The sequence below is a fragment of the Dendrosporobacter sp. 1207_IL3150 genome (assembly GCF_036763085.1).
In the GTDB taxonomy this organism is placed as follows: Bacteria; Bacillota; Negativicutes; order DSM-1736; family Dendrosporobacteraceae; genus JBAIYU01.
Window position 1 is genome coordinate 1 of sequence record NZ_JBAIYU010000032.1, and the last position, 57,671, is coordinate 57,671.

The following is a 57,671-nucleotide window of genomic DNA, read 5'->3' on the forward strand; positions in this document are numbered from 1 at the left end:
TTAATCTCTGCTCTCACATCCTTCCAGCAGCCTGAAGAAAAGACTTATATAGCTCAACTTCTCGCTCAAGCTCCTTTATCCTAAGCGCCATTTCATCCTGTTGATTCAATGGACTTTTCCTTGGACGCCCCCTTCGTTTAGGGGAAGTCGGCATCTTTTCTTGTTTTCGATTATTTCGGTTTACCCAGTTTTTTATCTGAATTTTGTCTAAACCTAAGGCATCTGCTATCTCTTGCCTTGTGTGTCCTTCTTTACGCATTTGTATTATGATTGTTTCCAAAGACATTATGTCTGTCCATTTTCGTGGCATAATTAAAACCTCCCGTCATAGTTATCCTACAACAGGAGGCTTTTTGTCACAATGTCTGTTTTGCTGGGTTCAGTTCAAATGCCTGGAAGGCTTCTGATTTTGAGCAAGCATCGGGATTCGGACCTCCGCGATTCAGGGCTTGCTTTGCGATATATAACGGAGCCAAAACCGCAATATTTCTTTAGGCCCATAGACACCTAATGACCTGAAAATATAAAGAATCGCAACCGGGCCAGAAATAGAATAGTTTATTCGGAATCCGCCAAGAATCGAGTTGCACGATAACGAGTAGGCAAAAGAGTAAAATTACTTGAAAGGTCCCCTTTTATCCTGTAAAACCGCCCAACTTGAGTTTCAGGGTCGAAATCAAATACTCGATATACATAGTATATCTCAGGATTTGCCCGAGAGAATGCCAACTCGTTTGCAGTTATTTCAAAGGAGGTATTGGCACCCCGCCTTGTCGTCTTTACCTCTATGTATTTGAGTGTCCCATCAAGATGAAACGATCGAATATCATACCCCACTCCGTCTCCTTCTTCCTCAGGTACGTGAACTATTTTCTTTGCTAAATCCTCTCTTCCATTCTCCCGCAAGTTCCTTGTTTCATATTCTAAAATGAAGAGCTCGCCAGCAAGACCGACATTCCGGGATTCTCGTTCGTTTTCTGTGTAGTCAACGAACCTCCCGCGAAACTCGCGCGTTGGTCTTCCTCTTCTGCGGCTTTCCCGATCTGGGGGAGAACTTTCAATATTAATTTCTCGCACAACCTGGTTACTGTGTTCAAACTGTCCCCGAGGAGCCAATCTTAAGTTCATTTCTTGGAGTACTGCAACTGGTATATCCCAATCAAGTATCTGCCACTTGAAGTGAACTGGATTCTCTTGCTCAGTGTCATGATCTATGTATGCCAACCGCCCCATGTAGGTATATTTTTTCTTTTTATCTGCACGTAAAAAGAGATAAATGTTATTCCTGGCATGATCGTGCCTAATAAATTGTCTAATTCTCTGTTCAGATAAGTTTTGCGACGGTTGTGATTGCCAAGTTAGAATTCCATCCTCAGTAACGCTCTCATTGAACGAATGATCGCCCTGCCGTTGACCAAAGGTAATAAAAAATACATAGTCGCCATATCGGTCCGGAACTTTCACAATGCCAGATAAACCCCAAGTTCCTGCCTGAGGAGTAAAAATTGTATTAGGCGAAAAAACATCGTGAATCTCTTCTCTTGTATAAGAATGGAACCTGATGAGAGACTTCATACGTACCTCCTGATAATTTTTCTATTCAGGTATTAATTCTTCAACTGATTTGAATTTGCCATTTTGTAGACCTGCGAAATTTTGGAGTAATTTTGCTTGATCGATTCCGCTACATTCAATTGGGAATTTAGAGACACCTAGACTCATTAAATATATAGTGCGAGTAACGCCATTAGCTATATTTATATACGCAGTCTTATCATCTAACAAAAAACATGAGACTTCCGCTAGCGGAACAGGGTTACCTTCTCCATAGGAAAATCCGACAACTGCGTCTTTATATTTTCTATCTTGCTTCCACGTCAAAATATTTCCCCTAGCAATTTTAATATGGTTAGTGTCCGTGGTATTACGCCAAAGACTTAGGAAACGCTTCGAATCGACTTCAACGACAAATCTTTCATCGTTCAAACAAGGTGTTTTAGCCACCTTCATAAACACATCATCAGCATCGGTTGATATGCGAAATATTGCATTCATAGAATTAGAATAAGGCTCTCTTGCTAATTTAAAAAATGTCTCCATATAAGATTTCCTCTCGATATTAACTTAGGCATTCTTTTCTATCTTAAAGACGCTATATACTTTTAATGATTTATTATTCTCTTTTGCCTTCCTATTTGCCTTCCAAACACAAAAAAGCCTTCTAGCAAATTGCTAGAAGGCTTGATTTTCTTGGAGCGGGCAACGAGATTCGAACTCGCGACCCACGGCTTGGGAAGCCGGTACTCTACCACTGAGCTACGCCCGCCCGATATTGGAAATAAGGGTTTGTAAAAAAAACACACTACAAATAAGATAAAAACCGCTTTAGGTATACTTCCTAATTCAAGATCCAATAGAATAGAATATAGTATCTACGCACCTCCATGGGCATTTTCGACCCACTTCCTAAAGCAATTTCATTATACTTTAGGGTGCATAAAAAGTCAATATTATCCAGTTTATGCTTTAAATACTAATCGTGTCAATGTAATACCCCGCCAACTGCCATCGGGAAAGTCATTTTGGATACAGAAAACTTACCCCACCCATTCAAAAAAGACTTTTTTCACCCTTGCGGATGTATTGTCCTTTTCATATCAGCAAGATAAAACCAAAAAAATTACTTTGTTGCCGCAATTAGTTTGCCAGTATCTATATATGATAGCTTTCTTTCATGTTGTTCTGGACAATCTTTTTCAAGCCATAGTAATGAATCCTCTAGCTCATTTGTCGGATTGACCCATGTTATATTTGCCAATTGAGCAATCCCATTAGCTTCTAACGCAAAATGGTATCTAGCTTTATCATCTTTAGATATTATTATTTCATCTGTTTTAACTGAAGCTTCTACTAAGTGTATATCTTTTATCATAGCATGCACATGACCCGTCTCATTTGAACAGTTATTTAATAATGTTCTTAATTCAGCATTCTCAGTATCATTTATAAACATCAACTGGTTTCTGCTTATCATTGAGACTAGCCAAGACCGAGTGAATCTGGACATATGCTTATCCCATTCTTGTCTAATTTCCTTTGTCATAACAAGTATATGGTTCCGCTCTCTAAAAATTGAAAGAAAGTCTCGGCACATTCTAGAGTGTGGATGAATACTTTCTCCAGGTGACCTAGCAATGCAAGCATCAATTACCATCTTTTTGATAGTCGTCATTGGATTGCATTCCTTCCTCAACAGTATTTAAATACTCCATTTCAGCCATTAACGCTATATCATCAAAGTCTTCTGGCCACTCTCCGAACGCACCATTTCTGTCTAAGTCAGCACTAGATACTTCAGTAATACCATTTTGCAATTTATTGAACCAGTGTAACTTTACTAAACCATGAGGTATCTCTTTTTTGGCAACAGCTATTTGTATTCCCCTTATCAACAAAGAACTATGCGTCTCTACAATTACCTTGACACCCCTGCTAGCTGATTCCACTAAGAGTTTTGCCATAACTAATTGTGCTTTTGGATGTAGATGTATTTCTGGTTGCTCAATATAAACAATCTGATTAGGTTTAGCGAATATTAATGCGACAGCAACTGGTAGTGTTTGTGAAACTCCAAGCCCTACATCAGCAATGCTAACATACTCGCATTTTTTTGAGTCTTCTGAGCTGTAATTCCGATCTACAAAAATTTCAACTTGGGTATCATTAATAACCTTAGTATGTAGTTTATTTGCAAGTCCAAGAAGCCTTAGATTCTCTTCTAACCTTTTTAGCTTTAACTGGTCATTCTTTTGCCAATAATTAAGAATACTTGCGACATATTTCTCGAAGGTACCCGGCAAATATAATTCTTCATTATCAGCCGTTAAACCTGTAGTTGGATAGCTTCGCTCCGGGTTTCCCCTTAGTCCTGGCAGATGCAGTATTTGTCTAATATGAGATTCCACAGGATTGTCTGGCCCCAGATTAAATGTTGCATTATCATATTTCGAATTAGCTACAATTTTAAGAAAGCACCGTTCACGTTTTGCAATTAGATTAGGCATCGGTGCAGGTATATTTTTATTTGCATTCTTTTGTTTTTGTTTATTGCGTTTGTATGGCTCATTTTTATCCGCCATAACCCTGCTGACTAAACTTAGAAGCCCTTCTGGAACAATTTTTTGTAACTGATCTTGTGTTTGATTTAAAATTATTCTTAACGGTTCTTTTGAATCAATTACTAAGCTTGTCTCTAAAACCTCAAGCCCCGCTTTGGGATTCTTCTTGTAAACAATTCTATATTCATTTTTTTCATTGAAACCAATACTAATATTTATCTGATCTTTGCAAGAAGTTTCTGCACTATTGTTAATTATTTGATCAGCCGAAGTACATCTAACATGAGGTCCGTTTAATAGAAAGGCTCCGGGGTCATAGCCACATTCTAAAGTCTGCTTCATCAAGAGCAATGGCTGCATTACGCTTGACTTACCACAGCTATTAGGACCAGCTAAGATTGTAAGAGGGCGGAACTCAACTTTTCGCTCCCTTCCAAAAGACTTAAATCCACAAAGACGTACACTAGTTATTCCACCCTGCCATTTTTTATTAGATGATTTTTCTGGTGTCGTATTCTTGTCCATGTTAACTCACACCTCCAGTCAAGTAAATTCATGGCGATTCATAGGGTTTCCTGCCATCAAATGGAAATATATTTTAAAATCTATGCTCTACCCTCTAATTCTTTAACCCGTTGATAAAATGTAGCTTTCTTTAGTCCTGTAATATTCATAGCTTTAACTGCCGTAATTTCTTTTTCCTTCCAACGTCTATATACTTCAATGGCATCGCGGGGACGGTTCTCGTGAGTCATGCACGTACAATCACACTTTGCGTTATGCCCGTCAGCCGTGCAATTTGCCTTGTTGATATCCCATTAATCTGCTTAATTTTTCGTAGTATTTCGTCCCGTTTCTGTTTTTCCATAGTTTGCAGTTCTGTTGCTACGGTTAGCTTCGCTGTCTCTTGTATTGCAAGTCTAGCTTCCAGGTCTGTCAATTTATACATACCGTAAACCATTACACCGGCATCTTCCGTCTTTTCGTTCATAAACTTTTCAAACCGGCGGACCGCGATTTCTGGGTCTGAAGAGAACATGTCCATTGCAAAATCAGTATCAACTAAATTACTGTATCCAAAATACCCTTGATAACTGCTCCAATGGTAGTCGCTCATTTTTTTGACTTCCCCCGTCTTCAAAGGGTTCTGATGTATGTAACGTAGCACCATCAAAAAATACTCGTCACTTTCTACAACCTCACTCTTAAACCGATCTTGGAATAAAGGACCACACCGACCGTATTTTCGGTTGAACCACGAAACATAGCTTACACCAATTCGCTTCATGGTCTTTGCGATTAGTTCATTACCTTCCTTTATTAGCAAATGGATATGGTTATTCATTAGGCAGTAACCATATATCTTGTATTGACCAACTTCCTTATAATAATGCAAACACCACATGAACCTTTCTTTATCTTGTTCATCCTCAAATATAACTTGTTTATTTATCCCTCGCAGAATTACGTGATATATTCCGCTTTGGCTCTGTTTTCGTGCTGTCTTGGCATGCTGCTTCACCTCATTCCTATTCTGACATATGCACTACTTTCGCATCAATAGAACCGTCCCTGTGATGGCGATGTCCCGATGGAATTCCTTTTACGCCTTCCTAACGATAGCATTTATAGGATTTTTTGCAAAAGCAGTTACGTCCCTTATCATATACATAGAGGAAAGAGCACAAGTAGGACAAAGAGTGCATTCTCCTGGTCCAGTGGTATTACAACCAGCCATGAAACCTTTAGATACGCATGAACAAAAAAAGCCCCACCACAAAGATGGGACTCAAAATTCAGGGAATGACAGCGATACTTTTTAAATTCATATATAACGAATCTTTACTGTTTTAGATGATTTTTTTCCACATATCGAAACTACCTTATTTTGAGTTTGCTAGATTCCTAGTAAGTAGTTTTAATGCAAAACAAACACCACTGCAGCTATTTGCTGACAGTGGTGCTCTAGCAGGGCGGGTAAAACTATGTTAGTCAGTACAGCAATCGTTATCAAAGCTAAAGAATAATAATAATATAATTATTATTATGATTATTATTGAGCTACCATTGTTATTTCCACCAAATCCACCAAATCCCATATCAATCAACTCCTTTGATCTTTCTGTGTATCCTATGATATGAGAAGCTGTTTTGCTATTGATGAAATAAAAAAGTATTTAATTTTACCCGTTTGTTGTTACGAAGATAGATTTTAATTAAATATGTAATCAAGAATAGCTGAGAAGCAAAGAAGCCGTCTTGGGATCAGTCCCCAGACGACTTCTTTGTTTTCATAGTATTTATGGTAAAAATAGTAGTATCTATTTAATTCCTGTATTACCTCGCGTATAAGATATTTTTCCTTGATTTATTTCTTCTAAAGCATTCGTGACAGACTTAGAAGACTTGCTCTTTACTAAGAGTTCACTACCATTATTTATTTCCCGAGCTCTTTTAGCCGCTAGTACAGCAAGAGTATACCTACAGTCAGTTCGTTTTTCCAAGTCGTCCAATGCTGGATAATTCATTTTATTTACCCCTTTTCATTACCTCTTATTACTACCAAATTCACTCCCATCAATGTTTTACATCAATCTATATATCATACCATACTTCTGGACTATTTAGTCATAAAACTTGAAATAAAAACAACATATGATAAAAAGGCCACTGATATAATGGACTAGAATCACATCTAACTAGATGTCTGTGATTTATGGGCAATAGTTTCAATAATGAATTTCGCTAAAATACTTTTCAGAATATAGATAGGAAATGACCAGATATGCTTCCAATTGATAATAGTATATACTCCTAACCACTGAGCAAACGGCTCCCCCAAGAAAGCTAAGGCAGCACCTAGAAATACTTCTGCTATAATAAAGTTCTTCCATTTAGGGAAGTATTGATATATTAACATATCAACTACTGGAAGTAATCCCCAATCTATTGCCTCTGTATGTGGTGCCACAGGTATTAATTTAATTGGATAAATCCAGCGCTGTTTAACTATTCCTATTGCATCCATTGCTATTACTATAAACATGATAACAAACCCATAACAAAGAATGTTAAAAACGCTTTTCTTGTCTACTAACTTCCACCATATTAACCACGAAATAATTAATACGGCTAATAGATACCACCACTGTCTGGTAAATAACTCAAACTGATACCAATGCTGTAGCTGTAATATATGAAAATAACTTTGAGCTTCGAGAATTTGACTATACTGCTGCAAGTTACTACTCATCATAGCTCCTTTAAAAGACTAAATACCTTCTTATTATGTGATGCAAGACTATGGATATACGATATAAATAAGCGTAAGTGTAAAATTGTAAATGAGTAGTTTGAATAGCAAAGAAACCTCTAGCTATACCGGTAGTTCTATTAATTCACTCAAACTCTGTGTTGTAGAGAGCTATTGGACAATACTCTAAGGAGCAGTTGATTAATTGCTTATAAAGAGGAACAATTAGTAGATCACTAAAAGAAAAGCATACAACAAGAGACCTCACCACTAAAATGGCAAGGTCTCTTGTTTTATTGTCTCAATTACAGGGAATTGAACAATAAAAGTTGTTCCATTAATACTAGTTTTAATACTAACTGTTGCCCCATGACGTTCTGCAATTCCGTAGCACACTGATAGACCTAGGCCAGTTCCGTTCTCTTTTGTAGTAAAGAATGGTATACCCAGCTTAGTTAAGATTTCTTCTGGAATACCCTTTCCGGTGTCTGAAATTTCCAAAAGCACATGGATTTTATCCATATATGTTCTAATCGTGACCAAGCCTCTATGTTCCATAGCTTCTAATGCATTACGAACAAGATTGAGAATTAGCTAACGAATTTCTTTATCATCCAGCAATATGTTTGGAATTTTTTCTAAATCTTTTCTTATATTATGCCCCATTCTAAATGCATCTGCTTGCATTAGCGGGAAGAGAGTATTTATAACTGCGTTCAAATCAGTAGATTTAAGTTCAGCTTTTTGACTCTTGGCTAAACTTAAAAACTCCGAGATAATACTATTTGCCCGGTCTAATTCCTCAATCATAGTCGCTATATCTTCATGATAGTCATTAAATTGTTTCTTTCGTTGAAATAACTGCAAATAGCCACGGACAGTAGTCATGGGATTGCGAATTTCATGCCCAACTGCTCCACAAAACTGCGAAAGTAAGCTAAGCGAATCGTATTTTGCTAGTTCGTTTTCTAACAGTTTCTTTTCTGTGATATCCGTTATTACGTTAAGCCTGCAGATTTCGCTGTTTATTTCGATTACGTCAGCAGACAGCAAGCCGATACGTTTCTGATTATGTTCCAAAAATTCTAACTCATAATTTGAAATGTGTCCATCTTCTTTTAAAATATTTGCTATTTCATTAAGCTGTTTTGGACTTATCGAAAGATTAATTTCGGCAGTTGTTGCGCCAATAACTTCTTCCCTCTTTAAGCCAGTAGTTTTAAGAAACACCTCGTTTACATCAATATAAACACCTTTTTCTGATACTATCATCATCATGTTAGGGTTCATATGAAACGATTTTTGAAATCTTTCTTGGGCTTGTCTTAGCTTCTCACTGTTTATCTTTAATTCATTGATATCACGGAAGAATACTGAAACACCACCGTCTTTTTTAGGATAGAGATTAAAACTAAACCATCTATTATTTACCGAGCTTATAGCCTCAAAATATACGGGTTCTTTTTTATGAGCCGCCTCTTGAATCGTATGAATAATAAAAGGATTAGGATTGGCTGTGCAATCAAGGAGATGCCTTCCTGTCAGGTCAACTCTGAAGTGATTTTTAGTAGCTTCATTACAATATGTAAACATTAAGTCTTTATCGAGAGAATAAAACATATCACTTACGTTCTCTAAAATTCTTTCAATTTCAGCCGATTTCTTTCTCAACTCAGTACGAAGATTGATTACTGTTTCCAGCACTGGTTCTAATTCGGGGAAGTCACATAAGCCTTGTTTGGAATCATCTTGATTTTTTATCTGATTGGCCAGGTTTTCAAGGTTACTATTAAATTTCTCGAATAGCTTTCTTAAAGCAAACATTATATTAAGCCAAAGTACAAGGTAAATTAGCAAATTTTTCTTCCATGCATCCCAGTAAGCGGCTTCTACGTCGGCTAGTTTAGTACTAACTCCTACATGACCATAAATTTCATCATTAGATATCAACGGGTAATTAACTGACATACTACTTGTTCCCCATACAGGTGAGTAATTATTAATTGCTGAAATCATCTCTTTCTTTTCATATACAGCCTTGCCAGCTACTGTAGGGACTAGTTTAAAATTAGCAGAAGCTGCTATGAGATGTTCGTAATCACCGAAAACCATTAGATATCCGGGATATTTTTGTTCAATCTCATTTATAATTGGCTGAAGCCGCTTTTTTAATATACTTCGCCTCTCTTCGGGACTTAAATTAATTCCATTCTCTTCTTGTATGATTTCTGAATAAGTTTTATCCAGCCTCTGTGCAAGAGTTGTTGCTATCTGAATGAGAGTTCTTTCTTTGTCAGCATAAACGATGTATTTTGTTTTAATTGCATCATTGTAACTGATTCCTACAAAAGCGATAGCGGTGATTAGAGTAATCATAAAGTAAACTTTTTTAGTTGCGGATAAAGACGGCGACATTAGCTACTCCTTAGTGCGTTAATTATTCAACAAATTCAACATTCTTAAAAGAATAACCTCTAAAACTACTGTTTTATGTAATTATGTAACATTTATAATTCAATAATTACAGAATATGACAAATTTTACATTAAATCTTATTTATAATAAAAAAGTATGTCGATGGGTAACAAAGGGAAGGAGATAAATTAGATTGTTTAAGTGGAAAAGAAGCCGGGTTGACGCAGAAGCAGAGCTAGAACTAGTAAGTCGCATAAGTGCTATTTCAACTATGTTAAATGACCCAAAGTGCGAGAACAAATACAAACTTTATTCCGAACTAGAGTTGATTCTAAATAGATATACACAATTAAAGCAACAAAATCCAGCATAAGGGTTTTATATGACATAAAATTATAATTAACTTAACCTAATGAATGATAAATAGTGCCGTCCAACAAATTTGATGTTTTAAACTACTGTGTTTCTTCGTTTAGAAGAAACTTTTATTTTTAAAATAGAGATAGTAGTTGAACTATAAAACCCCGTTTATTAGACGGGGTTTCGTTATTAAGAATTGATAGGCAAAATAAAAAAGTCCTAGCATAGCTAAGACTTCAATCAAATACTAATTAAGCATTAATCAGCTTATCCTCTTTTAAAATGTGGTCTAGCAGCCATTCACAAACAAATACTAATATTCCTTCCAAGTATTTGTTTTGATCATTATCTAGTTGTGCAAAGTCAATCTTCTCAATTTTTTCGATGAAATCCTGATGTAAGACTTTATGAGAAAAAAACTTCTTGTATCCGTTTTTAAACATATATTCTTCCTCAGCTTTGAAGTGAAAAATTGTGTATTCTTTTAACTCGTTAATTATTGCCACAATACCGTCATATTTGTCGACGATCAACTCATTCTTTAGCAGTTCTTGTGTACGGTTTACTATTTCAAATAGTTCTTTATGCTGTTCATCAATGTCGGCCACGCCTATACTATACTCGTCTTTCCATGCTACCATTGCCATATACAAATTCCACTCCTTTAGATTCATTTCCTTATAAACAGCTAGGCTATACTACAATATTTATTAAAAATATCAAAATACCTTCTAAAATTTGATAATTATACAAAATTTATAAATAAGTAGTTACAATTTCCCCTTCTTTTCGCAACAAAATAGGACTAGCTGTTTAACAGCTAGTCCTATTTTTACTTAGTCTTTTTTATATATTTTGCCAATCTCTATTTCTTACGGCTGGCAATATCTGCTGCTGCAGTAAATAGTACGTCTGTTGAGGAGTTGAGAGCTGTTTCAGCAGAGTCTTGTAGTACACCAATGATAAAGCCTACCCCTACAACTTGCATTGCGACATCATTATTGATACCGAAGAGGGCACAAGCCATCGGAATGAGCAATAGTGATCCTCCGGCGACGCCAGAAGCGCCACAAGCGCCAATGGTAGCCAAAATACTAAGAAGTAATGCCGTCCAAATATCAACAGTAATGCCGAGGGTATTAACCGCTGCCAGTGATAGTACGGAGATTGTTACTGCTGCGCCTGCCATGTTGATGGTTGCGCCGAGCGGAATAGATACTGAGTAGGTATCAGGATTAAGACCAAGTTTTTTACAAAGGTTCATATTGACAGGGATATTCGCTGCTGAACTGCGCGTGAAGAAGGCATAAAGACCACTTTCACGAAGGCAAGTAAATACAAGCGGATATGGATTTTCGCGAGTTTTAACAAAAACGATAAGCGGATTGATGACCAAAGCCACAAAAAACATACAGCCAATTAAAAGTACAAGTAATTTAGCATAGCCAACCATCGCTCCAATACCATTTTGCGAAATAGAATCTGCCACTAAGCCAAAGATACCGAGAGGAGCTAGTTGGATAACCCAACGAACAACTTGCGATACAGCATCAGAGAAACTTTTAATAACCTCTTTTGTTGTATCGTTAGCATGACGAAGAGCAATTCCAAGAAGAATACTCCAAGAAAGGATACCGATATAATTACCATTCATAAGTGCGCGTACTGGATTATCAACAACATTCATAGCGATGGTTCGAAGTACATCTGTAATACCATTTGGAGGCGTTACGTCGGAAGCACTAGCAGCCAATTTAAGCCCTACAGGATACATGAAGCTAGCTACTACGGCGACTAAAGCGGCTGAAAAAGTACCCAAAACATATAGATATATAATGGATTTCATATTTGTTTGTACACCTTGCTTTTGACCTGAAATGGCACTCATAATAAGAACAAATACCAAAACAGGTGCAACAGCTTTTAAAGCACCTACAAATAAATTACCTAATATAGCTACCCGACCAGCAAGATCTGGCGCATACAACGCAACAAGGAGGCCAAGGACAAGACCAACTAGTATTTGTTTGACTAGACTTACTTTACTTATTGCAGAAAATAATGATTTAAACACGCCTGAGACAACTCCTATCTTATATTTGTCTCTTTATACTTATAATTAGATTACCCTAAAATTTCAAAGAGACACAAAGCTAATTATAATAGCTTTGATGTATATCGTCAACGTACAACTATTCTTTTTGTGCATATAGGGAATATTTGGAATGGAAAGATCAAGGAAAACTCCCCTCCTTCTCTTATCTTAAATTTTCTTCTATATACAACAAAAACACCCCAAAAGGTGTTTCTTTTGAGATGCTCTAACTTTTGATAGTTTTCCACTATCTTTTTTTTATGAAACCTCAAACCTGTTTCCTCTTTTCGACTGACCTTAGATCAATCCCTCAACATCTCTTTATTGAGAATCGCTTTAAAGCTCGTTTTAGACTTAACTTTTATGTACTTATTGTAGCAATCAGACATTCTCTCCTTGTATTTGCCGTCAGATAACTGACTTTTATAAACGCAAGTAATCGGAGTAATTTTCACCACAATCACCAACTTCCATTTAATGGTAAGTTGTATTCTTCATGGTGATTATTATTTCCTCTAGTAAAATTACTACAAATTCCTACAAGAACGCCTAAAACTATAATTAACCCTTATAGTGGTGCTCCACGCATCATAATGATTTAACCTCTGTTGTCTTTTGACAAAAAAATAAGACGGGTTTCCCCGTCTTATTCTGCTACTAGATATTAGCTAGTAACTGTTGAAGCACTTTATATTTTGCGTTTTGATATATTTGTTCGAAGTCAACAATATACCATTCGCCATCAATTTTCTCTAAACCAATTGGTTTAACTGTAAATCTAAAGCTATTTTCTTCTTGAAGAGTTGCAACAACTACAGCAAAGTCACCTTGTTGTTTTGCCAGCTTAATGGACGCAAGGTTGGATTTTTGAATTTCAGTTAAGCCAGAACCAGTCATAAACTTAATTGCAGTTTTTACATCACCACTTGAAACAGGTGATACATATAATTTAGCTTCATTCAAGTTATTGCTTTTAGCAGCATTGAAGAAAGTTTTAACTACGCCGTCTGGTGATAATCCAGATATTCTCTTAGCCCCTGAGCCGCCGCCTCCGCAGCCTGCTACCAACACTACGATAAGTAATAGGCTTACTACAGCTAATGTTTTGAAAGATTTTTTTACCACGATTTAATCATCCTTTCATGCTTCCTTAACTACTGATATGTAGTTTTTATGTTTATAATAGCACATCCTGACTAGTCAGTCACTGGATAAATTAGGAAAGTTAAATTGCCCTACCTTGGGATAAAGAACCACCACTCATGTTGAGTCCTAGCGATAGTGGCATTTGTTGCTACTCTTATTCTGATTTTAAACAAGTAATGGTTTCTATAACAAAAATAAAAAAACCGGCTGAATGAATCAGCCGTTTTTTTTATACTATTGTTACATTATATTTTCGCATCCAAGCATCAGTTTGAACTAAGTAAGCAAAGAGCTGTGCCCCGCCCATTAGTTGGCCAAACCACGGAATATTTGACGCTGATAAGTCAGTTTGTGCTATCGCTTTAATATTGGCGCAATCAATCAGCGGTAGAAGCGGTGAGGATGAATCATTTAAGATATCTAAGGCCCAGCCACGTACAGTGTTTAGATATTCTGGGTTATGAGTCTTAGGATAAGGACTCTTCTTACGCCATAGAACATCATCAGGCAATATGCCTGTTAAAGCATGCCTTAATAAACCTTTTTCGCGATTTTGGTAGTTCTTCATAACCCAAGGTACATTCCATACATACTCTACAATGCGATGATCACAATATGGCACCCTTACTTCTAGACCAAAAGCCATACTCATACGGTCTTTGCGGTCCAACAATGTAGGCATCCACCGTGTAATACTTAAATAAAAAATCTCGCGCATTCTTGCCGCATAGGCGTCTTCTCCAGCAAGTCGCGGTACTTCTGCTAATGCCTCGCTGTAACGCTGCTTAACATATTCTGAAAGATTGATTTTAGCCTTAACTTCAGGAGTAAGCCAATCTAATCTCATATCTGGTCGCGGAGCCCACGGGAAGGTTGTTGCATTGATCATTTCTTCGCGATAAAACCAAGGATATCCACCGAATACTTCATCTGCACATTCACCTGACAGCGCAACGGTAGCACCTTTTTTGATCTCACGTGAGAATAGATAAAGTGAAGTATCTATATCTGCCATACCAGGTAAATCCCGGGCAAAAGCTGCTTCGGTTAATTTTTGTGCCAGCTCGCTGTTATCTAGCATAATGTAATGGTGGCTGGTTTCAAAATGCTCTGATACGCGCTTAACCCATGGAGCATCAGAATTTGGCTGGAAGCTGCTTGCCTTAAAGAATTTATCATTATCTTGATAATCTACTGAATAAGTATGGAGCGTTCCCAAACCGTCCTTTTTATATGTATTTGCTGCTAGTGCAGTAAGCGCACTAGAATCAAGTCCTCCTGAAAGGAAAGTACAAACAGGAACATCGGCCACTAGTTGGCGTTTTGCAGTGTCACAAAGTAATTCACGAACATTTTGAACCGTTTCTTCAAAATCATGTTCATGCTCTTCACTATGCAGCGCCCAGTATTGGACTATTCTTTTTCCATTACGGTTATATAACATTGAATAGCCAGGCTTTAACTCATGCACCCCGCGAATAACACCGTGACCTGGTGTACGTGCTGGACCAAGCATAAATATTTCTGCCAAACCCTCAGCATCTATTTCTGGCTTAACTAGAGGATTGGCTAACAAAGCTTTTAACTCAGAACCAAAAATCAAGCTGCCGCCACGTTCCGCATAAAAGAGCGGCTTTACTCCAATGCGGTCGCGAGCTAAAAATAGGCTTTGATTTGCTTCATCCCATATACCAAAAGCAAATATCCCGTTAAAGTTTTCTACACACGCTGGACCATACTCGATATAAGAAACCAGTAAAACTTCAGTGTCACAGGTTGTAGTAAAACGATAACCTTTGGCTTCCAAGTCCTGTCTTAATTCTGGTGTGTTATAAAGTTCACCATTGTAAGTAATAACATAAGTATTGTCGCCCCTCTGCCTAATCATTGGCTGTGCGCCATTGATTAAATCGACAACACTGAGTCTCCGGTGGCCGAGAGCTACATTTTGTTTCACATATGTTCCCGATGCATCAGGACCGCGTGCTGCTAAAGTCTCTACCATTGCATCTAATACCTTGCGCTGCTGCTCAAGATTATCATCCCAGTCTATCCAGCCTGCTATTCCGCACATTTTTATTCATCTCCCCTTCGAGAAGAAATGAGCGCCTACAAAAGCAACCTTAATAGGAAGCATGTTATAGGCGCCTTTGCCTCACATGTTAGTTACAGGATATTACTATGCTAATGGCGGATAATTTGCTACAACCTTTCCCAGTAAAATTACCAATAATGTGATTGCAGTCACAGTAATTGGGCATAGTAAACTCTATAATATAATCAAAGAACAGTAAATTTAAGGGGGAAATTAATATGGCAAACAAATTTATAAAAAACATAGAGTTTAGCAAAGCACTTAATTTAGCTGGTTTGGTAGAATATCAGCAAGGCCGAGTTGTCAGTTTAACACTCGCCCAAAATAGTACTATAAGCATGACACTATTTGCCTTTAGCAAAGGTGAAGAAATTAGTACCCATTCTGCTCCTGGCGACGCTATGGTGTATATTTTAGATGGTGAAGCAGAACTAACTATTGGTGATACAAAAGTCACTGCTCGTACTGGTGAAACAGTAGTAATGCCTGCAGATATTCCACATGGCCTTGAGGCAGTTGAGAACTTTAAAATGCTCTTAGTTGTAGTTAAGTAAACTTTTAATATTAATGGCCCAATTCTCATTCGAGAATCGGGCCATTAATTATTTTGCCTGTAGTTCGATTACACCATTTTCTACTACTGCCTTAACATTAGAGTCTTCTGTAATTATACCTGCAACCAGCATTTTACTTAGCTTAGTTTCAACCGTTCTGCTTATCAAACGGCGCAGCGGTCTGGCACCATATGCTGCGTCATAACCGTCCTGAGCTAATAAATCCAGCACTTTGCTATCCCAAGTTAGATTAATGTTAACTTGCTTACGAAGACGTTTATTTAAGTTTTCCAGCATTATCTCAGCTATTCTTCGTACTTGTTCAGCGGAAAGAGCATTGAATACAATTGTATCTTCAACGCGATTTAAAAATTCAGGTCTAAAATAACTTTTCAGCATACTTAGAACCCGCTCTTTAGCAACAGAAAAATCATTCTGAAGAATCTCAGCTGAACCTAAATTTGATGTCATTATTATAATTGTATTTTTAAAGTTAACAGTGCGCCCTTTACTGTCAGTAAGCCTGCCGTCATCTAAAATCTGCAGCAATACATTAAATACATCAGCATGGGCTTTTTCAATTTCATCCAGCAGAACTACACTATATGGTCGGCGGCGAACTGCCTCTGTCAACTGCCCGCCCTCGTCATAACCAACATAACCAGGTGGTGCGCCAATCAGCCTTGCTACAGCATGTTTTTCCATATATTCACTCATGTCTAGTCTGACGATATTTCTCTCATCATCAAATAGAATTTCAGCTAGTGCTTTGGCAAGTTCGGTTTTACCCACACCTGTTGGGCCTAAGAAGATGAAAGAGCCAATCGGACGGTCAGGATCTTTAATACCCGCTCTTGCCCTAATTATAGCTTCGCTTACTGCCTTAACTGCATAATCTTGCCCAACAACACGCTCATGTAAAATATCTTGCAGTTTAGCAAGCTTTTCACGCTCGCCAGCAAGCATTCTACTAACTGGTATACCAGTCCATCTGCTCACTACCTTAGCAATATCTTCTTCACGTACTTCTTCTTTAAGCAAGGTTTTGCCACTTTGGTTATCAGATAATACGACTTCTTCTTGAGACAACCTTTGCTCTAGTTCAGGCAAACGACCATATTTAAGTTCTGCTAAGCGGGTTAAATCGTAAGACCGCTCGGCATTTTCCATTTCGACTTTTATAGCGTCAATTTCTTTTTTTATTGTTCGCACACGTAAAATTGCCTGTTTTTCCGATTGCCACTGTTGCTTTAAAACATCAGCCTCTTTACGTAATTCATCTATTTCCTGTTGAATACGTTTGTGTCTATCCTGAGATAAAACATCGCTTTCCTTCTTTAAAGCCTGTTCTTCAATTTCCAACTGCATGACACGGCGCAATATTTCATCGAGTTCGCTTGGCATAGAATCTATCTCGGTTCGCAGCTTAGCCGCAGCCTCATCAACTAAATCAATTGCTTTATCAGGCAAAAATCGATCCGAAATGTAGCGATCGGATAGAACGGCAGCAGATACAAGCGCAGAATCTTTTATTCTTACACCATGATGAATTTCATAGCGTTCTTTCAGCCCGCGCAATATAGAAATCGTGTCCTCAACAGATGGCTGCCCTACAAATATTGGTTGAAAACGTCTTTCTAAGGCAGTATCTTTTTCGATATATTTACGATACTCATTTAACGTTGTTGCACCAATGCAGCGCAATTCGCCTCTTGCCAGCATTGGCTTTAAGATATTACCCGCATCCATGGCGCCTTCAGCAGCTCCAGCACCAACAACAGTATGAAGTTCATCAATAAACAACAAGATGTTTCCTTCAGATTTGGCAATTTCGTTTAAAACGTTTTTTAGCCGTTCTTCGAATTCACCCCGAAACTTGGCACCGGCAACCAGTGCACCTAAGTCAAGTGAATACAGTATTTTGTCTTTAAGTGATTCAGGTACATCACCAGCAATTATCCGACGCGCCAAGCCCTCCGCAATTGCCGTTTTACCAACTCCCGGTTCGCCAATAAGTACTGGATTGTTTTTTGTCCGACGTGAAAGGATTTCAATCACTCTACGGATCTCTTCATCTCGTCCAATCACAGGATCTAACTTGCCCAATTTAGCTTGTTCAGTTAAATCTCGTCCATACTTATTTAATGCTTGAAACGCTTCTTCAGGATTATCAGAGGTTATATTTTGCCCTTTGCGCAGCTCACCTATAATTTGCTTTATGGCATTACGATGCAGCTCAAATTCGCGGCAAATTTTAGTAACCTCGCTATCGCCATCTTCAACAATAGCAAGTAAAATATGTTCGGTACTTACAAAAGCATCCTTCATTTCGGAAGCAGTTCGCTCGGCTAGAGCCAATACACGGATCATTGCTGTATTCATATGCAATCCCGAAGAGCCGCCACGAACTTGAGGCTGCTTTTGCAGCAATTGCTCTAATCTTTTCTCTAATAATTGTGTATTAACTTGCTTTTGGCCAAAGATTTGTTTTAACAGGCCTTCAGCATCTCTGACTAATACGAATAGCAAGTGAGCTGTGGTTACTTCTTGGTGATAATAAATTGCTGCTAACTGCTGAGCACCTTGAATTGAAGCAAGTGCACGCTGTGTGAATTTGTCTTGCTGCATTATTATACCTCCTCGGCTTAGCCAAATTTTGATAACTTTAATCTGTAGCTGTTCTTACCAAAGTATCATTGCGTTGACGTATTGGTTATAAATTAATAGTAACAAAATATAAAGTTATTATCAATAATTATTTTTGACCTTTTGACCTTTGATATTCATAACATAGCAAAAAAAGCAAATCTCCCTCTGATTAAAGGGAGATTTGCTTTTTTATTCGGCTAGTTTTATATCTACGCCCAATACTCCAATGATTTTATTATCATCCTTTATCGGCAACGAAACTGTTATACAAGGCTTGTGGGAAATTGCTGAAACATATACTGATGAGACGTATGTATCGCCTTTAGCGGCTTTTTGAAACCATTCACGTGAAGAAGCATTTGCAATCCCTGCTGGCGGGAGTGAAACAATGAACCGTCCGTCAATCGTATTTGTCCACGCAGCTTCAAGCTCAGAATGCTTTTGTAAAAGTTCAACAAGTACAGCACGGTGATTTTGTTCAGACAAGTCACTTAATTTATTAGCACTAATGGCTTTGTGAAGTACACCCTTCATCAGTGTTACTTTTTCATCAAGTGCCTGCTGATCCTTAATATCAATTAAAGAAATTTGTCCGGTAGCTTTTACTAAAACAGCCGCTACATCGGCTAAAACTTCTCCCATTTTCAAGGTCTCCTGCAAATGACTTTCTTGGCGTTTTACTGAATCAGCTACGATATTTACGTTAGCAGCAGCTTCTTGGCACATAGCCGACATCGTGCCCAATCTATCTGCGGCTCGACCAGTCGCACTAAGCTGCGCTTGACGCGCTGAGCTAGCCTCAGCCAATTGACTTTCGATTTGACTGCTTGCCGCTAGTATGGCCTTTAAGCTAGAATCAGCCTCTGCCATAGCCTTAACACCACGCTGGACAGATACTGTACCTAACTCGGCAGCTTTAGCTGCTTCAAGTACTCCTGTATCGATTTGAGCCAGTAAACCATTAGCGGAATTAGCGGCCTCATTACTTGCGTCAGATAACTTCTGAATTTCCTGGGCGACAACTGCAAAGCCTCGTCCATGCTCTCCTGCTCTTGCAGCCTCAATGCTAGCGTTTAATGCTAATAGATTCGTTTGAGAAGATATTCCCTGAATAGTATCTAAAAAAGTATCGATTTCTCTAGCTATTTGTGTTAGTACCTTTATACGCTGCTCTATCTCCGAGGAGGCTTTGTTGATATCAGCCATTGCCGATGACGCTTCTGCCACTGCGTTAGAGCCAACTTCAGCAATTCTTTTCGTTTCAATACTATCCTGATATATCCCGCCTGCTACTTCAGTAATCGTTTGTGCAGAGGACATAACTTCATCAACCTGTTGAGCTGTATCTACGGCCATATCTGCAATAGTAGCAGTTAGTTTTTGGGTGCCTGCCGCTGCCTGGTTAACCGCCTCAGCCAGCTCGTTAACATTTACAATGCAGTCATTCACTTGTTCAACTACTGCTGAAACTTTTCCGGAAGATACTTGTGTTTCCTGAGTAAAATTGCGAATCATACCTACTAATGCTGCTATATGGCTTGCTAAAGGTCTTAATTCAGACGGATAACCGTTAACTTCAATTTTATTAGCCATATTTCCCGAAGAGTATTTGGCAGTTTCCTCTGTCAATCTTTTTATTGCATCCTTATACCCAAACCAAAACACAAATATCCCTCCTAAATATTGAAAGCCTTAAATGAACCTTGGCCTAACTAAGCCAAAGCACGCTCGCTTCTATGTCATTAATTGTAGTTAGTCGCTATGTAAAGCTGCCTTTGATAGATTCAATGCTACCAAATTGTAGTAATTGTGTCAATAACTGTTTTCTCACATTGTACATTTGTTCTTAATTGTTTAAATGTAAGTTAATTTTCACTTATATCGACAGCAATTTTTGACTTTATCATAATTACCTGGTGATATTTCCCGGGAAATGTTGAAATAAGAATTTTCCAGCGGAAATATTAGCTGTTTATGGTACTATTTACATGCAATATTATTGAATAACGCGAAATATGTATTAAAGGATACAAGTAGCGAGGTGATTTCATGAGTAACGAGTCCAGGCACCAATCATTAAGTAATTCTGCAGCGCAGCCTTATCCCAAAATTAAAGTAGTGCAGCAAAATAAATACTATGGCGTATTACTATTAGAAGACTATGCGGGCGCAATTAGCGAACTTACGGCTATTTCTCAATTTATTCACCACCACATAGTATTTCGCGATGAATATTAAGATTTGACTAATTTGGAAAGAAGCATTGCAATGGAAGAAATGCATCATCTCAATCTACTTGGTCAAGCAATCTCTATGCTTGGGGTTGACCCAAAATTTAGAACCCTCACCGATAATATAGCAAGCTTTTGGAAAGCATCTTACGTTTATTATGGCTCAGATATCTGCGATAGGCTGTCTGCGGATATTGCTGCGGAACGCTCAGCAATCAGCCAATATCGCTATCACGTAAAACTGATTGATGACCCACATATCAAGGCACTGCTAGAAAGGATAATTATTGATGAGGAAAAACACCTCCGACAATTCATCCAAATTGCAAATAAATACTGCATTAATGTAGACTCCATTCATGGCTGTTCATTTTAATAACCTGACTTTTATAAATGCTTATAACAAAAAGAGATAGCTCTGACTATTGTCATAGCTATCTCTTTTGAATTTAACTTAGTTTTTACATTCTAAAACTGCAGTGTTCTTCTTATACTTCTTGTATCCTACTACTAAAAGTACTGAAACAACTACGATAATTATAGAAACCACAATAAGATTATCCGAGAACTTTGCCAAAATACTCATAGCACTCGGACCAAAGTAATATATAATTATTCCTTCAAGCAGGAATCGTTTAGCACGCCCAAAGAACGACGCTGCTAAAAATAGACTCATTTTTATCCCTAGCGCTCCGGCAGTTATACTAACAAATTTATACGGAATAGGTGACATAGCTGCAAGAAATACTGCCCAAGCTGCGTTGTCTTTTGCATAGCTGCTCACCATATCAGTATATTTCGCTGGTATAAGCTTTTGTGCGGCAGGTAAGCCTATCTTTTGACCTAACCAATATCCAATGATACCGCCTAATACTGAAACTACAGTTGTTAAAAGCCCATAATATATAGCCTTTTGAGGAGTTGCTAACGCTAATGGTATTAAAATTAAATCTGGTAATATAGGAGAACAGAATGACTCTGTAAACGCGGCAACGATCAGTCCTAATACGCCCCAACTCTGCAACAGCTCAGTTAGTGTTTCCATTATTGTCACCTTCTTTCTTAAAACAAATTAAAATGATGCTAATACAGCCATTTTACTTATCTCAGCATTTTCATCGTAAAAAAAAGACCTATGGTATGTAAAAACCATACCAAAGGTCTCGCTTATTGGTAATATTCCAACGGTAGTGCCAGATGCTCACACATCGGTTGTTGACACTATCCTAGCAAGCTACTCCCCTTTAGAACAATTGAGATTAGCTTAATTCTAACAGACAGACAAAATAGCGTCAAGTTCAAAAACCATCCTTAATCTAGTTTCATGGCTGTCTAGATTCAATATTTGAATCATATTCTGATTTCTTATCATTTTTTACAATATCTATTGTAGTCGGTGTTCCGGACATTTCACTATATTTTTTGTTTAATTCGGCATCAAATAAGTTTGATTCTTTTGTAAACTTATTCTGAATATCAACTGGAATATCTTTTCTTGTATCGGCATTAAAAGCTACTGCTGCATCTAACGGCTTTGATAGATATATTAAAGCAACAACAGGAGCAGCCATCAGTATAAATATTGTTATTATGTTCAACAACCCTAGAATCACGTTGTGTATAAATTTTCTCATGGCCATCTCCTCCTTACGATTATTGTTATGTAAACAATATCACTCTTTTTTTAGAATTTCATTTGAAGCAGTACTATATTTATTAAAAAAACTGCTTTCCAAAGGTTTTTACGCTTTTATTTTTGGCTGGTTATATTTTCTTATGACTAATAAAGCTATATAAATGCTGTGTTTTTTGATATAACATAATCTGTCAATAGTATATCAATAGGATAAATGAAAAAAATCACGAATTAACATAAAACATAATCTAGTTTCCTATTAAAATAAGGCAGGTGTTTATATGATAAACAAAACAATTAAGAAAAGACTTCTTACTGGAATTCTAACGCTTTCTGTTCTTTCTACTTCCTTCGGCGGTGCCTTTGCAACTTCAGCATATGCAGCTACCCCTGAGGAAATATCAGTAGACGTACAGCAAGAAAAAAAATCCTCCAGTAATGGAGTGTTAATGGGACTGTTAGCTATTGGACTGATCTCCGCGATTTCCAATAATGGCGGCTCATCTGATAATAATTCAGCTGCCAGCAAAAGTACAGTTCCTACTACTACAACTAAACCACAAACTCAATCTCCAACAACTACAACGTCTAGTAATGCTGGAACCGTTTCTACTACTAAAGAACAGCAAGCGCTTCAACTTTTAAACAATGATCGCGCTGCTCATGGACTACCAGCGTTAAAGTTCAATTCCAAACTAACTACTTTAGCGGAGAATTATGCTAAAGATATGATCAACCGCGGATTCTTCTCACACTACACTCCGGAAGGTCTATCACCGTTTGATCGTATGTCACGCGCCGGCATAGGCTACAGAACAGCGGGAGAAAATCTTGCAATAAATTCTAGCGTAGCGGGAGCTGAAACCGCTTTTATGAACAGTTCTGGTCACCGAGCTAATATCCTTAATTCCACCTATTCTGAAGTAGGCATTGGGGTTGTACAAGCTCCTAACGGTTCATTATATGTAGTCCAAGAGTTTATCGGCAAATAACTTTTAATTAAAATTATTAAATTCACAGGAGGCTGATATTCAGCCTCCTTTACATATAATATAAAGCAAACACTTAATATAAGTTAATCTCCATCGTCATCACCAAATATTCCGCCCAATAAGCTCCCTCCGATGACGCCGGCACCGAGAACAGATCCCTCGCCCCGGCTGCCACCACGTTGCGGAGCCGCGTTTAACATACGCCCAGCAAGGCGGGAAAACGGCATCGATTGAAGCCAAACCTTCCCTGGTCCGCGTAAAGTTGCAAAAAACATTCCTTCACCACCAAACAGTGCTGTTTTTATATTGCCTGCCTGTTGGATATCGAAATCTACACTAGGCTCAAAACAAACAATACAGCCCGTGTCGGCGTGCAGAACTTCTCCTGTTTTTAACTTTCGCTCAACAATAGTTCCCCCGGCATGTAAGAAGGCCATACCGTCTCCTTCTAGCTTTTGCATAATGAACCCTTCGCCGCCAAATAAGCCTGTCATTATTTTACGCTGGAAGAAAATACTTACAGATACACCTTTAGCAGCGCACAAGAAGCTATCTTTCTGACAAATGATACTTCCTCCAATATCTAGAAGGTTGACGGGCACTATGTTTCCTGGGTATGGTGCTGCAAAGGCAACCTTAGCTTTGTCTTTTCCTTGGTGTGTAAATACGGTCATGAATAAACTCTCACCAGTGAGTAGGCGCTTACCCGCTCCCATCAATTTATTGATGAATCCTCCGCCAGTATTCTTTGAGCCGTCGCCAAATATTGTATCCATAGAAATATAAGATTCTTTATACATCATGGCGCCAGCCTCGGCTATTACACTTTCGCCAGGATCTAATTCAACTTCAACAAACTGCATTTCGGAACCGTATATTTTATAGTCAACTTCATCAGCTTTACGGCTTGATATACTATGGCGGACAAGCGGGGGTGGCATTACTCCGCCTTCTGAACCACTTAATTCTGCAATTCTAACTATAGGTACCCATTCAGAAAATCCTTCCCTCCAGGCCAGGCCATTTAGATTTTGGCGACAGTACTCTCTCGCCTGAACTTCATCTAACGGGCCGACTTGTTTACCGTCATAGCTTAAATACCACTGCATTTTACCTATCCTCCCAAACTATAATGTAATATTTTTACATTCGCCAGCATATATTGATTTCCTTTATTTTCCATGTTTAATTATTTTTTATTCTCAGCACGCCATGTGCTTAACATGCATTTTAAATTTTAGGGAAAACTACTCTTGAAAGGGGATGGCTATGAAGAAAAAACCAGAATCAGAACTTCGTTCATACACTTTACCACAGGAAGAATTGGCTAATATGTTAGCACGCTATGGTGATAAACTTGAACCCGTTAATCCAGAAAAGCTTGCCCAAAAAAACTTTAAAATGCAAAAAGCTCGTCAATTAAAACAACGTTTCGAAAAAACACCTGAATAATTGCAAATAAAATCCTCCCATTTTTTACAATTGGGAGGAAAGTTTATTTTCCATGAATAGATTGTCTAAATTCAGGAAAAATAACTAAAATTTTATGGAGGTGACGGGAATGGGGGATAAAAAACCTGGCCGCGGTCCAAAGAAGAGTACTAAAAGTAACAAGGCGTCGTTAGAAGTTGCTAAAGAAATAGCTCCAAAAAGCAAATAAAGATTATAGCTATCCAAAGCACGCTAAGCCTATAAGCTTAGCGTGCTTTGGTTTATCCTACAAATGTCGTTTTAAATTTTTTTGCAATAATTAGCCTTTGTACTAATTGATTTTCCGAAATAATTTAGATATTATATGATTAGCACTCACTAGACTAGAGTGCTAATAGATAACTTCCTAGTTTATCATCTACTTAGGAAGAAAGGTAACAAGGAGGATTTTTATGGCTGAAACTGCTAAACAAACTCGTGAATTTCAAGCTGAAACCAAACAATTATTAGACCTGATGATTCACTCTATTTATACTAATAGGGAAATTTTTCTGAGGGAACTGATTTCAAACTCTTCGGATGCCATTGATAAAGTTCGCTTTAATGCCTTAACTAATCAAGATCTATTAGAAGGTACTTCTGAATTTGAAATTTATTTACTTCCGGATGAAGATACTAAAACCTTAACCATATCTGATAATGGTATGGGCATGACTTATAACGAAGTAATAGAAAACATTGGCACAATTGCTAAATCCGGCACTAAAGCCTTTTTGCAAAAGTTAAAGGACTCAGGTTCTGCTACTGACAATGAATTAATCGGTCAATTTGGAGTAGGATTTTACTCGGCCTTTATGGTAGCTGATAAAGTTACATTAGTAACCCGAGCACCTGGCCAAGCTAAAGGTGTCCGTTGGGAATCTATAGGCGACGGTACATATACTATCGAGGAGTGTGAAAAAGAGACTCGAGGAACAACTATTATCTTGTCATTAAGAGCTGAATATTGTTCGCCTGAGAACTCCGAAGAAAACTTCTTAAACAAATATACTCTGCAAAATCTAGTAAAGAAATATTCGGATTATATTCGTTATCCTATCAAGATGAATTTTATAAACGAGGAAAAAGAGCGAGATTCCGAGGGTAAAATCATTGAAGATGCCCCAGTTGTCAAAACAACTGAGGTGCGCACCCTTAATTCCATGACACCTCTGTGGACTAAAAATAAAAGTCAAATAACACCCGATGAATATAACAATCTATATAAAGAGCTCTTTCATGATTGGGAAGACCCGCTTGAAATTATCCACTCTAAAGTTGAAGGAGCTGTAGAATATACTACTTTGCTCTTTGTTCCAGCACGTGCTCCTTTCGACTTTTATCAGCGAGAAGCAACTTCGGGGATAAGGCTTTATTCTAAAAATGTTTTCGTAATGGACAACTACAAAGACTTACTGCCAGAGTATTTGCGGTTTGTCCGTGGTATAGTGGATTCGCCCGACTTCTCGCTTAATATATCCCGCGAGCTTCTCCAGCATAGTGCCCAGCTTAAAAAAGTAGGCAAAAACTTAGAAAAGAGCGTGCTAAAGTCTTTAGAAGCCATGTTGTCTAAAGATCGTGCCAAGTACGAGAGATTCTGGAAAGAATATGGCAAGGCAATTAAGAGTGGTGTATATTCTGACTTTAGCAGCCGTGAAAAGCTTCAGGATCTTCTGCTCTTCCCAACATCCTCTTCTGATGAATTAGTCACTCTTGCCGACTATATCTCCCGCATGCCGGAAGGCCAGTCTGTAATATACTATGCCACTGGTAAAGACCGCTCTTCAGTTGAGCGTCTGCCTCAAATGGAAATACTTCGTGAAAAGGGCATCGAGGTTATTTATCTGCTGGACCGCGTAGATGAGTTTGCGATTGATGCACTAAGCCAGTACAATGATAAAAAATTCCAATCAATTAGCCGCGGGGATTTAAAGCTTGATGATGTTTCTTCCGACAGCAAGAAAGAAACCGACGAGCTTTCCAAAGAGAATGAGTCTTTACTCACAGCAGTAAAAGAACAGCTTGCTGGAAAAGTTGCTGACGTAAAAATAAGCAGCCGCTTAAAAAGCAGTCCTGTCTGCTTAATAAGCGATGATAACGGCATTAGTATTTCAATGGAACAGATCCTTTCGGAAATGGATAAATCCATGTTTAAAGCTCGGCGTATTCTAGAACTTAATCCAACACATGACGTCTTTAAAGCTCTTAAGAACACCTTTGAAAAGGATGCAAATTCTGAAGCCTTCAAAGATTATTGCGAACTGCTTTACGGGCAAGCGCTGTTGTTAGAAGGATTAACCCCTGATGATCCAATTAGTTTTGCAAAAAAAGTAGCAAGCTTAATGGCAGGAACAAAATAGCATAAAGTAAAGGACAGCCGGGCGGCTGTCCTTATGTTTATCTTATTCAACTTTATTTCGCAGAATACCAATTCCCTCTATGTATATCTCGATAACATCACCCGAACTTAAATACTTGGGCGGGTTAAAGCCTATACCAACACCAGAGGGGGTACCTGTGGCAATTATATCACCGGGCTCTAAGGTAATGACTGATGAAATTGTCTCGATAAGCGTTGGGATATCGAAAATCATATCGCTTGTATTAGCACTTTGCCTAATCTCATCATTTACCTTACATTCAATATCTAGTTCCTGCGCTTTAAGCAGTGCTGATTTATGAACAATGCATGGCCCCATTGGAGCATAAGTATCACAACTCTTACCCAACAGCCACTGTCCATGCCTAATTTGCAAATCACGTGCTGACACATCATTTAAAATAGTGTAACCAAAAATATAGTCATAAGCTTCTTCTTTTTTTATCTCTTTACCTTTTTTTCCTATAATTACAGCCAACTCAGCTTCGTAATCTAATCGCTTTACTGCTGTATGATTTTTGATTATACCTTCCGGTCCGGTAACTGCTGTAGGCGCCTTAGAAAACACTATCGGAAATTGGGGTATATCAGCATTACTTAGAAACGCCTGTGTTTCTTTAACATGCTCGCGATAATTTTTACCTATACAAAAGATGTTTTTGACTGGACGCGGAATAGGTGCCAACAATTGAACTGAATTTAAAGCTAGCGTTCTTAGTGCTATGTCAGCATGCTTTTCTCTTATGGCAGTAATTAACGGGACAGTTTCCGCCTCGGTATTTATAATTCCTATCATAGAGTCTGGAATTATCGTTGATCCAAAGAGTTTTCTTTCGGCCTCTGCGATTGGAACAATCTCAGTTTCACTCTCTGTCAATAAACCTACATGAATTGCTCCTTGTTCTTCATATGTAACCAATTTCATTACACTATCCCCTTTTTACATAATATCCTACACTGTCCTGTTAAGCGCAATCCTACTATGTACTACTTAACTAATACGTCTATATTCTTTATTTTCCTTCTTGATGGAATTTTCTTACTATTGATATTTTTCGCTGACACTTGTTCATAGTAAAATTAATGCTTAACCTATGAATAAGTAATAAGGCTGTCATTATGCTTTAGAGGCATAATGACAGCCTTATTACTTATAAGTGGCCAAATCAGATAGACATTGTCTAAAATTCATTCTTTTTCAAATACTCATCTATTTCTTTAAAACAGTTAAAGGGTACAAAATTTTGACCGTTTACAGATAGCTGGTTCGCTAATTCACTCTTTGCAAAAACCAGATCTGATAAGCTAGCCGCTTTATAATCAGGTAAGCCATCGCCTGCATAATAAATCTTCTTATACTTAGTTCTTAGGGACTGTACAATACGTGCTTTATCGATCCCATATAATTCAGAATAAAAACTACTCTTTTCATCAACTATTGTTTTAATGCCTCGATCAGCGTAATATCCATGATTTGCAATAACGGGAGCATTTGATATGCCTCTAAGTTCAAAAAGCTTATTAATATAATACTCTACACCTGCACTTAGTACGGTAAAATCACCGCCATGATTATGAATGTTGTTAATGAAGTGTTGAGTATAGTTATCAAGTTTAATCTTAGATATTACCTTTATTACGCCAGCTTCATCACGATTCATATTTTTGAAAACACTTGCTAAAAACTCAATATCTCTAAGTTCACCGCTTTTAAACTTCCTATATAGTTCCCTTCCAGGTTCACCAAGGCATTCGTCAATTACAATATGATAAAAATCTTTTTCGGTCAGAGTTGCGTCAAAATCGGAAACAAATATAAAGTTTTTCACAGCATCCTCCCGTTCGCTAATAGATATGCCTAGTATAATGCTTAAAACTATCGAATATCTTCTGCAGCTTTAGTTCTATACTCATTTACCTCGTTTGTTAACTTATAATTATTTTTGCTAACAATCAGGATATACTGGCCCATTACTTTTGAAAAGCTGCCATTATTCGGATCAAACTTAGTTTCATAATAGCTTTTCTTGGCTTCAGACCTCATTAATTTCGTCTCATAATTAAATAACGGCGTATTGTTTGTTCCAAAAAGGGCAAATGAAGCATATTGCTTAAGCAGTTGTCTCATTTCGGGAGCTCTTACCGAATTGCCGTAATCCTTGATAAACTTCTCCTGAGCCAAGGCGCGTTGAATTATTTCATCCCAGCTAATCCTTAAAGCGGCATCCTTTGCTGGCGTTTTTTCGGATTCTACAGCCAATATATCAATATAAGCAGCAATATCTGGTGTAACATAGTTATGATACTTTTTATAGAAAGAATAGTCCATAACCGGGAAATACATCCCCTCAGCAGTTTCAATTTTAAAGGCACTATTTCTTGTTTGCTGCAATACTTCCCTAACTTCCTTATTCTGAATAGCTCCGATATAACTATCCGATAAACCATTTGCATATCCCTTTGCAATTGCGCTCTGTACAGGTCCGCTATCAAAATATTCCTGCACCATCGGCAGCTTTTCCTTTTGGAGTTTTTCAAGTCCAATAACCATATTTGTTGCTGTTTGCTGAGTAACTGACTGAATGTTAGTATCGATATACGTAATTACCTCAGGTATGGTAACATCCTTTCTTTGCGTCAAAATATAATAATTATCCATGATTAACTTCTCTTTTGCTGCTGTATCCTCTACACTTTGCTGTTTATTTTGTTCAGCATCACTCTGGTTATTACCTTTATTTGTGCAGCCAGCAATTACTAAAACTAATAATGCTATGAGCACTATGCTAATTACTTTGCTGTTAATCTTCTTCATAAATTAAACCTCCATGCTTTTTTACGAACTATTCATTTAAGTATCCATTCCTAATTCTAGCATAACCTATGAAGATACCTTTAATCCACAAACTAAATACAGCTTATAATATAAAAGACAGCCTAACGTATTACGCTAGGCTGTCTTAGTTATTCACTATTTTTCAACTATTTCCTATTGGATTCGCGTGTAGCTGCAGCCTCTTGCATTCCAATGCCATACTGCCCAGCTAATCTCCTATAGTTATCAAGCTTTTCTTTGGCATCTTGCTCGGTTTTTGCAAAAAGAGCTTCAGCAACCTCTGGAAATTGTTTCTTAAGTGAAGAATAACGCACTTCACCCATCAGAAACTCTTGGAAATCCATAGTTGGAGCCTTTGAGTCAAGCATAAACGGATTTTGCCCTTGCTCTTTTAGCTCGGGATTGTATCTATACATAGCCCAATAACCACTTTCAACAGCACGTTTTGCTTCTAATTGACTGCAGCCCATACCAACTTTTAAACCATGGCTAATACAAGGAGCATACGCAATGATTAATGATGGTCCTGGATACGCTTCCGCCTCAGCAATTGCTTTTAGTGTCTGATTTCTATCAGCACCCATTGAAATTTGGGCTACATACACGTATCCGTAGCTCATTGCAATCATACCTAAATCTTTTTTCTTAGTCCGCTTGCCACTTGCAGCAAATTTCGCAATTGCTGCTGTTGGCGTCGCCTTAGAAGACTGACCTCCAGTGTTAGAATAAACCTCTGTGTCAAATACTAATACATTAACATCTTCACCTGATGCAAGAACATGATCAAGTCCTCCGAAGCCAATGTCATACGCCCAGCCATCACCGCCGAATAACCACTGTGATCTTTTGACTAAGAAATCGCTGTTTTTGTAAATCTCATTTAACAATAGATTATCGCCTTTGATTTTTTCTAAAGAAGCAATAAGTCTATCGGCTCTTTCGCGTGTACCTTCACCTTGCTCTTTATGTTCAAGCCAAGCCTTACCTGCAGCTGTGAACTCTTCTCCAAGATTGAGCTTAACGGCTTCAGCAATATCATTTGCCACTTTATTGCGAATTTGCTTAACTCCTAAGAACATACCCAAACCAAACTCAGCGTTATCTTCAAATAGCGAGTTGCCCCATGCTGGTCCGTGTCCGCGATGATTTTTAGTATATGGCACAGAAGGCGCACTTCCCGCCCATACCGATGAACAGCCTGTCGCATTTGCCACCATCATTCTATCGCCAAATAACTGAGTTACTAATTTAGCATAAGGCGTTTCTCCGCAGCCAGTACAAGCTCCGGAAAACTCTAATAGCGGTTGTTCAAACTGACTGCCTTTCACAGTAAATGGATTTACCGGATTAGCCTTCGGCGATACATTAATAGCATAATTCCAAACCTTATCTTGAGCAATCTGCGTAGCTAATGGTTCCATTACTAGAGCTTTTTCCTTTGATGGGCAAATTTGCGCACAGTTACCACAGCCAGTGCAATCATAAGGAGAAACCACAATTGCGTATTTAAATATTTCATGCCCGCGAAGTGGTTTAACCGTTAGGCCTTCAGGAGCCTTATCCACTTCTTCGTCAGTTAGAAGTACTGGTCTGATTGCAGCATGCGGGCAAACATACGAACACCGATTACACTGAACACAGCTTTCGGCACACCACTTAGGAACATCAATGGCAATTCCCCGTTTCTCATATGCTGCAGTTCCCATCGGGAAAGTACCATCTTCCATGCCGATAAAGGCACTTACAGGAAGTTTGTCACCCTCTTGACGAGTCATCGGTACAAGAATGTTCTCAATAAAATCCGGCATTTTTGCGACTTCTGCTTTGAGATTCTGTGCCGATCCCCAGTTATTAGGAACACTTACTTTAACTATAGAAGCCGCGCCTTTGTCGATAGCGGCATTATTCATAGCAACAACTTTTTCGCCTTTGTTGCCATATGATTGTTCAACAGCATCTTTAAGATACTTAACAGCATCTTCTAGCGGAATAATATCGGCAATCTTAAAGAAGGCTGACTGCATTATCATGTTAATTCTGCCGCCAAGGCCTAAATCTTGGGCAATGCCTACAGCATCAATTGTATAAAAATTAATCTCTTTCTCACAAATATAGCGCTTCATATCTGCAGGTAATTTCGCATCAAGTTCCTGGGCATTCCAGGTACAATTCAATAAGAAACTGCCACCTTTTTTTAAGCCCTCTAATACATTATATTTATCAACATAGGATTGGTTATGACAAGCTATAAAATCAGCCTTGTTAATTAGATATGGAGATTTTATCGGCTGTTTGCCAAAGCGCAGATGAGAAATGGTAACACCGCCAGATTTCTTAGAGTCATAAGCAAAATAGGCTTGGGCGTACATATCAGTATGATCGCCGATTATTTTAATTGCACTTTTATTTGCTCCGACAGTACCATCAGAACCTAGTCCCCAAAACTTACAAGCTTTAGTTCCAGCAGGAGTTGTGTCAATATCTTCACCATAAGGCAGAGAGGTGTGAGTCACATCATCGACGATACCAACAGTAAAGTTATCTCTAGGCTGCTGCTCCTTAAGGTTATCATAAACAACAGCAATATGGCTTGGGATTACATCCTTACCACCGACTCCGCATCTTCCGCCAACAATAACTGGCTGCCACTCTTTTCCATAAAAGGCTGACTTCACATCTAAGTATAAAGGTTCGGCGAATGCGCCCATTTCTTTAGTTCGATCTAGTACAGCTATCTTCTTTACTGTCTTAGGAATATACTTGAAAAAATGCTCCACTGAAAACGGACGATAAAGGTGTACTGTTAATAGTCCTACTTTCTCACCATTGGCATTAAGATGATCAACTACTTCTTCGATAGCTTCACACATTGATCCCATGGCGATAATCATACGATCAGCATCTTCAGCGCCATAATAGTTAAAAAGATGATATTCACGGCCAGTCAGCTTACTGATCTCACCCATATAGCCTTCAACAATTTCCGGCAGGGCTTGATAGAATCTATTCGATACTTCGCGCTGCTGAAAATGGATGTCTGAATTCTGAACTGTTCCCCGAAGCACTGGATGATCAGGATTCAAAGCACTTCTTCGGAAATCGTCAAGAGCTTCTTTATCTAATAAATCGGCTAACTCGTCGTACTCAAGCACCTCTATTTTCTGTACTTCATGTGAAGTGCGGAACCCATCGAAAAAATTAAGAAATGGTACACGACCTTTAATTGCTGATAAGTGAGCTACTGCTGACAAATCCATAACTTGCTGCACACTGCTTTCGGCCAGCATTGCAAATCCAGTCTGTCTTGTAGCCATAACATCGGAATGATCACCAAAGATGCTTATAGCATTAGCTCCAACGACGCGTGAACTTACATGAAATACACCTGGCAGACGCTCACCGGCTATCTTGTACATATTGGGAATCATAAGTAAAAGTCCCTGTGAAGCAGTATATGTAGTTGTCAGAGCACCAGCCTGCAACGAACCATGCACAGCTCCTGCTGCTCCCCCTTCTGACTGCATTTCCACAACTTGAACAGTTTGACCGAATATGTTCTTTCTGCCTTGCGCAACCCACTCATCGACATGCTCAGCCATATTGGATGAGGGCGTAATTGGATAAATTGCCGCGACATCTGTAAATGCATAAGAAATGTGCGCAGCTGCTGTATTCCCATCCATAGTTTTCATTTTTCTTTTAACATTTTTCATATAAATCTCTCCTTTTAATCCAATTAAATAAGTACAACCGACAGGCGGTCTTTAATTACTAAATCAAAAACGCCCCTATTCAAAATTGAATAGGGGCGCAAAAATGCGCGGTACCACCCTTTTTTCTCTCTTCATCAGTCTATCAACCGACTCCCGTTTAACGCTCGGGCTACGCCTCTGCCTAATCCAAACCAGAATATATCTGCAAGTTTCGGAGAAGAGCTCATGGGTGATTTATTCAACAACAACTCCGCACCGGATTTCAGCTTCCCCGGCTCTCTGTGGCGTACATCCATTGTCTTTATTCCCAATCATCACTTGTCTACTGTAGGTGTATATAGTTGTAAAGTCCTTGGATTAGATTATGTCATTTTGTAAAGTATTTGTCAATGGCTTTTAGATTCCTTTTTTGAAAAAATTTATAAATCTTTACTGCGTAAGCTAAGATACAAGATTATGTTGAATATAATAAATACCAAAATATACTTGGATTTATGGCTTATATAAAGTAGAAAATAAGGATAACACAGCATAGAAAGGAAAGAACATTATGACATTACAATGCAAAAGACATGGTATTCGCAGACGTTACAAAAAGTTCCTAGCAGCAATAGCAGGTGCAGCCGTAATGTCTATATCAATAGTTCCCGGGATAACGATGACAAAAGCTGCAGCGGCTGAAAACAATCCAAATGCAATAACAAGCCCAGCTAACTCGAACAATCACAACGAAGAGTCTGCTAAAAACTTTAATCGTAAAAACAGCAAAAGCGTTAGATACATCGCACACCCTAAACATGGTGATGATGGTTTAAGCCTTTTTCGCAACAAGAACAATAATTCACCTATGAATTCTGCCTATAGTCAAATCGGTCAGCTTACTTCTAATACAACTGTCAATCAACAAGTTATTTACCAAACTAACAATTTTAAAGATTGGACTTGGCTCGAAAACTCTTATCCCAAAGATATGGTTCTAGGTGTCTTTCTTGAAGACGTAAGACTGGACCAATTTACCAACAATCCTACCAATAACCCGCTAAATCCCCTGAACGGCGTTGACTTTGATGAACAATTTGTTATTTATGCCTATCTTGGGTCAATAGAAGGGCGCGGCTATGGTATTGGTATCGAAAAAATTGCTCAAGCCGGCAATAGTATTACTGTGACAGTGAGAACTAACAGTCCTCAACCAAATGAAGCAAATTTGCCAACAACTAAGATTGCTGATTTTGTCCCCGTTAGCCGAAAGACACTTAATTTTAATAGTCCAATTCAGATTACTTTTATTGATCAAAAAGGGGCAGTTCTGAGTAGTGATACATTTTAGGGATACTAAATAACTTATTTCGCCAATGAAGAAGATCCCCACTGAGCAAGCTTAGCTCAATTGGGGATCTTTTTATTAGAGTTACTTACTCCTCACCAAACTTACTCTGAACTAAATCTTCAAGAGCGGCAATACATTCAACCTCGTCCTGACCATCAGCCTGCAATATAAAAGTTTTACCTTTATTCAAACCAAGACTTAGAATCGAAAGAATGCTCTTACCATCAATCGTTTTAGCACCAGCAGTAATGCGTATTTTACTTTTAAATCCGGCAGCTTTTTGAACAAACTGAGCTGCTGGCCTGGCATGTAATCCCGCATTATTCGTCAGCATTAATTCTCGCTCTACCATAGACATCCTCCAATTAGTCGATTTATTTGCTAAATTGCGGCAGCTTTCATTATCCTATAGTTTACGGAGATCGCGAGCACTTTCAGCAGCAATAATAACATTTTCAAGTGGTTTAGCAATTGATGCATCAACAGCAGCAGCTATTGCACCTTCTAATATAGGAGCATCTGCAATTTTTGCATTGACCTGGTCGGTCGCTAACATTTCTATTGCTAATTCAGCACTTAATACTGCGCTTCCAAGATCAACAATAACAGCCACACCATCACCGGATTCGGCAGCGATAATGGCATCTTTTATCTTAAATGCATCCGTCCCAATCCCTCCATCTGCCATACCACCAGCAGCAATTATGCATTGACCAGGTGCTGCCATTTGCAGTGCTAAATCTTTAATGCCTTCGGCGACCTTTGAACTATGCGAGACAATAACAATGCCAACCATAGTTATTCCTCCCGCCCTAGGTTTTGTGCTATTTCAGCTAGTACAGTTAACATTAAGTATGAGGAGGTTGCCCCAGCATCCTGATGCCCCAGACTGCGCTCTCCCAAATAACTAGCACGTCCTTTAGTTGCGATAATTGTTTTTGTGTACTCAACTCCTGCCAGTGCAGCTGATGATGCCATCTCTAAGCACTCCGCAAGACTTTTCCTAGAAGCTAACCCTTGTGTAAGTGCGTCATAAGCAGGCTCAAGCGCATCGAGCATGGTCTTCTCCCCACGTACAGCTTTTCCCCGTTCCTTAATGCCAGCAATTGCTGCCGCAAACATTTTTTCAGCCAGTTCACCATCAACTGTTTTTTTCCCTTGAGCTGCTAAAGCCGCCCTCATAAAAGCTGTGCCGTAAAGAGGTCCAGAAGCGCCGCCAACTGTTGAAATTAAAGTCACGCCTACCATTTTCAGCACAGCACCAATATCATCGTTAGTATTAGCGGCAACTTTAGCTCGTACAGCTTCGAAGCCTCTTGCCATATTTATGCCGTGGTCGGCATCCCCGATTGCAGCATCAATTTCTGTTAGTTTTTCTTTATTAGCAATAATTATATTAGCCAGAGCTTCAATTGCCATATTAAGACTTCTCATGGTATCGTCCTTTCGCGCTAGAATTGAACCAATGCTGGAGTATCGGCTGGTGCTAATAACAGTTCTTTTAGCTCAGCATCCAACTTTAGAATTGTTACCGAAAAACCAGCCATTTCTAAAGAAGTCATGTAGTTGCCAACATAAGTTTTAGCGATAGTTACTCGTTTTTCACTTAGCATAGCGGCAACTTTTCGATTTATTATATATAACTCCATTGGAGGTGTTCCGCCAAGACCATTAACCATAACCGCAACTTCATCGCCATCTGTAAGGGGCATATCATTAGAGATTTTATTGACTAGATGCTCAGTTGTATCGTCTGCTGAGCGAATTACTTCACGGTGTGTTCCCGGTTCTCCATGTATTCCCATACCAATTTCCACTTCATTTTCGGCTAAAGTAAAACTTGGTTTACCTGCAGCTGGAACAGTGCATGGAGAGATTGCCATTCCCATTGAACGAACATTAGCAATTACTTTTTCGGCTACTTGCTGTACCGCTTCAAGTTCGGCCCCAGTTTCGGCCTTTGCTCCAGCAATTTTGTGTACAAATACAGTGCCAGCGATTCCCCGACGTCCTGTAGTCCATGTGCTATTTTCAACCGCTACATCATCATTAACAACCACTTTGGCAACCTTAATTCCTTCAGCATCCGCCATTTCGGCTGCCATCTCAAAATTCATAACATCACCAGTATAGTTTTTAATGATTAGAAGTACGCCTTTACCACCATCCACCGCTTTTATCGCCTCATAAACTTGATCCGGTGTTGGCGATGTAAATACTGCACCTGCCACAGCACCATCTAACATGCCTTTGCCAACATAGCCTGCATGAGATGGTTCATGACCACTGCCGCCACCCGATACAAGTCCAACTTTACCGACTATTGGCGAATTTGTCCTAACAAGTACATTAAAACCCTCGACCCGTTTTACATACTGAGGATGAGCCAATACAGCACCTTGCAGCATTTCTTCGACTACTTGCTCTGCATTATTAATTATCTTCTTCACAATAATAGCCTCCCATTTAACTTTTCTACCCTAAACGGCTGCTAATTTATATTGCAAAAAGCATGCCAAGTACAAAACAAAAGGCCAAGCATTTTAGTGCCTTGCGAATATAGTAAAACATCTCAAGTTATCTGTTTTTCGTTGATAGTTTTTACCAAGTTGATACTTTTTCCCAATGACACATCCTTAGTAATACCATAGCGTCGAGCTTTAGCAGCTACCGTTTTATGGGTCAAACCGAGGGCTTTTGCAGCAGCATTATAACTAGAATACTCCTGCAGTGCTGCTGAAATAATTTGTTTTTCGTACTCATCCCAGCGCAAAATCGGATTAGGCACTGTTGATTGATTTACTCCGCAATTATCCTTTACAAAACTATTTTCACAATCAGTTTTATCTCTTAAATATGATGGTAAATCTTCTGCTGTTAGATAAATTCCTTCCGAGAGAATAACCATTTGCTCAATTACATTTTCTAGTTCACGCACATTCCCAGGCCAATGATATGCCATCATTTCATATAGCGTATTACCAGTAATAACTCTGCCAGGCTTTCTTTCTTGAGTGCTGACCTTATCTAAAAAATGGTCTACTAAAAGCGGAATATCAGCAATTCTATCTCTTAATGGCGGGAGTACAATAGGGATTACATTTAACCGGTAATAGAGGTCTTCGCGAAACATATCATCATTTATCATCTTTTCCAGATTACGACTAGTAGCAGCTATGATTCTGGCATCAACTTTTATTACTGTTTCACCACCAACCCGTGAAAACTCTTTTTGCTGCAAAACTCTAAGAAGTTTTGCTTGCATAGCTTTACTCAGATCACCAATTTCGTCAAGAAAGATAGTACCTTTATCGGCTAAACTGAACTTTCCTGGTTTTTGTCTGATCGCCCCAGTAAACGCACCTTTTTCGTGACCAAACAATTCACTTTCCAATAAATTTTCGGGAATGGCAGCACAATTAACTCTGATAAAGGGTGCCGCAGCACGGCTGCTCGCCTTATGAATACCTTCAGCAATTAATTCTTTGCCTGTACCGCTCTCACCTCGAATAAGGACTGTTGCGGCACTATCTGCCGCTTTAGCGGCGATGGCTAGGATTTCACGTACTTTGCCGCTATTGCCAATAAAATTACAAAAGGGTGCTGGTTTTTTCGCCCGCCGCAGCTCTTGTTCTAAATATTCAGCTTTAGCCGACACCTTGCTCAATTTATCCATAAGCTTGTGAACTTCTGTGACATTTTTTATTACTGAAACTACACCTGTGACTTCGCCATCCACAACAATTGGGCTTACGTTAGCAATGACAGTCAAGCCGACAGGCTTGTTCACTATGGCGCCAACTACAGGCTTACCGGTAGTTAGCACCATGGTTCGAGTTCCAGTAGGTGATAAATACCGTACATCCTGGCCGATAATCTCCTCGTATGGCTGGCCAACAAGATCAAGATAAGCTTGATTAACATAGGTAATACAGCCATTTTTATCAACTACACAAATTCCATCTTGAACCGATTCTAGAACAAGTTGAAGACGTTCCTTCAGTTCTTTTACTGCCTTTAATTCGTCAACAATTGCTTCTATAGCCGATATATCTTCAAAAACAGCCATAGCCCCATACACTATTTCATCAGCTATAAGCGGCGTACGATTAGTTATAATGCTCGAGCTCCCAGTAATCTGACGGCATCCTAATTCAGCTTGGCGAGTTTGTGCAACAATATGAAGTCGCGAGCCTGGAATTACATCTTGTGCCCTTCGTCCAACTATCGAACTAGCATCTAGGCCTAGAATTCGCGCCGCAGCCGGATTAAAGACAGTAATTGTATCATTAGCGTCAGTGACAATTAGACCATTTGCCATACTTGCGAATATCTGTCCAGAAGTAACAGCATTATCTTGCAGCAAAATATCGACTTGGTTAATTGTTTTGGCATCTGTCATGATAAAATCACTTTCTAGAAATGCAACCATTTCAGCAGTTCCAGCATCAGCTCCTGGACCTGATGCTTCTACCCATATTATGTCGCCTTGTTTTATTTTAAGAGCAACTAGTGGCATTAGATTGACTGCCTGTTCAATACCTCCGCTTTTACGAAGGAAAAGCCTAATTTGCCACTTTTTTTCTATATCAAAAGCCTTTTGCACGATCATGGCCGCCACACGAGCATGAACACCATTTGAGTGTACAATCCTCGCCTGTTTTTTTATATACAAAGCCACTCACCCTCTTTTTATATCTCACCTATTTTTTTCCATTATCATTCGCCTTTTATATTATTTTACCTCTATCTTGATAGAACTGTTTACAATGAATTTTGAGCTATGAGCCGAAATGGCTTAGGCTAGGCAGGTATCTTTAAGATTTAAAGTTCCATAATGAGGCATAATAAATAACAAAAAATAATTGAGGATATCAAGTAATGCAAATCATTATAACTAATTCTCAGCTACTGATAATTATTGGTTTAATAGCTATTATGATGATATCATCAGTAATATTTTTAGCTAAACCAGTTTTACGCTATATAGTCGGCCGCATCACTAATTCCGCAATGTCAAAGCTATTATCCGAAGAGTATGATCAAAACCTATCCGAACTGCTCCCTTCACTAAAACGTTTCTCTGTGCTGAATTTAATTGAGCTTAGTTTGCGGGCAGAAAGTGGTAAAGCATTAACCAGGCCGCTCGGTTCCCCAAAACACTACCTAGGTTATGATAATCTGATGTTCTCTCCTCGGCAAATGACTAGACTATCTTTACCCGAAAATACCCCAATAGATATGAGTGTGACACTCGGTCCAAATGCTGCCCAGCCTATGACAATTAGCATTCCGCTTATGATTGGCGCGATGGCCTATGGCTTGGCTCTTAGCGAAGAAGCTAAGATAGCTTTGGCTAGGGCTTCTAAAATCCTTCAGACAGCTACTTGTTCAGGCGAAGGTCCTTTTTTACCTGAAGAACCTCCAGAATCAGGTAGGTTTATTCTGCAAATTTGCCGTTGGTCTTGGGGAGCACGAACCGATACGCAAATTGCTTCCGCTGATATGTTAGAAGTTCAAATGGGGCAAGGAGCAGACCTTGGTACGGCACGCATTGAGGCTGCAGATTTAGAGGGCAGAGCTCAAATACTTGGCGGCTTAGAACCTGGAGAACCTGCCGTAGCCCTTCCCGCACCACCAGGAGTTCTTTCCCCTAAGGATTGGCCTGACTTTATAAAGGGATTGAGAAAGCGCGCTAATGGTATTCCAATAGCGCTTAAAATTATGGCAACAGACCGGCTTGAAGAAGAATTGGCTGTTGCCGTTGACCTGGGCTTTGATGCTGTTGTTATTGACGGTGCCGGCGGTGGGTCACACGCAACTGCTCCAATTAAGCAGGATGACTTCGGGATACCAAGCTTGTACGCTTTAGTTAGAGCTAAAAAATATCTTAAAGAAGCTCCGATTAGCATTATAATTTGCGGAGGTTATTTTACCCCAGGACAATGTCTAAAGGCACTAGCCTTAGGAGCTGATGCTATATATCTAGGAACAATTCCATTATTGGCTCTCGCTCATAATCAAACAACCAAAGTCACGCCCTGGGAACCACCTACAACTCTTGTATATTATAACTCGCCAACTAAAACCGAGCTTAACATCAATCAAGCTGCCACTAGTGCCGCCAACACCATAAAATCAATGGTTCTTGAAATGGAAGAGGCCATGAGAGCTTTAGGTAAATCCTCCTTAAGTGAACTTTGTCCTGACGATCTGGCTGCACTTGATGCTGAGACTGCGAGGATTACAGGGGTAAAACCAATAATTGATCGTCAGACGCCTAAACAACCAAAAAAGCAAGTTTATTCAAAACTAAGTGAATGCGAAAAACAGTTATGTAAAAAAAATCTTAAAGAATTAGAAATATCTATCGAAACCGCACGTGAGCTAACGAAAATAATGGAAAGCATGATAAAGAAACCCAACTAAATAGCCCATAAGATGAATATCTACAAATAGATATTGGGGATAACTTTATGCACATTATAATAACTGAATATCATTTGATTTGGTTTTTGATTATACTAACTATTATGTTAACAGCATCATGGTTTTTGGCTAAACCTATTTTACGTTATATCATAAATCGAATCTCAGATGATTCGATTTCAAAGCTATTAACTGAGGATTATGATCAAAACCTTGCCGAATTACTGCCTTCCTTAACACGACTTTCAACCTTGAATTTGATAGAAATGAGCTTACGAGCAGAAAAAGGAAAGATTATAACACGACCGCTTGGTTCTCCTAAGCATTTTCTTAACTTCGATAACCTGCTGTTCTCACCACGCCAAATGAGCAAACTAACTTTGCCTAATAACACCAAAATAGATATGAGTGCAGTTATTGGCCCAAATTCTAAGCAGCCACTTAGTATCAAAATTCCACTGATGATTGGCGCCATGTCCTACGGCTTGGGTCTTAGTGAGGAGGCTAAACTAGCCCTAGCTCGTTCATCAAGAACACTTCAAACAGCAACATGCTCAGGTGAAGGTCCTTTCCTAGCTGAAGAAGCCAAAGCAGCTGGAAAGTTTGTATTACAGATTTCCCGATGGTCTTGGGGCGCTAGAACTGATCAAGAAATAGCTGCCGCCGATATGCTCGAAGTTCAGATGGGCCAAGGTGCTGACCTTGGTACTGCCCGCATTGAAGCAAAAGATTTTGAAGGGAAAGCTCGCATACTTGCTGGCTTAGAACCTGGATCAGCTGCTATTTCCCTTCCAGCTCCGCCAGGTGTCGAGAGACCTGATGATTGGCCAATCTTCATGAAAAATCTACGCACAAGATCCAAGGGTATACCAATAGCTCTAAAAATTATGGCAACAAATCGCATTGAGGAAGAATTAGCCGTTGCAGTTAGTCTTGGTTTTGATGCTGTCGTAATTGACGGGGCTGAAGGCGGCTCGCATGGAACAGCGCCAATTAAGCAAGATGATTTTGGTATACCTAGTTTACCTGCTTTGATTAGGGCAAAAAACTATTTGAAAAACAGTAACATCAGTATTATCATCTCAGGTGGTTTTTTCACACCAGGACAGTGTCTTAAAGCATTGTGCTTAGGAGCTGATGCAATCTACCTTGGAACAGTGCCTTTATTGGCACTCGTGCATCGACAAATAGAAAAGGCGATTCCATGGGAACCACCTACAACTCTCGTATACTATAATTCACCGACAAAAACACAGCTTAATATTGACTTGGCTGCAAAGAGTGTATCCAATTCGCTAAAATCAATGGCTTTAGAAATGGAAGAGGCAATGAGGGCATTGGGGAAGTCATCTCTAGCTGAACTTGATCCAAGCGACTTGGTTGCACTTGATTCAAAAACTGCCGATATTACCGGGGTTAGATTTGTACTTGATCCACCTCAGAATAACCGCTAAGTTATTCTGAGGTGGATTTTCAGGCTTGCCTGGGTAATAGATTTTTCAACGGACTGATCTGTTTACTATTTCTTTTATTTTTTGGAGCAAAGCGGCAGCTTCTCTTTGTTTCTTAATTAAACTTTTAAAAAGGGTTAAAACAAGACGTTCTTTATAGTATCTATTATCACTTGCATAACAATTGTCGGTAAAAATACTCTTGAGTTGTGGCCAGATGCTCTTTAAAACAGCATAAGTTAAAATAGTACTGCCTGCCGAGTACATTAAACCACCTAATATTCGTATAGCAAGATACGGTTTAATAAGCGTGTTGGTATCCGCCGTACTCAGTCCAAAAACGTACCAACAATATGCTTGCAAACCTCCAGCAATCGTTAAACCTGCTGACATTGTTAGTAAACCTAGATTTAGCGAAAATATTGCTACGACACACCACTGATATAAAGTCTTACTTAGCGTAACTTTAGTAAAAAGAATATAGAAAGAAACCGCTAATACCAAAAAGCCAAAAACTCCAAATAAAGCGAGATGTGAGTGGGCCGATACTATATATGTACCGTGAATATAACGATTTATGGGCGGATACGCCATGAATAGACCCGTGAAACCGGCTCCAAATATATGATAAAACATGCTTGAACCAATTAGCATCAACGTAATTTTCTCATGATAGTTGAACTTACTAAAGCTTTCAAATTTTGTTGTTTGGAAAACGGCGTAAAGTAATACAATTGTCGGGATTATTTGTATGGCACTGAAAAATCCGCCAATCCATATCCATAATTCTGGTACGCCAATCCAATAGTAATGGTGACCAGTAGCTAATATTCCTCCTAGTGCCATAAAAGAAATATCGAGATATATAGCAGCCTCTGCTACTCTTCGGTCTGCTTTAGTCATATTTATTAGAAGTGCCGCAAGCACCCCTGTTCCCATTAACTCTAAAGTCATCTCTTCCCATAAGTGCACAACCAAATACTTCATCATTTCATCAATACTAGGATGATCATATGATACAATGTTGGGCAGATAAAATATTGCTAGCGTCAAGCTTCCTGCCAGCATACTAATAAGCGTAGCACGGCTTTTAGGCACGATTGAGTTTAAATAGGTACGAAACAGCATATACCCAAATATCAGAGTAGAACCAGCTAATAGTATCTTTAATGGCCAAACAGCTTCTAGATATTCTCTGCCATCATTAAAACCAAGCAGTAACGATCCTAGACTCATCCCAATAGTAGCTATTATCAGCCAAAAATTGAAATTGATATGTTTGACTATATATATCTCCTGTTTTGTTTCTTGACTAAAGAAAAAATATATTGCACCCATCATTCCAATAAGCGTCCAATATATGCTGATATTTAGATGAAAGGACCTACCTGCTGTAAAGTCGATAGGCAGACGTAGATCACTTAATACAAGTTCGATTGCTCCACCGTTCGCAACTATTCCCTGTAAGCCGAATAATAGAAAAGCTGCCAAAGCATATTTACAGCTTAAGTGCTGAGACCGAATCAACTAACAGCTCCCCTTTACAAAGGTCATTTATCGTATAGCATTGTTGTAAGCAGGCTCGGGCGGCCAGTCCAATGTATTAATAGAGTGTAAAAACTTTAAGTATGCTGACATATATTCAGATTCTTGACGAGTTAACTGCATATGTCTTGCATATTTTGCTCCCCCCAGTAATGGAGGGTTTGTAAAAAAGCTATTCAATGCTTCAGTTCCATATTTTTCATAAATATGCGTAATATCTCCACCATTGTATCCCCCATTACCAAATATCGTATGACATTCAATGCAAGCCTTCCGCTGAAATATCTTTTTACCTTCCGCGGCCTGTGAGCTGGGTTTCGAATCTGTTACAAAAGATATTGAATGGTAAACGAGCCCAGCAAATATAAGCAGAGAACCTAGCATACATAGCAAAAATCCTTTGAGACCAAAATTCATTGCCATAGCTCTCCTTAATAATCCAAAAGTTTCCTGGCAATCTTTATTGTTCACCCTTGTTTTACAATTTATTCCTATTGAAACATGGACATCTTTTATGAATCCAAGCGTAAAGTAATATAGTTAATAAGTCTCTCGTCGATTAAATAAAAGTTAGGCATAAAATCTTAGCGATTAAGATTCTATGCCTAACTTTTTGCAATAAACTTATTTATTTAAAACCTGTTTTTCGACAAGCTCACCAATAACTGGCAGCTTAAAACTATTGCCCTGATAAGCCTTTATCATGCAAACAATCCAAACAATAATTGCAGCAAGGCTAAAAATAAATGAAATTGCCCAGCCGAGGATAGGAATTATTGATAAAATTATATTAATAACAAATATTATAGAAAAGGTAATGATTGACTGTAATGCATGAAACTTAACAAACGTACTTTCCTTCTCCATCAAATAGAAGATAATGCCTGTTATTATACCGCCCAAGTAACATAAAAAACCGGCTACATTCTCTTCCATACCTGTTGAGCTCTTACCCACAACCCTTCCTCCAATCAACAATTAAAAGATTCTTAGTTTCAATATATTATATTTACTCTATATGTTTAGTGTTACATTATAAAGATTTTATTTTTCCAAAACTTCTCTCTACGTCTTATTGACACTACCCATACACCATGTTAAAATATCTGTTTATTGATTTTCCCTCTCAAATAGTGTATAATTATAATAAGAAGAAAAGGGGGGTGACCTCATGTTTCAGATAGGCGATAAGATTTTCTACCCGATGCAAGGCGGGTGTGTGATTGATGGTATTGAGGAAAAAGAAGTTCTTGGGGAAACAAGACTATATTATACTGTGAACATTCTTCACAGAAACATGCACGTGTCGATCCCCACTGACAAAATCGAGAGACTTGGCGTTCGTCGTGTTGTAAGTCAAGAACAATTAGATAATGTACTTGCTACTTTACACAATGGTGAAACTGATACATCTTGTAAAGATAACCAACGATATAGACGAGATGTAAGCAAACTAAAAACCGGTGATATTTACGAAGCGGCTGAAGTTATCCGCGACTTAGTTCGTATCAGTAACCGAAAAAAACTTGGAACAAACGAAAAGAACATGTTGGATAACGCTCGCCAAATTCTCATAAGTGAAGTAGTACTGGTTAAGGATATGGCTCTCGAACAAGCCGCCGACTTAGTAGACGATGTACTAAATGCAAAATAAAAAAACCTCCTGCGGTGCCTGTAACAGGCCTCAGGAGGTTTTTTTGTTGCCCAAGGTAATCAAATCGCCAAACTTTTACTGACTAATAACGGCAACCTTTTTAACAGTATGTTTCTTGCCTTTTATTTTGGTATTGCTGAGTTCCTCGATCACCATTTCACCCTTACCGGCTAGAATTTCAACATATGAACAAGTATCCTGCACATCAATAATACCAATTTGCTCTTTTGCAATCCCTGGTATACTGGTTAAAGCTCCGAGTATATCACCAGGTCTCATCTTTGATTTTTTTCCTGCATTTATACGTATCCTAGTAATTTCACTATTTAATTTATCATTTGTGACATTCTTTATATTGCCTCTTTTAAAGACCTTAAAGAGTTGCTTGCCTTTTTCAACGTCTTCGTCTGCGGGAGCTTCCTCTTTAGCGATTTTATAACCAATATACGCCTCTATTTCGGTTAAAAATCCAAGCTCTTCTTTAGTTAAGAAAGTAATTGCATCCCCTTCATTTCCGGCCCGCCCTGTTCTGCCGATGCGATGAATATAACTCTCATTATCCTGAGGTATATCATAATTTATAACAAGTGACACATTATCTACATGAATACCTCTAGCAGCTACATCAGTAGCAATTAAAAATTGAAAATCTCCATACTTAAATTTTTTGATTATTTCGAGGCGTTGCTTTTGTTCCATTCCACCATGCAAACCGCCGCACAAATACCCCTTGCTTTTCATTTTTTCAAGCAAGGTATCTACTCTTTCTCTTGTGCTGCAAAAAATAATACAGCTTTCGGGCCTTCTAGTATAGATAATCTTCTTTACTAGATTGAATTTATCAGCTTCCTCGACGACATAATACTGCTGATGAATTACTGTCGCGGCGGGCTTCTCAGACTCAACCTCTATCATTATCGGCTGCTTCATATATTGCAAGCATATCTCATGAACTCTCTCAGGCATAGTCGCAGAAAGCACCATCGTCACTCTATCACCTGGCAGTTTTTTAATTATCGATTCAACCTCATCAATAAAGCCCATATCCAACATTTTATCAGCTTCATCAAGAATTAAAAACTTAATCTCGGCCAAACTGATGTTTTCTCTTTCAATGTGATCTAAGGTCCTGCCAGGAGTCCCAACTATAACATGCACTCGCTGCCTTAATTCTCTTTTTTGCATCGCCATAGGCTGACCGCCATAAATGGCAGCGCACCTTATTTTTTTGAATCTGCCTATATTGAATATGTCTTGTCGTACCTGCACCGCCAACTCTCTTGTTGGCGTAAGTACTAGCGCCTGAGGATACCGTTCCTCCAAGTCCACCTTCTCGCAGATAGGAATTGCAAAAGCAGCAGTCTTGCCACTACCTGTATGCGCTCTTACTATTACATCTTTATCAGCGAAAGCCAAGGGCATAACCGCTTTTTGAACATCAGTAAATTCCGCGTAACCTAAGGCATCCAGAGCCTTTTGTAATTCTTCGCTAAGTGTGCTAATATCAATTTTTTTGCTATTCATATACAACCTCAAATATTATTTTGCCTAAGTTTCCTTAATCAGTTCTGTAAGCTTATCTATATACGTTATATACAAACCATGCATAGCACGGGACAATGCAACATACAAGAGTTTAGCATCAAATTCGTTATTGCGGAATTCTACGGATGATGCATTCCACAAGATAACAGCATCAAATTCTAAGCCTTTCGATAACGCTATAGGAAGCACTGAGATTCCGCCACTATAGCTGGCATCCTCACCAGTTACCAAGTGAATGTCACCTACTTGGGACTTTGCCGCCTCGAGCTGAATTTCATTATACACCGACACGCTTGTATCTTCTCGTTTAGTAAGAATACCGATACTTTTGCTGCCGCGGCTTTGAAATACTTTGACAGCATTAATTACTTTAGAAATACCCTCCTGCAAAGATTGCGCCTTATCAATCATTGGATTTTGTCCGATAGCATAAACCGGAATGGCAGGTGAATATCCAGCCGGCATTACACTGTTAAATAATTCTATGATTTCTCTGGCTGACCGATAGCTATGACGGATTTCCCGATATACTGTTCTATCATCGCCAAATACATCTTTTTGTAGTGCTTTCCAACTTTCAATACTACGGTAAGAATGTATACCCTGTGACATATCGCCCATAATTGTGAATGACCCATTCGCTGAAAGCATTTTTAATACAGCAAATTCGAGATTGTTCATATCTTGAGCCTCATCGACAACGATATGACTAAACTTTTGAAGATGCCGCCAACCATCTAAAAGATATTTCAGTGAGCAAAGCGGTGCTAAATCATCCCGCTCAATTTTGCCATCTCTTAAAATATTTAGAGTGCGATCTATAGCTGCTTGTAAATCATAATTCCTATTTTTAAAGGGTTTGAAGAGAGTTTTATCTTTAAAAACTCCTATGTAATCGTCAATTAAGTCAACCGTTTTCCACTTTTTTATTAGCCTTTCTAAAAAAACATCACCTTCAGCGCGATATTTTTCAACAACCGGATCAGTTTTTACAGTCCTTTGTTTTGATTGCATAACTTCTATATAGTTTCTAATCTGGAACCTGATGTATTGAAGCAATACCCGGACTCTTTCATTGTACGGCAGCTTAGCATCATTCAAAAACATATCAATCTGCTGCCGCGTACCAATTATAAGTTTATCATCAAACAGTTTAATATCTTCTAGTTTCAAGCAGAACTTCTTTATTTTCTTTGTTATATAGCCTTCCAATACTGTCTGAAAATCTGACGAACCCTTTATTCTGGCTGTACTTGATACGATTGCTTTCTCAGTCATAAGCCGGCGGTCATTGCTTAAAAACAGCTGCAGCCGTTCATCAGGTATTATTGTATAAGTCTGACCAATTATTAAAAATGCTAAATCAGACCAGACCATTTGCCGTACATCAGCGGCATCTATTTGCGGCAGTAATTCACTTATATAATCTAAGAATATTCGATTAGGAGCAATTATTATCATCTTGCTGGGGTCCATCTTTTCATTGTAGAGCAAGTATGACAATCTATGAAGCCCGACCGTACTCTTGCCAGAGCCCGCTACTCCCTGAATAATAACAATTTGATTAGGGGATTCGCGAATAATTTGATTTTGCTCATCTTGAATAGAAGTTATTATATCTTTAAGCTTTTCACCAGCACCTTTAAGCAGCCGATCTTGCAAAATAGGATCTGCCAACATAGCCTGCTGTACTGCTGAACCTTTTCCCTCAATATAGTCGTCAAAAAGCATTTGCAGCACACCGTCTTCAATTTTATAACGCCGTTTTAACCGCACATCACCACTATAGTGATAACGTCCTAATACTTCATAATTAGCACGCCCACCATGACATTCATAAAACACAGTTGCTACAGGGTCACGCCAATCAAACACTAATATATCCCGCGATTTCTCAATTTGAGGATGGGCAATTTTAGTTCTGCCAATATAAAAGCTCTCAAACTCAGTTTCGCCGTCTTCGCGAAAATCAACTCGGCCGAAATACGGGCTGTCCATAACAGCTTTTATATCACACATCTTAAATTCGTTATAATTTTTCATCATAGTATGAACATATGAACTTACTTCATCTTTAAGCAGCTGGGCGGACTGCATACGTCTAGTACGGTCAGCACTATCTCCTTCAAACTCTTGCAAAATCTGCTTCATTTCTTTAATTGTATCGTCTAAGTGTGACTTTTCTGCCGTATAGTCAGGATGCTCTTGTAACATTATTATCTCCTTTGCAAATTTAGACGGTTACCAAGCATGTACTCAGAAAGATAATTGAGTAATTACAATGCTTCTATTATATGCTGTATGATGTTTAAAATTCTACCCTGCATTGCAATGAAATAAATAAAACACGGCTTGTGCCGATCTGTGCAAAGTTAGAGATCGGTACTCACCCCTTATGCAAGTATGAAAGTCTGTATTTCGTTTTCGTACAAAAATAAACAACCTCTGTGGATATGATATTATCCACAAAGGTTGTTTGACATTAATCGATCGATTCTAAGGATTCGATGTGCGGAGGATTAAAAGGTATTGGATGCTCCGCTACTTCTGTCGGTAAGCCAATTTTATCCAATAGATCGATAAACGGCTTAGGATCTAGTTCTTCGACATTTACCATATGTTTAACATCCCAGTCACCGCGTGCAACTAAAATTGCAGCCGCTACTGCTGGTACTCCCGCTGTGTAACTGATAGCTTGAGCTTCAACTTCTTTATAACACTCTGCATGATCACAGTTGTTATAAATAAAGATAGCTCTGTCTTTTCCGTCTTTAGTGCCGCGAATATAATTGCCAATGCATGTTTTGCCGGTATAGCCAGGAGCCAAAGATGATGGATCTGGTAAAACTGCTTTCAGCATTTTAATCGGAGCTATTTCTATACCTTCGGCAACCTTAACCGGTTTCTCCGAAAGCATACCAATGTTTTTCAGGACAGAAAATACATTCAAATAGTGATCGCCAAAGCCCATCCAGAAACGAATAGAGTTAGCATCAATATTTTTTGATAGAGAGTGAAGTTCATCATGCCCAGTAAGATAAACCGGGCAGGTTCCTACCACAGGGAAATCATAATCCATTCTGATAGAATGAACCTTTTGTAATACCCATTTGCGATCTATCCATGTCCAAACCTTTTTGAATTCACGGAAATTGATCTCTGGATCAAAATTTGTCGCAAAATACTTGCCATGACTTCCTGCATTAACATCAAGAATGTCAATAGTATCAATTTTATCGAAATACTCTTTTTGAGCCAAAGCGCACCAGGCATTTACAACGCCGGGATCAAAGCCAATCCCTAAAATTGCTGTAATACCTTTTTCTTCGCAGCGGTCTTTACGTTTCCACTCATAATTGGCATACCATGGAGGATTTTCACAAACTTTATCCGGTTCCTCATGAATAGCTGTATCCATATATACAACACCGGCTTCGATACAAGCCTCTAAAACTGACATGTTTACATAGGACTGTCCCACGTTTATAACGATCTCAGACTTAGTATCTTTGATTAATTCAACCATAGCAGGAATATCCAGAGCATCAATCTGACGGGAATATATTTTCTTCGAAGTGTCCTTCATATTATTTTTTCGAAGTACGCTTTCAATAATATCGTCACATTTTTTCTGCGTACGAGAGGCAATGCAGATGTCACCAAGAACATCATTATGCATCGCGCACTTATGGGCAACTACGTGTGCCACCCCACCAGCACCAATTATTAACACATTCTTTCGCATTATAATTCCTCCTCTTGCTTGTCTAAAAAATAATTATGATAAACTTTTTAAAAAATCTTCATAACTAAATTCTCGAATAACCTCTAAAGTACCATCCAGCCTGCGAACGGCAATAGCAGGCATCTGCAATCCATTAAACCAGTTTTTCTTAACCATAGTATAACCAGCTGTATCAGCAAATCTTATTTCACTGCCAATTTCCAGCTTGTCCTTAAAGTTAAATGTTCCAAACACATCTCCAGCTAAGCAGGATCTTCCAGCTACCATATATTTATGCTCTCCTGCATCACTGTCATTAACTTTAGCTGATAGTCTATATATTAGAAGGTCTAGCATATGTCCTTCAACAGAAGCATCAACAATTGCAATATCCATCTCATTGTGAACCAAGTCAACTACGCTGGTCACTAATTCACCAGCCCCAGTAATAGAGCTTTCTCCTGGTTCTAGGTAAACTTGTACATTAAACTTAGCTGAAAAATCGGCTAGTTTCTGGCTAAACTTTTCAACTGGGTAACCCTCTTTGGTAAAATATAGTCCACCGCCTAAACTAACCCAATCTACTTGTTTGAGCATCTCGCCATAGCCTTCACTTAAAAGATCAAGCTGCTGGGAGAACTTCTCAAAATCGTCGTTTTCACAATTATAGTGGAACATTAAGCCGTCTAGAAGATGAAGCCTTTTAGCTATTTCATCTTTATCCACTACACCCAATCGTGAATATTTGCGAGCAGGATCAGCTAAATCAAAACCGGAGTTACTAATGCCTGGGTTTGCCCTTAGTCCAATCTTTTTACCTTTTACAACATCATAATATTTCTCTAATTGGGATACTGAATTAAAAATTACTTTATCGGCGAACTCGGCAACAGCTTTTATATCCTCTTTTGAATATCCAACACAATATGCATGTGTTTCTTTACCGAATTTTTCAAAGCCCAGCCTAGCTTCATAAAGCGAGCTGGATGTTGTTCCGTCCATGTATTGTTGCATCAAGTCAAATACACACCAAGTTGAAAAACACTTTAATGCTAATACTGACTTTGCCCCTGAAAGCTGTCGCACTTTCTGTATGATCTCTAGATTGCGCAGCAATTTTTTCTCATCAATAAGATAATACGGAGTGGCAATTTTCATTTTTAACGCTCCTATCTATAAAGAAAACACGCTTGTGACAAACCTTATGCATCCATAGCCGCGATTTCCTTTATTAATGTAAGAAAGTTTATACATTACGTATAATAAGTCCACTTTATCTTCTTTGTAATCGGGTGATACATCTATAGTATTATACACCTGCTATAAATGAATTTCTTTGATATTTATTGTGTTTTGCTAACTTATGTTTTTCTACGAAACTAATAATAGCAAAAACAAGCGCATTTGTCGATAATTCTTTAAAAACAATCAAAATTTCGATTTAAATGTCGCTTTCCGCTCAAATAGTTTGCTTTACTAATTCAGAAAGTAGTAAAGACGGAATTTTCCACAAATATTACTAAACGCTCCTAAATATAAATTACTAGAAAAAGGCGGGCGAATATACTATATTTATATCAACCTCAATAACGAGGTAAAATATGCTATAATTTAAATCGGTGATGAAAAATGACTATTTTTAAAAATGACTGGCACAATCTTTTAAAAGATGAGTTACAAAAAGACTATTATTTAAACTTAAGACAATTTTTAATTAACGAATATAAGACAAAAACGGTTTATCCTGATATGTATGATATTTTTAACGCTCTTCATTATACTGCATATACAGATATCAAAGTAGTAATATTAGGACAAGACCCCTACCATGGGCCTAATCAAGCTCATGGTCTTAGCTTTTCAGTAAAACCTGGAGTTGCTACACCACCATCGTTACTTAATATTTATAAAGAGCTCCGAGATGATTTAAATTGCTATATTCCTAATAACGGCTATTTGATCAAATGGGCTAACCAAGGTGTACTTTTGCTCAATACAGTCCTTACCGTAGTAGCTGGGCAGCCTACCTCACATAAAAAAATTGGCTGGGAATACTTTACCGACAAAGTAATCAGCTTGCTGAATGAAAGAACTGATCCCCTTATATTCATTTTATGGGGAAGTCATGCTCAATCAAAAACAAGCCTTATTACAAATAAAAATCACCATATTATTAAGTCTCCTCATCCCAGTCCGCTTTCCGCGAGCAGAGGCTTTTTCAAAAGCAAACCTTTTTCAAAGACAAATAATATCCTTGTCTCTCTGGGGAAAAATACTATAGATTGGCAAATTGACAATATATAAGTTTATACTGGGGTGCTCTGATTTTTGGTATCAGAAACCCCAGTATAAATCACTAATCTTTATTAATATGCTGCTTAATTGCTTCTAGAAATTCTTCTTCTGTATCTTTTATAACTAACTCGTCATTTATATAGCCAAAACTTTTATTTTCGTGCTGACCACATTCACCAATACAGTCTACTTCTATATCATTTTCATTTAATATAGCTGTGATTTTTTCAAGATCAACGTTTGAACAAGTTGGACATACTCTAATCATAACTCTTCCTCCTAAAATACATATTTAAATTTAGTATTCTCGTCGCTTAACTCGTTATGCGTTTTTCAGACAAACTATCTGTTAGTACAAAAAGGGCACCTATCTAGGTGCCCTTTTGCTAATCTACTATTTCGGAAAAGTGAATCACGGAAACAGTATCTTCAATATATATTTTTCTTTCATATATTTTTTCAAATAGGGTAACTAATTCATCAATAGTTTTAACATCTGGATTTTGATGCCGCAGCTCTTCCTTTGTTATCTCAGAAAAAGGCTTTATCAGCACTCTGTCAATGATTGCTTTATATAATTTTTTCTTCGGGCCATATTTGTTGCCGAAAGTAATCCATACAATCGAATTCTCCGGATATATATCCCTTTTATCTCCCAAACGAATTGTCGTAGTTTTCTCACGAGTCAGTAAGATTTTTTCGTTATGTGCTGAAATAAAGTTTAATGCAAACACTATACTCACTCCTTCGTTGAAGTCTTACTATAATTATAGTGCATTAATACCATTCCAGCAATTACCGATTATTCTAAAATTATTCTTAGTATTGTAAATAACCATTATAAATATTTCAACATGACACCGAGTTATATAACAGCCTATTGACATTAACGTTACGTAAAAGTGTATATTAGCTTCAGGAGGTGAGCAAATGGAATATACAGTTCAAAAACTTGGACAGCTTGCTGGCGTGAGCGGCAGGACGCTACGGTATTATGATGAGCTAGGAATATTAAAGCCAGCCCGCATTAATTCTTCAGGTTATCGTATTTACGGTGCGAAGGAAGTAGATAAACTTCAACAGATTCTTTTTTACCGCGAGCTAGGCTTAAGTTTGGAGATCATCAAGGAGATTTTGGACTCGCCCACCTTTAATGAAACTGTTGCTCTAAAAGAGCACCGCGAAAAACTAATAGAAAAGAGAATTCAATTAGATATGTTACTTGCTAATGTAGAAAAAACAATTGCTGCAAAAGAGGAGGGAATTTATATGAATGACAAAGAAAAGTTCGAAGGATTTAAGCAAAAATTGATCGATGAAAACGAAATTAAATACGGTAAAGAAATACGCAGAAAATATGGACACGAAACTGTTAATAAATCAAACGAAAAACTAAAGAATATGACTCCAGAAGAGTATGAAAGAATTAAAATACTTGCTAACGATGTTATAGAAACGCTGCATAAAGCCTATCTTACTGGTGATCCTGCTTCAGACTTAGCTCAAAAGGCAGCTGATCTGCATCGTCAGTGGCTTACTTTCTATTGGGATAGTTATACAAAAGAAGCTCACGCGGGTGTTGCTCAAATGTATGTTGAAGACGAAAGATTTAAAGCTTACTATGATAAGAAACAACCCGGAACAGCCGAATTTTTAAGAGATGCAATTCTTGTTTATATCGAAAAGAATAAATAGTTTAAAATTTAGAATTACTCGCATAATGAGAATAGACAAGCAGGCCGTCACCAAACGGGGTTGCTTGTCTATTCTTATTACACCTTGCTATCTAGTTACTCTATAATAACATACGACTTTTATAAAGTTTCGATATGTTTTCTTAATCTTGGATGCAATATATTGTTTTCTAAATGAATGTGCTGGAAAATATCTGATTCAAGTTCCTCTAGCTTTTTATATGTTAGTTGATAAGAAGCACACACATCGCTAGGTGGGACAAAGTTTTTCGTAATAGCTCTTAGTTCCTTTAATACTCCACCTGCAGTCTCGTGCTCATCTTCTAAATTATCAAGTATTTTTTTAATTTTAGCCAAGTCCTGGATACTACCTGAAATTTCATATTGCTTTATAACAGGATAAAGTTCGACTTCTTCGGTTATTAGATGCTGTTCAAGTTCAGTCCTTAGGGCATTGAATAGCTTGTGGATACGATACAGTTCCTGGTGTTTATCACCGTGAACTCGCAGGATTTTCAAAGCCAACTCGCCTATTGCTGGTAAGTTCTCGTAGAGATACTTATGATGCGTTTCCACTATATGATCTACTAAACTGGTAAGTGATTGCTTAGACCAATCGGTATCAGTGTAATTACGTGATGCTTTAAATTCAGCATAGGCCGAATTTAATTGTTCTAATATCTCTGCCTCATTTAAGTTTTGCTCGACAAAAGCCTTTTCTAAGGGTCTATCACCACCACAGCAAAAATCAATTTGATATTTTTTTAATATTTCAGCCGCTTTGGGAAATTGAACAACAACAGAACCAATCTTATCATTTTTTGTAAACATATTCTTCACCTGACCCTCTTCTTTTTTATATTTTAATTAACCGTTTTATTCTTATACTTGTATTCTAGCTGATATTTTCTAATAAGACTGTGATACTCATCACTAAACATAATTCTAACAAAACAAGTAAATGTTATAAGTAAGGTTATTAAAATATACTGGAGGTGTTCAGTACGGATATAAAGCAAGAATCATTAAATTACCATAGCAAAAATAAAGGTAAACTTGAAATTGCAATTAAAGTTCCTTTGAATAATAGCAATGATTTGGGCCTTGCTTATACACCTGGAGTAGCCGAACCGTGCAAAGAAATAAAGGAAAATAAACTTTTGTCTTTTGAATATACGTGTCGAAGCAATTTGATTGCCGTGGTTAGTGACGGCTCTCGTGTTCTTGGTCTAGGGGATATTGGTCCAGAGGCTGCAATGCCGGTTATGGAAGGCAAAGCAATTTTATTTAAGGCTTTTGCGGATGTAGACGCAGTGCCAATCTGTATTAATACTAAAGAACCAAATGAGATTATCGAGACCATAAAACGATTAGAACCTACTTTTGGTGGTATTAATTTAGAGGATTTTTCATCACCTAAATGCTATGATATTGAAGATAAATTAATCGAAATCTTAGATATACCAGTCTTTCATGATGACCAGCATGGGACAGCTATTGCAGCCTTAGCTGCACTTATTGGTGCTTTGCGTTTTGTAAAAAAAGAGTTACGTAAAGCTAGAATTGTAGTTAATGGCGCTGGAGCTGCTGGGACTGCGATTGGAAGAATTTTAGTTTCCGCTGGCTGTGAAAATGTCATTATGCTAACAAGTAAAGGTATTTTACATCAAGATAGTCCTAACCTTGATAGAATTAAGCAGTATCTAGCAAGCGTAACTAATAAGAACGGTTTAACAGGTAACCTTGTGGAAGCTGCTAATGGGGCCGACGTACTTTTTGGTGTATCTAAGCCAAATCTCTTCACACCTGAAATGATAAAATCAATGGCAAAGGATCCTATTGTATTTGCAATGGCAAATCCAGTACCGGAGATTAGCTATCATGATGCCATTAATGCCGGAGCACGAGTGGCCGGAACGGGACGATCTGATGCGCCTAATCAAGTCAATAATGCATCAGTATTTCCGGGATTATTCCGTGGAGCGCTTGATGTGCGGGCAAGTGTTATTAATGAAGAAATGAAACTAGCAGCTGCGTTTGCAATAACATCACTAATTACCG

Annotated in this window: 53 protein-coding genes, 1 tRNA gene and 1 other annotated feature (1 of these 55 running past the window's edge); of the genes, 14 read left to right on the forward strand and 40 right to left on the reverse strand. The window is 38.3% G+C overall.

What is annotated here, in order from left to right:
• Nucleotides 1-13: 13 nt before the first annotated feature.
• From V6C17_RS14950 to V6C17_RS15005, 12 genes are all read right to left on the reverse strand, one after another.
• Nucleotides 14-310 (reverse strand): helix-turn-helix domain-containing protein, encoded by a 297-nt coding sequence (locus tag V6C17_RS14950; protein WP_333523385.1) that lies wholly within the window; start codon nucleotides 308-310, stop codon nucleotides 14-16.
• Nucleotides 311-558: 248 nt separating this feature from the next.
• On the reverse strand, nucleotides 559-1,575 hold the full coding sequence (locus V6C17_RS14955) for a DUF3427 domain-containing protein (RefSeq protein WP_333523387.1): 1,017 nt from the start codon (nucleotides 1,573-1,575) through the stop codon (nucleotides 559-561).
• A gap of 21 nt (nucleotides 1,576-1,596) precedes the next feature.
• Complete coding sequence (locus tag V6C17_RS14960; protein ID WP_333523388.1) at nucleotides 1,597-2,100, reverse strand: plasmid fertility inhibition factor family protein; 504 nt, start codon at nucleotides 2,098-2,100, stop codon at nucleotides 1,597-1,599.
• 151 nt (nucleotides 2,101-2,251) lie between these two features.
• Nucleotides 2,252-2,326 (reverse strand) — tRNA-Gly (locus V6C17_RS14965).
• Between the two features lie 354 nt (nucleotides 2,327-2,680).
• Nucleotides 2,681-3,232: a hypothetical protein gene (locus tag V6C17_RS14970; RefSeq protein ID WP_333523389.1), complete on the reverse strand. Its 552-nt coding sequence runs from the start codon at nucleotides 3,230-3,232 to the stop codon at nucleotides 2,681-2,683.
• Nucleotides 3,204-4,643 carry an AAA family ATPase gene (locus V6C17_RS14975; RefSeq protein WP_333523390.1) on the reverse strand — a complete coding sequence of 480 codons (1,440 nt, stop codon included), beginning with the start codon at nucleotides 4,641-4,643 and terminating at the stop codon, nucleotides 3,204-3,206. The genes V6C17_RS14970 and V6C17_RS14975 overlap by 29 nt, the downstream gene beginning before the upstream one ends.
• 80 nt (nucleotides 4,644-4,723) lie before the next feature.
• Complete coding sequence (locus tag V6C17_RS14980; RefSeq protein ID WP_333523391.1) at nucleotides 4,724-4,873, reverse strand: hypothetical protein; 150 nt, start codon at nucleotides 4,871-4,873, stop codon at nucleotides 4,724-4,726.
• Nucleotides 4,870-5,640, reverse strand: coding sequence for a transposase (locus tag V6C17_RS14985; protein ID WP_333523392.1), 771 nt, complete (start codon nucleotides 5,638-5,640; stop codon nucleotides 4,870-4,872). The genes V6C17_RS14980 and V6C17_RS14985 overlap by 4 nt, the downstream gene beginning before the upstream one ends.
• A 799-nt stretch (nucleotides 5,641-6,439) precedes the next feature.
• Entirely contained in the window at nucleotides 6,440-6,646 is a 207-nt protein-coding gene (gene rpoZ / locus V6C17_RS14990; RefSeq protein ID WP_333523393.1) for a DNA-directed RNA polymerase subunit omega, read from the reverse strand.
• A gap of 167 nt (nucleotides 6,647-6,813) precedes the next feature.
• Nucleotides 6,814-7,371 carry a CBO0543 family protein gene (locus V6C17_RS14995; protein ID WP_333523394.1) on the reverse strand — a complete coding sequence of 186 codons (558 nt, stop codon included), beginning with the start codon at nucleotides 7,369-7,371 and terminating at the stop codon, nucleotides 6,814-6,816.
• Between the two features lie 270 nt (nucleotides 7,372-7,641).
• Nucleotides 7,642-7,962 carry an ATP-binding protein gene (locus V6C17_RS15000; protein ID WP_333523542.1) on the reverse strand — a complete coding sequence of 107 codons (321 nt, stop codon included), beginning with the start codon at nucleotides 7,960-7,962 and terminating at the stop codon, nucleotides 7,642-7,644.
• Between the two features lie 3 nt (nucleotides 7,963-7,965).
• Complete coding sequence (locus tag V6C17_RS15005) at nucleotides 7,966-9,786, reverse strand: PAS domain S-box protein (RefSeq protein ID WP_333523395.1); 1,821 nt, start codon at nucleotides 9,784-9,786, stop codon at nucleotides 7,966-7,968.
• A 193-nt stretch (nucleotides 9,787-9,979) separates the two neighbouring features.
• Here V6C17_RS15005 and V6C17_RS15010 point away from each other — a divergent pair, with 193 nt between their 5' ends.
• The gene (locus V6C17_RS15010; RefSeq protein WP_333523396.1) at nucleotides 9,980-10,159 is read left to right on the forward strand and encodes a hypothetical protein; all 180 of its coding nucleotides are present in this window, start codon (nucleotides 9,980-9,982) and stop codon (nucleotides 10,157-10,159) included.
• 238 nt (nucleotides 10,160-10,397) lie between these two features.
• On the opposite strand, the gene V6C17_RS15015 is transcribed toward V6C17_RS15010, so the two are convergent.
• The 4 genes from V6C17_RS15015 to asnB form a co-directional block, all read right to left on the reverse strand.
• On the reverse strand, nucleotides 10,398-10,793 hold the full coding sequence (locus tag V6C17_RS15015) for a bacteriohemerythrin (RefSeq protein WP_333523397.1): 396 nt from the start codon (nucleotides 10,791-10,793) through the stop codon (nucleotides 10,398-10,400).
• A 218-nt stretch (nucleotides 10,794-11,011) separates the two neighbouring features.
• On the reverse strand, nucleotides 11,012-12,220 hold the full coding sequence (gene sstT, locus V6C17_RS15020) for a serine/threonine transporter SstT (RefSeq protein WP_333523398.1): 1,209 nt from the start codon (nucleotides 12,218-12,220) through the stop codon (nucleotides 11,012-11,014).
• Nucleotides 12,221-12,898: 678 nt separating this feature from the next.
• On the reverse strand, nucleotides 12,899-13,366 hold the full coding sequence (locus tag V6C17_RS15025) for a hypothetical protein (RefSeq protein WP_333523399.1): 468 nt from the start codon (nucleotides 13,364-13,366) through the stop codon (nucleotides 12,899-12,901).
• A 250-nt stretch (nucleotides 13,367-13,616) separates the two neighbouring features.
• Complete coding sequence (gene asnB / locus V6C17_RS15030) at nucleotides 13,617-15,461, reverse strand: asparagine synthase (glutamine-hydrolyzing) (RefSeq protein ID WP_333523400.1); 1,845 nt, start codon at nucleotides 15,459-15,461, stop codon at nucleotides 13,617-13,619.
• Between the two features lie 239 nt (nucleotides 15,462-15,700).
• Here asnB and V6C17_RS15035 point away from each other — a divergent pair, with 239 nt between their 5' ends.
• A complete protein-coding gene (locus V6C17_RS15035) occupies nucleotides 15,701-16,036 on the forward strand; it encodes a cupin domain-containing protein (protein ID WP_333523401.1) in 336 nt (111 codons plus the stop codon).
• Nucleotides 16,037-16,084: 48 nt separating this feature from the next.
• On the opposite strand, the gene clpB is transcribed toward V6C17_RS15035, so the two are convergent.
• Nucleotides 16,085-18,664 carry an ATP-dependent chaperone ClpB gene (gene clpB / locus V6C17_RS15040; RefSeq protein WP_333523402.1) on the reverse strand — a complete coding sequence of 860 codons (2,580 nt, stop codon included), beginning with the start codon at nucleotides 18,662-18,664 and terminating at the stop codon, nucleotides 16,085-16,087.
• Nucleotides 18,665-18,874: 210 nt separating this feature from the next.
• Nucleotides 18,875-20,350, reverse strand: coding sequence for a methyl-accepting chemotaxis protein (locus tag V6C17_RS15045; protein WP_333523403.1), 1,476 nt, complete (start codon nucleotides 20,348-20,350; stop codon nucleotides 18,875-18,877).
• A 384-nt stretch (nucleotides 20,351-20,734) separates the two neighbouring features.
• Between V6C17_RS15045 and V6C17_RS15050 the strand changes: the two genes are divergently transcribed.
• Nucleotides 20,735-20,923: a hypothetical protein gene (locus tag V6C17_RS15050; RefSeq protein WP_333523404.1), complete on the forward strand. Its 189-nt coding sequence runs from the start codon at nucleotides 20,735-20,737 to the stop codon at nucleotides 20,921-20,923.
• A gap of 12 nt (nucleotides 20,924-20,935) precedes the next feature.
• Nucleotides 20,936-21,292, forward strand: a complete 357-nt coding sequence (locus tag V6C17_RS15055; RefSeq protein ID WP_333523405.1) for a ferritin-like domain-containing protein — start codon at nucleotides 20,936-20,938, stop codon at nucleotides 21,290-21,292.
• A 78-nt stretch (nucleotides 21,293-21,370) separates the two neighbouring features.
• Here V6C17_RS15055 and V6C17_RS15060 read toward each other — a convergent pair whose 3' ends face one another.
• The gene (locus tag V6C17_RS15060; protein WP_333523406.1) at nucleotides 21,371-21,961 is read right to left on the reverse strand and encodes a YqaA family protein; all 591 of its coding nucleotides are present in this window, start codon (nucleotides 21,959-21,961) and stop codon (nucleotides 21,371-21,373) included.
• 277 nt (nucleotides 21,962-22,238) lie between these two features.
• Nucleotides 22,239-22,556, reverse strand: coding sequence for a hypothetical protein (locus V6C17_RS15065; RefSeq protein ID WP_333523407.1), 318 nt, complete (start codon nucleotides 22,554-22,556; stop codon nucleotides 22,239-22,241).
• A gap of 277 nt (nucleotides 22,557-22,833) precedes the next feature.
• Between V6C17_RS15065 and V6C17_RS15070 the strand changes: the two genes are divergently transcribed.
• Nucleotides 22,834-23,544, forward strand: a complete 711-nt coding sequence (locus tag V6C17_RS15070) for a CAP domain-containing protein (protein ID WP_333523408.1) — start codon at nucleotides 22,834-22,836, stop codon at nucleotides 23,542-23,544.
• A gap of 83 nt (nucleotides 23,545-23,627) precedes the next feature.
• Here the strand turns inward: V6C17_RS15070 and V6C17_RS15075 are convergent, their stop codons facing one another.
• Entirely contained in the window at nucleotides 23,628-24,653 is a 1,026-nt protein-coding gene (locus V6C17_RS15075) for a TIGR00266 family protein (protein WP_333523409.1), read from the reverse strand.
• Between the two features lie 160 nt (nucleotides 24,654-24,813).
• On the opposite strand from V6C17_RS15075, the gene V6C17_RS15080 reads away from it, so the two are divergent.
• Both V6C17_RS15080 and htpG read left to right on the forward strand, forming a co-directional pair.
• Complete coding sequence (locus tag V6C17_RS15080; protein WP_333523410.1) at nucleotides 24,814-24,996, forward strand: hypothetical protein; 183 nt, start codon at nucleotides 24,814-24,816, stop codon at nucleotides 24,994-24,996.
• Between the two features lie 431 nt (nucleotides 24,997-25,427).
• Complete coding sequence (htpG, locus tag V6C17_RS15085) at nucleotides 25,428-27,374, forward strand: molecular chaperone HtpG (protein WP_333523412.1); 1,947 nt, start codon at nucleotides 25,428-25,430, stop codon at nucleotides 27,372-27,374.
• A 42-nt stretch (nucleotides 27,375-27,416) separates the two neighbouring features.
• Here the strand turns inward: htpG and V6C17_RS15090 are convergent, their stop codons facing one another.
• The 4 genes from V6C17_RS15090 to nifJ form a co-directional block, all read right to left on the reverse strand.
• Entirely contained in the window at nucleotides 27,417-28,319 is a 903-nt protein-coding gene (locus tag V6C17_RS15090; RefSeq protein WP_333523413.1) for a fumarylacetoacetate hydrolase family protein, read from the reverse strand.
• A 256-nt stretch (nucleotides 28,320-28,575) separates the two neighbouring features.
• Nucleotides 28,576-29,223, reverse strand: coding sequence for an MtnX-like HAD-IB family phosphatase (locus tag V6C17_RS15095; RefSeq protein ID WP_333523414.1), 648 nt, complete (start codon nucleotides 29,221-29,223; stop codon nucleotides 28,576-28,578).
• Between the two features lie 47 nt (nucleotides 29,224-29,270).
• Entirely contained in the window at nucleotides 29,271-30,209 is a 939-nt protein-coding gene (locus tag V6C17_RS15100) for a hypothetical protein (RefSeq protein ID WP_333523415.1), read from the reverse strand.
• Nucleotides 30,210-30,376: 167 nt separating this feature from the next.
• Entirely contained in the window at nucleotides 30,377-33,943 is a 3,567-nt protein-coding gene (nifJ, locus tag V6C17_RS15105; RefSeq protein ID WP_333523416.1) for a pyruvate:ferredoxin (flavodoxin) oxidoreductase, read from the reverse strand.
• 88 nt (nucleotides 33,944-34,031) lie between these two features.
• Nucleotides 34,032-34,267 (reverse strand) — a binding site (T-box leader).
• Between the two features lie 226 nt (nucleotides 34,268-34,493).
• Here nifJ and V6C17_RS15110 point away from each other — a divergent pair.
• A complete protein-coding gene (locus tag V6C17_RS15110; RefSeq protein ID WP_333523417.1) occupies nucleotides 34,494-35,273 on the forward strand; it encodes a hypothetical protein in 780 nt (259 codons plus the stop codon).
• 85 nt (nucleotides 35,274-35,358) lie between these two features.
• On the opposite strand, the gene V6C17_RS15115 is transcribed toward V6C17_RS15110, so the two are convergent.
• From V6C17_RS15115 to V6C17_RS15135, 5 genes are all read right to left on the reverse strand, one after another.
• Complete coding sequence (locus V6C17_RS15115) at nucleotides 35,359-35,625, reverse strand: HPr family phosphocarrier protein (protein ID WP_333523418.1); 267 nt, start codon at nucleotides 35,623-35,625, stop codon at nucleotides 35,359-35,361.
• 54 nt (nucleotides 35,626-35,679) lie between these two features.
• Nucleotides 35,680-36,069 (reverse strand): dihydroxyacetone kinase phosphoryl donor subunit DhaM, encoded by a 390-nt coding sequence (gene dhaM, locus V6C17_RS15120; protein WP_333523419.1) that lies wholly within the window; start codon nucleotides 36,067-36,069, stop codon nucleotides 35,680-35,682.
• Between the two features lie 2 nt (nucleotides 36,070-36,071).
• A complete protein-coding gene (gene dhaL / locus V6C17_RS15125; protein ID WP_333523420.1) occupies nucleotides 36,072-36,707 on the reverse strand; it encodes a dihydroxyacetone kinase subunit DhaL in 636 nt (211 codons plus the stop codon).
• Between the two features lie 17 nt (nucleotides 36,708-36,724).
• Complete coding sequence (gene dhaK, locus V6C17_RS15130; RefSeq protein ID WP_333523421.1) at nucleotides 36,725-37,723, reverse strand: dihydroxyacetone kinase subunit DhaK; 999 nt, start codon at nucleotides 37,721-37,723, stop codon at nucleotides 36,725-36,727.
• Nucleotides 37,724-37,845: 122 nt separating this feature from the next.
• A complete protein-coding gene (locus V6C17_RS15135; protein WP_333523422.1) occupies nucleotides 37,846-39,948 on the reverse strand; it encodes a sigma 54-interacting transcriptional regulator in 2,103 nt (700 codons plus the stop codon).
• A 206-nt stretch (nucleotides 39,949-40,154) separates the two neighbouring features.
• Here V6C17_RS15135 and V6C17_RS15140 point away from each other — a divergent pair, with 206 nt between their 5' ends.
• Nucleotides 40,155-41,702: an FMN-binding glutamate synthase family protein gene (locus tag V6C17_RS15140; protein WP_333523423.1), complete on the forward strand. Its 1,548-nt coding sequence runs from the start codon at nucleotides 40,155-40,157 to the stop codon at nucleotides 41,700-41,702.
• A 47-nt stretch (nucleotides 41,703-41,749) separates the two neighbouring features.
• Nucleotides 41,750-43,156: an FMN-binding glutamate synthase family protein gene (locus tag V6C17_RS15145; RefSeq protein ID WP_333523424.1), complete on the forward strand. Its 1,407-nt coding sequence runs from the start codon at nucleotides 41,750-41,752 to the stop codon at nucleotides 43,154-43,156.
• Between the two features lie 45 nt (nucleotides 43,157-43,201).
• Here the strand turns inward: V6C17_RS15145 and V6C17_RS15150 are convergent, their stop codons facing one another.
• The 3 genes from V6C17_RS15150 to V6C17_RS15160 all read right to left on the reverse strand — a co-directional run bounded on the left by V6C17_RS15150 (nucleotide 43,202) and on the right by V6C17_RS15160 (nucleotide 45,655).
• A complete protein-coding gene (locus tag V6C17_RS15150; protein ID WP_333523425.1) occupies nucleotides 43,202-44,680 on the reverse strand; it encodes a cbb3-type cytochrome c oxidase subunit I in 1,479 nt (492 codons plus the stop codon).
• A 27-nt stretch (nucleotides 44,681-44,707) separates the two neighbouring features.
• The gene (locus V6C17_RS15155; RefSeq protein ID WP_333523426.1) at nucleotides 44,708-45,115 is read right to left on the reverse strand and encodes a c-type cytochrome; all 408 of its coding nucleotides are present in this window, start codon (nucleotides 45,113-45,115) and stop codon (nucleotides 44,708-44,710) included.
• Between the two features lie 207 nt (nucleotides 45,116-45,322).
• Nucleotides 45,323-45,655, reverse strand: coding sequence for a DUF4870 domain-containing protein (locus tag V6C17_RS15160; protein WP_333523427.1), 333 nt, complete (start codon nucleotides 45,653-45,655; stop codon nucleotides 45,323-45,325).
• Between the two features lie 214 nt (nucleotides 45,656-45,869).
• Between V6C17_RS15160 and V6C17_RS15165 the strand changes: the two genes are divergently transcribed.
• On the forward strand, nucleotides 45,870-46,352 hold the full coding sequence (locus V6C17_RS15165) for a CarD family transcriptional regulator (RefSeq protein WP_333523428.1): 483 nt from the start codon (nucleotides 45,870-45,872) through the stop codon (nucleotides 46,350-46,352).
• 75 nt (nucleotides 46,353-46,427) lie between these two features.
• On the opposite strand, the gene V6C17_RS15170 is transcribed toward V6C17_RS15165, so the two are convergent.
• The 4 genes from V6C17_RS15170 to nspC all read right to left on the reverse strand — a co-directional run bounded on the left by V6C17_RS15170 (nucleotide 46,428) and on the right by nspC (nucleotide 52,779).
• Nucleotides 46,428-47,876 carry a DEAD/DEAH box helicase gene (locus V6C17_RS15170; protein WP_333523429.1) on the reverse strand — a complete coding sequence of 483 codons (1,449 nt, stop codon included), beginning with the start codon at nucleotides 47,874-47,876 and terminating at the stop codon, nucleotides 46,428-46,430.
• Nucleotides 47,877-47,900: 24 nt separating this feature from the next.
• A complete protein-coding gene (locus tag V6C17_RS15175; protein ID WP_333523430.1) occupies nucleotides 47,901-50,111 on the reverse strand; it encodes a HelD family protein in 2,211 nt (736 codons plus the stop codon).
• A gap of 268 nt (nucleotides 50,112-50,379) precedes the next feature.
• A complete protein-coding gene (locus tag V6C17_RS15180) occupies nucleotides 50,380-51,642 on the reverse strand; it encodes a saccharopine dehydrogenase family protein (RefSeq protein WP_333523431.1) in 1,263 nt (420 codons plus the stop codon).
• A 33-nt stretch (nucleotides 51,643-51,675) separates the two neighbouring features.
• On the reverse strand, nucleotides 51,676-52,779 hold the full coding sequence (nspC, locus tag V6C17_RS15185) for a carboxynorspermidine decarboxylase (protein WP_333523432.1): 1,104 nt from the start codon (nucleotides 52,777-52,779) through the stop codon (nucleotides 51,676-51,678).
• A gap of 471 nt (nucleotides 52,780-53,250) precedes the next feature.
• Here nspC and V6C17_RS15190 point away from each other — a divergent pair, with 471 nt between their 5' ends.
• Nucleotides 53,251-53,925, forward strand: coding sequence for a uracil-DNA glycosylase (locus tag V6C17_RS15190; RefSeq protein ID WP_333523433.1), 675 nt, complete (start codon nucleotides 53,251-53,253; stop codon nucleotides 53,923-53,925).
• A gap of 52 nt (nucleotides 53,926-53,977) precedes the next feature.
• Here V6C17_RS15190 and V6C17_RS15195 read toward each other — a convergent pair whose 3' ends face one another.
• Both V6C17_RS15195 and V6C17_RS15200 read right to left on the reverse strand, forming a co-directional pair.
• A complete protein-coding gene (locus V6C17_RS15195; protein ID WP_333523434.1) occupies nucleotides 53,978-54,184 on the reverse strand; it encodes a DUF1450 domain-containing protein in 207 nt (68 codons plus the stop codon).
• A gap of 118 nt (nucleotides 54,185-54,302) precedes the next feature.
• The gene (locus V6C17_RS15200; protein ID WP_333523435.1) at nucleotides 54,303-54,650 is read right to left on the reverse strand and encodes an ASCH domain-containing protein; all 348 of its coding nucleotides are present in this window, start codon (nucleotides 54,648-54,650) and stop codon (nucleotides 54,303-54,305) included.
• A 196-nt stretch (nucleotides 54,651-54,846) separates the two neighbouring features.
• Here V6C17_RS15200 and V6C17_RS15205 point away from each other — a divergent pair, with 196 nt between their 5' ends.
• Nucleotides 54,847-55,611, forward strand: coding sequence for a MerR family transcriptional regulator (locus V6C17_RS15205; protein WP_333523436.1), 765 nt, complete (start codon nucleotides 54,847-54,849; stop codon nucleotides 55,609-55,611).
• Nucleotides 55,612-55,730: 119 nt separating this feature from the next.
• Here the strand turns inward: V6C17_RS15205 and ric are convergent, their stop codons facing one another.
• Nucleotides 55,731-56,441, reverse strand: a complete 711-nt coding sequence (ric, locus tag V6C17_RS15210) for an iron-sulfur cluster repair di-iron protein (protein ID WP_333523543.1) — start codon at nucleotides 56,439-56,441, stop codon at nucleotides 55,731-55,733.
• A gap of 164 nt (nucleotides 56,442-56,605) precedes the next feature.
• Here ric and V6C17_RS15215 point away from each other — a divergent pair, with 164 nt between their 5' ends.
• Nucleotides 56,606-57,671: the 5' portion of an NAD(P)-dependent malic enzyme gene (locus tag V6C17_RS15215; protein ID WP_333523437.1), read on the forward strand. It continues 182 nt past the right edge of the window; the window shows 1,066 of its 1,248 coding nt (coding positions 1-1,066); it begins with the start codon at nucleotides 56,606-56,608; its stop codon lies beyond the right edge, outside the window.

Coding starts and splice junctions, on each gene's coding strand:
- V6C17_RS15155 (WP_333523426.1), bottom strand. CDS start 45,115: ATGAATTTTGGTCTCAAAGGATTTTTGCTATGTATGCTAGGTTCTCTG.
- V6C17_RS15180 (WP_333523431.1), bottom strand. CDS start 51,642: ATGCGAAAGAATGTGTTAATAATTGGTGCTGGTGGGGTGGCACACGTA.
- V6C17_RS15050 (WP_333523404.1), top strand. CDS start 20,735: ATGAGTAACGAGTCCAGGCACCAATCATTAAGTAATTCTGCAGCGCAG.
- V6C17_RS14970 (WP_333523389.1), bottom strand. CDS start 3,232: ATGACGACTATCAAAAAGATGGTAATTGATGCTTGCATTGCTAGGTCA.
- V6C17_RS15060 (WP_333523406.1), bottom strand. CDS start 21,961: ATGGAAACACTAACTGAGCTGTTGCAGAGTTGGGGCGTATTAGGACTG.
- dhaM (WP_333523419.1), bottom strand. CDS start 36,069: ATGGTTGGCATTGTTATTGTCTCGCATAGTTCAAAGGTCGCCGAAGGC.
- V6C17_RS14950 (WP_333523385.1), bottom strand. CDS start 310: ATGCCACGAAAATGGACAGACATAATGTCTTTGGAAACAATCATAATA.
- V6C17_RS15190 (WP_333523433.1), top strand. CDS start 53,251: ATGACTATTTTTAAAAATGACTGGCACAATCTTTTAAAAGATGAGTTA.
- asnB (WP_333523400.1), bottom strand. CDS start 15,461: ATGTGCGGAATAGCAGGCTGGATAGACTGGGATGATAATCTTGAGCAG.
- dhaL (WP_333523420.1), bottom strand. CDS start 36,707: ATGAGAAGTCTTAATATGGCAATTGAAGCTCTGGCTAATATAATTATT.
- V6C17_RS15115 (WP_333523418.1), bottom strand. CDS start 35,625: ATGGTAGAGCGAGAATTAATGCTGACGAATAATGCGGGATTACATGCC.
- V6C17_RS14975 (WP_333523390.1), bottom strand. CDS start 4,643: ATGGACAAGAATACGACACCAGAAAAATCATCTAATAAAAAATGGCAG.
- V6C17_RS15165 (WP_333523428.1), top strand. CDS start 45,870: ATGTTTCAGATAGGCGATAAGATTTTCTACCCGATGCAAGGCGGGTGT.
- htpG (WP_333523412.1), top strand. CDS start 25,428: ATGGCTGAAACTGCTAAACAAACTCGTGAATTTCAAGCTGAAACCAAA.
- V6C17_RS15170 (WP_333523429.1), bottom strand. CDS start 47,876: ATGAATAGCAAAAAAATTGATATTAGCACACTTAGCGAAGAATTACAA.
- V6C17_RS15195 (WP_333523434.1), bottom strand. CDS start 54,184: ATGATTAGAGTATGTCCAACTTGTTCAAACGTTGATCTTGAAAAAATC.
- nifJ (WP_333523416.1), bottom strand. CDS start 33,943: ATGAAAAATGTTAAAAGAAAAATGAAAACTATGGATGGGAATACAGCA.
- V6C17_RS15205 (WP_333523436.1), top strand. CDS start 54,847: ATGGAATATACAGTTCAAAAACTTGGACAGCTTGCTGGCGTGAGCGGC.
- V6C17_RS14955 (WP_333523387.1), bottom strand. CDS start 1,575: ATGAAGTCTCTCATCAGGTTCCATTCTTATACAAGAGAAGAGATTCAC.
- V6C17_RS15015 (WP_333523397.1), bottom strand. CDS start 10,793: ATGGCAATGGTAGCATGGAAAGACGAGTATAGTATAGGCGTGGCCGAC.
- nspC (WP_333523432.1), bottom strand. CDS start 52,779: ATGAAAATTGCCACTCCGTATTATCTTATTGATGAGAAAAAATTGCTG.
- rpoZ (WP_333523393.1), bottom strand. CDS start 6,646: ATGAATTATCCAGCATTGGACGACTTGGAAAAACGAACTGACTGTAGG.
- V6C17_RS15035 (WP_333523401.1), top strand. CDS start 15,701: ATGGCAAACAAATTTATAAAAAACATAGAGTTTAGCAAAGCACTTAAT.
- clpB (WP_333523402.1), bottom strand. CDS start 18,664: ATGCAGCAAGACAAATTCACACAGCGTGCACTTGCTTCAATTCAAGGT.
- V6C17_RS15145 (WP_333523424.1), top strand. CDS start 41,750: ATGCACATTATAATAACTGAATATCATTTGATTTGGTTTTTGATTATA.
- V6C17_RS15070 (WP_333523408.1), top strand. CDS start 22,834: ATGATAAACAAAACAATTAAGAAAAGACTTCTTACTGGAATTCTAACG.
- V6C17_RS15005 (WP_333523395.1), bottom strand. CDS start 9,786: ATGTCGCCGTCTTTATCCGCAACTAAAAAAGTTTACTTTATGATTACT.
- V6C17_RS15065 (WP_333523407.1), bottom strand. CDS start 22,556: ATGGCCATGAGAAAATTTATACACAACGTGATTCTAGGGTTGTTGAAC.
- V6C17_RS14995 (WP_333523394.1), bottom strand. CDS start 7,371: ATGAGTAGTAACTTGCAGCAGTATAGTCAAATTCTCGAAGCTCAAAGT.
- V6C17_RS15100 (WP_333523415.1), bottom strand. CDS start 30,209: ATGAAGAAGATTAACAGCAAAGTAATTAGCATAGTGCTCATAGCATTA.
- V6C17_RS15075 (WP_333523409.1), bottom strand. CDS start 24,653: ATGCAGTGGTATTTAAGCTATGACGGTAAACAAGTCGGCCCGTTAGAT.
- V6C17_RS15175 (WP_333523430.1), bottom strand. CDS start 50,111: ATGTTACAAGAGCATCCTGACTATACGGCAGAAAAGTCACACTTAGAC.
- V6C17_RS15090 (WP_333523413.1), bottom strand. CDS start 28,319: ATGAAATTGGTTACATATGAAGAACAAGGAGCAATTCATGTAGGTTTA.
- V6C17_RS14960 (WP_333523388.1), bottom strand. CDS start 2,100: ATGGAGACATTTTTTAAATTAGCAAGAGAGCCTTATTCTAATTCTATG.
- V6C17_RS14980 (WP_333523391.1), bottom strand. CDS start 4,873: ATGACTCACGAGAACCGTCCCCGCGATGCCATTGAAGTATATAGACGT.
- ric (WP_333523543.1), bottom strand. CDS start 56,441: ATGTTTACAAAAAATGATAAGATTGGTTCTGTTGTTGTTCAATTTCCC.
- V6C17_RS15140 (WP_333523423.1), top strand. CDS start 40,155: ATGCAAATCATTATAACTAATTCTCAGCTACTGATAATTATTGGTTTA.
- V6C17_RS15110 (WP_333523417.1), top strand. CDS start 34,494: ATGACATTACAATGCAAAAGACATGGTATTCGCAGACGTTACAAAAAG.
- V6C17_RS15080 (WP_333523410.1), top strand. CDS start 24,814: ATGAAGAAAAAACCAGAATCAGAACTTCGTTCATACACTTTACCACAG.